Origin of the sequence: Agrobacterium vacciniicorymbosi (assembly GCF_040427045.1) — a bacterium.
In the GTDB taxonomy this organism is placed as follows: Bacteria; Pseudomonadota; Alphaproteobacteria; order Rhizobiales; family Rhizobiaceae; genus Agrobacterium.
In genome coordinates, this window is sequence record NZ_JBETMF010000009.1 from 1 (window position 1) to 57515 (window position 57515).

The window sequence follows — 57515 nt, forward strand, 5'->3', positions numbered from 1 at the left end:
CCGGGACTGCGCGCTGTGAAGGGCGCGCAGTCCCGCACCGACAATAGCTTGATAGCAGCAAACAATCCTCGGGCTTGACCCAAGGATCTGCTGCCGTTCCTGCACACTCGACGGGGAGAGTGGGTGGGTGCGTGATTAGATCCTTGGGACAAGCCCAAGGATGACGGTAGTGAGTGTGGGGCTGTCGCCACGCCGTAACCGCCACGCACGCCTCCAAACAAAAAAGGCGTGACCGTTTCCCGGTCACGCCTCTGGGCTTTCATATCGTCGCCAGATCAAGCAGCGCGGCTGTAACGCTGTGCCTGCTCATTGGCCAGCTGGAACTGGGCCAGCAGGGCATTGAGCGCTGCCGCTTCCGAAGCGAGGCCGTGGCTTGCGGCGGTCTGTTCCTCGACCATGGCGGCATTCTGCTGCGTGCCCTGGTCGATGGTGTTGATCGCCGTATTGATCTCCTGCAAGCCGGTGGACTGTTCGCGAGAGGCCAGAACAATCGCGTTGATGTGCTTGTTGATTTCCTGCACTTCAGCCACGATGGTTTCCAGCGCCTTGCCAGCGTTGCCAACCAGCGAAACGCCTGCTTCGACCTGCGTGGTGGACGCGCTGATGAGGGTCTTGATTTCCTTGGCAGCGTTGGCGGAGCGTTGCGCCAGTTCACGCACTTCCTGCGCCACGACGGCAAAGCCTTTACCTGCTTCGCCCGCCCGGGCAGCTTCCACACCGGCGTTCAGCGCCAGAAGATTGGTCTGGAACGCAATTTCATCGATAACGCCGATGATCTTGGAGATGCCGGAGGAGGACTGCTCGATGCCTTCCATGGCCTTCACCGCATCGCCAACGACCACGCCGGATTGCTCAGCATTGCTGCGGGCGCGCTCCACAAGACGGCCAACCTCTTCGGCACGCTTTGCCGAATCCTTGACCGTGGTGGTGATTTCTTCCAGCGCTGCCGCTGTCTCTTCAACCGATGCCGCCTGCTGCTCAGTACGTTTGGCGAGATCGTCAGCGGAGTGGCGGATTTCGCTCGCACCGGCATCGATGGCACGCGCATTCTGGCCGACATTGACGAGGGCGCCATTGAGCTTGCTGATGGAAGCGTTGAAGTCTTCGCGCAGACGGTCGATGCGTGCCACGAAGGGCGTGTTGATGCGGTAGTTCAGATTGCCATCCGACAGATTGGCAAGGCCTTGCGCCAGCGAATCGACGGCGAACTGAATGTCAGCGGCATCCTTTGCCGATAGCTGCTCGCGCTCGCTGCGTTCCCGCTCCGAAAGGGTACGGGTCTGCTCTGCATCGCCTTCCAGACGAAGCCGCTCCAGCGCATTGCTACGGAATACGGCGACGGCTGCAGCCATCGAGCCGATCTGGTCGTTGCGCTCCTGTCCGGGAATGGCGACATCCAGATTGCCTGCGGCAAGCTGATCCATGGCAGACGTCATCTGCGTGACCGGCTTGGCAATCAGGCTGTTCACTAGGAAAGCGAGGAAGGCGATCATGCCGGCAACGGCCAGAATGGTGGCGACGACGGCAGCGATACGGAATTGCGAGATGGAAGCAAATGCCGTCTTGCTGTCGATGACGAGGCCGACGGACCATTGTACAGAGGGCAGGCCGGGGACGGGAATGAAGCTGGTGATCTTGTCTGCGCCGTTGATCTGGGTCTGCGAGACAGTCTGGGAGATTGTCGGCGTCGCGACCGGGAAGAGGTCGGTCAGCGTCTTGTTGATCATCGATTCATCGGGATGGATAAGGATTTTGCCATCCTTGTTGACCAGAAATGCATAACCTTCATTGCCGGCATCGACGGAGCCGATCATGGAGACCAGCGTCGTCACCAGAAAGTCGCTGGCAGCAACACCAATCAGTTTGCCATCACGCTTCACGGGCAGTGCAGCACTGATCACAAGCTTTCCGGTGCTGGCATCCGTGTAGGGTTCAGTTAGCACGGTGCCGTTGGCCTTGACGGCTGTTTGATACCAGGGGCGCTTGCGCGGATCGTAATCGTCGCGCATTTTTTCGTACGGGAAATTGGTAAAGACGCCCGCTTCATCGCCGAAATAGGTGGACTTGAACTCCCGTGCCAGCACATCATTGTGCAAAGCCAGTTCCAGCTTTTCCTGGGTTGTCGCCGTTACCATGGAAGCGCCGACCATTTCGGTCATCATGATACGGCCGTTCAGCCAGTTGGCGATGCTCTGCGCCGACTGTTTGCCAGCGGCATTGATCTTGTCTTCAACGAAATGGTTGGCCGCGTCGCGCTGCAAGCCATCAATATAAATGGAAAAGCCCGCAAAGGCCGCGACGACGACACAGGACGCCGCGACGACGATCCGCGTCATCAAATTGGATTTCTTGGACAATTTCTGGACCTCGAAAAGAGACCGGTAATACCGGATTTTGATAGAAACATGCCATTGGCGCGTGTGGCGTGCTTCATGCACCCAGAAATCTCATAGCTTTTGCCTGCCACCCCTATCAGCCTCGCGTGAATAAAGATTAATGCTCTCACCAGCTGCCTGCAGGTTTTGACATAAGCCATTGTTTAATTTTATAAATATTTTTGCTTGCCGAGATTTTGCGCGTTTGCCGCATTCTTGCGCATTTCTTTTAAATATCCTATTCAGGTGCCGCGCCGCTCTCCTCATTCGCAGGGAAGCGGCTTTTGCTTTTTTGAGGTGATGTCATGTCTTCGTCGGTTGCGGTTGAAAACGCTCATGTGGGTGCCAACTCGTGGGGCGCGCATTTGCGCGCGACGCTTGCTTTGGGAATTCCGCTGATCGGCGCGCAGCTGGCACAGCTCGGCATTCACACCACGGATATGGTCATTGTCGGACAGCTGGGCGCTGAAAAGCTGGCCGCCATGGTGCTGGCCGGACAGTTCTATTTCGTCGTCTTCATTTTCGGCTCGGGCTTTTCCGTCGCCGTCGTTCCCATGGTCGCCAATGCCTATGGGCAGGGGGATGCGACATCTGCTCGCCGTGCCCTGCGTATGGGCATGTGGGTGGCAACCGTTTACTGGCTGCTGACGGTGCCGTTGTTCCTCAGCGCCGAGAAAATCCTTCTCTCGCTCGGGCAAAATCCGGCAGTGTCCGCGCAGACCGGCCGATATCTTGCCGTCGCACAATTCGGCCTGCTGCCAGCGCTTCTGTTTTACGTCATGCGCGGCCTCGTTAGCGCCATCGGGCGGGCGGGCATCATTCTTTATGCCACTATTTCGATGCTGCTGCTCAATGGCTTCCTGGCCTACGCGCTGGTTCTCGGCCATTTCGGCTTTCCCGCTTTCGGCATGATCGGCGCTGCCTATGCGGCTGTTATCGTCAACACCTTCAGTCTGGCGTTCATCGTCATCTATATTCAGACGCGAGATGAGACGCGGCGCTATGAACTCTTCGTGCGCTTCTGGCGGCCGGATTTTCATGCGCTGTGGGAGGTCATCCGCCTTGGCCTACCGATCAGCGTCACCATTCTGGCCGAAGTCACCCTGTTTTCGGCGGCTTCCATTCTCATGGGGCAGATCGGCACGCTTGAGCTGGCGGCACACGGCATTGCGCTGCAATTGGCCTCGATTGCCTTTATGATCCCGCTTGGGCTGGCGCAGGCCGCAACCGTGCGGATCGGCGTGGCGCATGGGCAGAAGGATTATCCCAATCTCGTGCGCGCAGCGATCACGGTGTACGGCGTTGCCTGTGCTATCGCGGCCTGCGGTGGTTTGCTGTTCGCTCTTGCGCCCAAATATCTCGCAAGCTGGTTCCTCGACCCCAGCCTGCCGGGCGCGACGGAAGTTCTGGCCTACGCCGGGACGCTCGTCATCATCGCTGGCGTGTTTCAGCTGGTGGATGGCATGCAGGCGGTGGCCGCCGGTCTTCTACGCGGACTCAAGGATGCGCGGGTGCCGATGATCCTTGCGCTGATTTCCTACTGGCCCATCGGTCTGGCGCTTGCCTGGGTCGCAGCTTTTCCGCTTGGCTTCGGGGGACCCGGTGTCTGGTTCGGCTTCGTGGTCGGTCTGTCGACCGCTGCCATTCTGCTGACCACACGCTTCTATCTGATGGTAAAACGTGAAATGAAAACGGCCCGCTGAGAGCGGGCCGCCATATCGTTATTCGCAACTTCAAGAGTCTTATCAGCGCTCTGCGAGAGCCGGTTCGCCCTTCTTCTCACGCAGCAGGTTGACGAAGCGGCGGAAGAGATAGTGGCTGTCCTGCGGACCGGGGGATGCTTCCGGGTGGTGCTGGACCGAGAAGACCGGCTTGCCGGTGATGCGCAGGCCGCAATTTGTCCCGTCGAACAGAGAAATATGAGTCTCTTCAACGCCTTCTGGCAGAGACTTCGTATCCACTGCAAAGCCGTGGTTCATAGAGACGATTTCCACCTTGCCGGTGGTGAAGTCCTTGACCGGGTGGTTGGCGCCATGGTGGCCCTGATGCATCTTTTCGGTCTTGGCGCCGACGGCGAGACCCAGCATCTGGTGGCCAAGGCAGATACCGAAGACAGGCAGGTCTGTCTTGATCAGGTCCTGAATGACCGGAACGGCGTACTTGCCTGTTGCAGCCGGGTCGCCCGGGCCGTTGGAGAGAAACACGCCATCGGGCTTCAGCGCCATGATGTCTTCGGCGGATGTCTGCGCGGGCACGACAGTGACCTTGCAATCCAGACCGGCAAAAAGGCGCAGAATGTTGCGCTTCACGCCGAAATCGACGCAGACGACGTGGTACTTGGCATCTGCTTCACCCAGCGTGCCGTAGCCCTTGTTCCATTCCCAAGGGGTTTCGGTCCAGACCGATGACTGGCCGGATGTCGCTTCGATGGCGAGATCGAGACCTTCCAGACCACTCCAGGCCTTGGCTTCGGCCTTCAGCGCTTCGATGTCGAAAACGCCGTTCGGGTCGTGGGCGATGACGGCGTTCGGCGCGCCGTTCTCACGGATCCAGGCCGTCAGAGCGCGCGTATCGACGCCGCAAAGGCCGATGATGCCGCGGGCTTTCAGCCACGCATCGAGATGCTTGACCGCGCGGAAGTTGGATGGCTCGGTAATGTCGGCCTTGAAGATGACGCCGACCGCGCCGCGCCGTGCAGCGGGCGTCAGGTCTTCGATGTCTTCGTCATTGGTGCCGATATTGCCGATATGCGGGAAGGTGAAGGTGACGATCTGGCCGAGATAGGACGGGTCGGTCAGGATTTCTTCATAACCGGTCAATGCAGTGTTGAAGCAGACTTCCGCCTGAACCTTGCCGGTTGCGCCGATGCCGGTTCCCTCGATCACGGTGCCATCTGCCAGAACGAGCATGGCGGTGGGTTTGCGGGTGGTCCAGGGTGCTGTCTCGGTCATCTCGTTTCCGTTTCTGCCACTTGGGCCCGCCTCTTGAAAGGCAGGTGCAAAGCGGTCATCTTTTTTCGCGGATAAGGGCGCGCGAAAGCCTTCGCGTCGTAACCTTCGTTAAAATCCTGTGCAGGTGCCGGAAAATAACGAAAGGGGCGCGAACGGTCAACCGCAGCCCTGTGGATTAGCTGGAATTAAAATCCAGTCGATTCAGAGGCTTATGTAAATGATTTGCCGATACCCGCTTGCTCGTTTATGTCACCGGCAAAATTATGGAGGAAAAGCCTGACCGGAATTTGCCGGATGTCACGGCTTTTTCAAGGAGAGAAACATGATCCGCGATACATTCGCCAACACCCTTAAAGAGGCCATGAAAGCCCGCGATACGCGCCAGATTTCGACGGTCCGCCTCATCCAGGCCGCCGTCAAGGATCGCGATATCGCCAATCGCGGCGTTGGCAAGGATGCGGTTTCCGACGAGGAAATTTTGCAGATCCTCGCCAAGATGATCAAGCAGCGCGAAGAATCTGCTGGTATCTACGACAAGGCAGGACGTGCGGAACTTGCCGAGCACGAGCGCGAAGAAATCGTCATCATCAAGAGCTTCATGCCGGAAGAGATTCCCGAAGAGGAGGTCCGCTCCATCATCGAAGGCGTGATTGCGGAAACCGAGGCCTCCGGCCTGCGCGATATGGGCAAGGTTATGGGCGTTCTGAAAGAGCGTTATCCCGGCCAGCTCGACTTCGGCAAGGCTTCCGGTCTCATAAAGGAACTGTTGAAGTAACGCTGAAAAAGGAAAAGGCAGGGCGCATGTGGTTGCCCTGCCTTTTTTATGCTTGAGGTGCGCTCGCGGTTTAAGCGCATAGTCAGGCTCTCTTGGGGGATATCGCCTGACACCAAGCATTACGCACACGCTCGGCATCATGCCGATGTTACGAAATTAGGCCTGTTTCGGCCCGCCTTCAAATTACAAAAACATAATGTTTTGCAGCGATTTTTTGCCCTAAATTTGCCAGAAGTTGGCGCTTAGGCAATGGCCTGATCGAGTCCGGCTATCAGCTCTTATTGCTTCTCTGCTCGCGCACATAGTGGCGCAAAATTGCGTTCATCCGGGTCTGGTATCCTTTGCCTGTGGATTTGAAGAAGTCGATGACATCCTCATCCAGCCGGATCGAGATCGATTTCTTGGTAACGGGTACGACGACTTCAGCCTTCGACCAATCGACATCGATCCATTCCGCCCAATCGGGATCGTCGCGCATCGCACGCTCGATGTCCTCATCGGTCAATGCATCGACGCGCGCCCAGTCGGTCGCGCTTTTCTCGCCGCGCCCGCGCTTGGCCCGAAGCTCATCCAATGTCATTCGTGTGGTAGAGTTTGTGCTCATTTTTCCTAGCCGCGCGCGCTGAAATGATCCGACATATATCGCCGCGCATCGTATAAACGACAGTTATGAGGCGGCGACCCAGAGGGCAAATAGCGCAGATGCGGACTTCTCCGTTTCTGTTGGATAAAAGCTCGATATGTGGTTCGCTAAGCGCTTCCAAGGCATCTTCGAAATCGATATCGTGCTTAACCAAATTCGCTTTGCGTTTGTTCTCGTCCCATTCGAACGAGGCAAATTCTTTAGACACAAGCATAGGGCGTTCCTAAAAACACTGTTCGTCAGCACGTCCTGCGCTTCCATGTATATTCATTTGTATATACACTTCTGTCAAGTGGTCTGTGAATAACGGGCATCATCCGTTTCTGCCCTTGGTAATCCCGGCCCGCTGCGCTTATATAAAAGACTGGCCGAAAACAGGCAGTGATCTCAGGAAAAAATGCGCTTTTCAGATTCATTTCTCGAGGAAATACGTGACCGAGTGAACATCTCTGATGTCATCGGTAAACGTGTGACGTGGGATCGAAAGAAGAGTAACCCTTCCAAAGGCGATTACTGGGCCTGCTGCCCGTTCCATGGTGAGAAAAGCCCGAGCTTCCATTGCGAGGATCGCAAGGGGTGGTATCACTGCTTTGGTTGCGGTGCCTCTGGCAACCATTTCCGTTTTCTAACCGACCTTGATGGCTTGGCCTTTCCCGAGGCCGTGCAGCAGATTGCCGATATGGCGGGCGTGTCCATGCCGCAGCCGGATGTGCAGGCGGAGCGGCGTGAGCGTGAGCGGGCGTCGCTTCAGGACGTCATGGAAATGGCGACGCTGTTCTTTCAGGATCAATTGCAGACGGCAGCGGGTGCCAGAGCGCGCGCCTATCTGCGTGATCGCGGGCTGACGGGCCGCACCATCGAAACGTTCCGATTGGGTTTTGCGCCCGATAGCCGTAATGCACTGAAGGAACATCTGGCCTCAAAGGGCATCGCCAAAGAGCAGATGGAGGCCTGCGGTCTGGTGGTGCATGAGAATGTGCCTGTCTCTTACGATCGTTTTCGTGACCGCATCATGTTTCCCATTCTCTCGTCGCGGGAAAAGGTTATCGCCTTCGGTGGTCGTGCCATGGCGGCGGATGCGCTGGCCAAATATCTCAATTCCAATGAGACGGAGCTCTTCCACAAGGGCAACGTCCTTTACAATTTCGCCCGTGCGCGGCGCGCCACGCAATCCTCCGGCACGGTCATCGCCGTTGAAGGTTATATGGATGTCATCGCGCTCTATCAGGCGGGCGTGGAAAATGCCGTGGCACCACTTGGAACCGCGCTGACGGAAAGCCAGCTCGATCTGTTGTGGAAGATGTCGACCCAGCCCGTGCTGTGTTTCGATGGCGATGGAGCTGGCATTCGCGCCGCCAGCCGCGCCGCTGATCTGGCGCTGCCGCATATCAAGCCGGGCCGCTCCGTCAGCTTCGCGCTGCTGCCCGATGGCAAAGACCCGGACGATTTGGTGCGCCACGAGGGCAGGGCCCCGTTTGACCGGGTTCTGTCGGAAGCCAAGCCACTAGCGGCCATGATCTGGAGCCGCGAAACGGCGGCTGTCACCTTCGATACGCCGGAAAAGCGCGCAGAGTTGGAAAACCGCCTGCGGCATATCGTGTCCGTTATCGGCGATGAAAGCGTGCGCCGCTTTTACCAGCAGGACATGCGCGATCGGTTGAATGCGTTCTTCCAGCCGCAGTTTCAGCGCGGCAACGGGCAAAGTGGAAACTTCAGGCGCAGCGATGGTAACAACAACCGCAATGGCCAGAGAACGCCTCCGCGTGGAACGACCACCGGCTCTGGCAGTATTTCAGACAGGCTTAGCCAGTCGGGCCTCGTTAAAGGCTATCTCGGTGCGCCCGCCTTGCGCGAAAGCGTGCTGGCGCTGACCATCGTCAACCATCCGCAGCTGTTGCTGGAAGAATATGACGAGATTGCCGCCATCGATTATGAGAACCGCGATTTGCAGAAACTGTGGTCGCAGGTGCTGACCTATGCGGCCGAAAGTGCAGCCGAGCTTTCCCGTGAAGGGCTGGTGGCCCGGCTGGAGGCGCAGGGCTTTGACGTGTTGTTAAAGGCGATGAACCAGCAGGTGCGCAATGCGCGTCTGTGGACCGCCACGGAGCAGGCGGCGCCGGAAGATGCGCGTGAGGGCTACACGCAGTCGCTTTCGCTGCACAAACGGACGAAAGCGTTGCGGTGGCAGAAGATCGATCTGGAACGTGAGATTGCCGAGGCGACCGAAGCGGGCGATGGCGACCATATGGTACAGCTGATGCGCGCGCTTTCCGAGGTGCAGCTGGAGATCGGTCGGATGGAAAATCAGGAAGCGATCATCGATGGATTCGGCGTCATGTCGGGGCGGGTCAAGGGAGCCGCCTATAGTCACGGATAGGCCTTTTAACGTGTTGTAGGCTTGTCTTTTTCGCAGATCGACCTAAATAGGGGATAAGTTGGTGAAGGCCCGCGAAATGTCGCCGCAATGACGGCTTTTTTGGTTTTTAACCCTCGCTCTGGCCATAAAGGCTTGACGCGACGGGAAATAGCGGGAATCACCATTCCAGGAAAAGTAAGGTGGAATGGGCCTTGGCGGATCGAAACTGCATGCAAAAGCATTTCCGGATGCACTGTCTTGATGTTCCGCCGTTGGCAGCCGTGGTTAATCGGCAATTAAAGATCATTCCGTTAGGTGTTTGACAGTGATTCGCGGCCATAGCCGGGTGCCCTTGGGGGTAAACGGCCTTGCGGCGAAGCGGATGTTAGCGTCAGGGAAAGCGACGAGATAGATGGCAACCAAAGTCAAAGAAAACGAAGAAGCTGAAAACGAACGCGATGGCGCGACGGATGGGCCGCTTCTCGATCTTTCGGATGACGCGGTCAAGAAAATGATCAAGGCCGCCAAGAAGCGCGGCTACGTCACCATGGATGAGCTGAACGAGGTTCTGCCGTCGGATCAGGTTGATCCTGACCGCATCGAAGACATCATGGCGATGCTCAGTGAAATGGGTATCAACGTCATCGAGGACGAGGACGCCGAAGAGGCTGCGCCTGAAGCCGACGATAACGATGCCGAGGCTGAAGAGTCCGAGGGTGGCGAACTTGCGCCTTCCAGCGGCACGGCCCTTGCAACCGCCAAGAAGAAAGAGCCGACAGACCGCACCGATGACCCGGTGCGTATGTATCTGCGCGAAATGGGCTCGGTCGAGCTTCTGTCGCGTGAAGGCGAAATCGCGATTGCCAAGCGCATCGAGGCTGGCCGCGAGACGATGATCTCCGGCCTGTGCGAAAGCCCGTTGACGTTCCAGGCGCTGATCATCTGGCGCGACGAACTCAACGAAGGCACGACGCTGCTGCGCGAGATCATCGATCTCGAAACGACCTATTCCGGTCCGGAAGCCAAGGCTGCTCCGCAGTTCCAGAGCCCGGAGAAGATTGAAGCAGACCGTAAGGCTGCTGAAGAGAAAGAAAAAGTCCGCCGGCTGCGCAATCCCGGTGGCGATGACGATGTGACGAATGTTGGCGGCGAAGGCCTTCCGCATGAAGAGGAAGAAGAGGACGACGACGAGTCCAATCTTTCACTTGCTGCGATGGAAGCCGAACTGCGCCCGCAGGTCATGGAAACGCTCGACACGATTGCCGACACCTACAAGAAGCTGCGCAAGCTTCAGGACCAGCAGGTCGAAGCGCGTCTGGCTTGCACCGGTACGTTGTCCACGGGTCAGGAGCGTCGCTACAAGGAACTCAAGGATCAGCTGATCACGGCGGTGAAGTCGCTGTCGCTGAACCAGAACCGCGTCGACAGCCTTGTCGAGCAGCTCTACGACATTTCCAAGCGCCTGATGCAGAACGAAGGCCGTCTGCTGCGCCTTGCCGAATCTTACGGCGTCAAGCGTGACGGCTTCCTTGAGCAGTATCACGGTGCGGAACTCGATCCGAACTGGATGAAGTCGATTGCCAATCTGGCCGCCAAGGGCTGGAAGGAATTCGCACGCGAAGAAAACAACACGATCCGCGATATCCGTCAGGAAATCCAGAATCTTGCCCAGGAAACCGGCATTTCCATTGCCGAATTCCGCCGCATAGTATCCATGGTCCAGAAGGGCGAGCGCGAAGCGCGCATCGCCAAGAAGGAAATGGTCGAAGCCAACCTGCGTCTGGTTATCTCGATTGCGAAGAAGTACACGAACCGCGGTTTGCAGTTCCTCGATCTCATTCAGGAAGGCAATATCGGCCTGATGAAGGCGGTCGATAAGTTCGAATATCGTCGCGGTTACAAGTTCTCGACCTATGCGACATGGTGGATCCGTCAGGCAATCACCCGTTCGATTGCCGACCAGGCCCGCACGATCCGTATTCCGGTGCATATGATCGAAACGATCAACAAGATCGTTCGTACATCGCGCCAGATGCTGCATGAAATCGGTCGCGAACCGACTCCGGAAGAACTGGCTGAGAAGCTGGCCATGCCGCTGGAAAAGGTCCGCAAGGTTCTGAAAATCGCCAAGGAGCCGATCTCGCTCGAAACCCCTGTGGGTGACGAAGAGGATTCGCATCTGGGTGACTTCATCGAGGACAAGAACGCGCTTCTGCCTATCGATGCCGCCATTCAGGCCAACCTGCGCGAAACAACGACCCGCGTTCTGGCCTCGCTGACGCCGCGCGAAGAACGCGTTCTGCGCATGCGCTTCGGTATCGGCATGAACACGGACCACACGCTGGAAGAAGTCGGGCAGCAGTTTTCGGTTACACGCGAACGTATTCGTCAGATTGAAGCCAAGGCGCTTCGCAAGCTCAAGCATCCGAGCCGTTCGCGCAAGCTGCGCTCGTTCCTCGACAGCTAAGCTTTCGCAGTGGAAGACTTTGAACCCGGTCAGTTTCTGGCCGGGTTTTTCTTTTTTGGGGATGGTGCTTGCGTTCAAAACGATTATCTCTGACGCAGCAAAGGACATGACGTTCTGATGGAAAAGACCGACAAGAAAACATGGTGGCAGGGGAGCTGGACGATTCCGCTCTCGATCATGCTGCATGTTCTTGTCGGCGGAACCTATCTTCTATGGTCAGGCTACACGCCAGCACCAGCCGAGCCCGAGCCGGAGACCGTCAACGTCGAAATGGTAGAGCCTCCCAAAGAGGAGTCGCCGAAGCAGGACGAGAAAAAGGCGGAGGAGCCACCACCACCTGCGGAAGAAAAGCCGCAACCACCTCCGCCGCCGCCAGCACCCATGCAAATGCCACCGGTAGCCATTCGGCCCGGACCAACGCAGCTGGACGAGCGCGACGAACCCGGCGAGCAGGAAGCGGCAGGCGAAAAGCAGCCCGAGCCGAAGCCGCAGACGGATACGCCGCAGCCTGCCACGCCCCCCTCTGAGGAACCGGCTGAAACCGAGACAACGCCTGAGGCATCTGCTGCGCAATCAACTGCGGATCAGGGTGAACTGCCTGCTGCGCAAACCTCCGCGCCTGACGAGATGGCAGCGGTCGCGGTGCCAATACCGAAGCCAGAGCCGAAGCCGTCTCCGATGCAGCCTGCCAAGGCGTTGCCGGACGGTGAAGGAGATCCGAAGCTAAAACCTGCCAAGAAAATTCTGTCTGCTGCGAAGCGGCCCGGCCCGATGCTGCGCCAGATCATGGGCAATCTGCCCCCTCGTGAACGGGTGGGGCAATTATGCGTTGCCGAAGCGATGGCGCAGATCAAGGATAGCAGAGGCCCCTATGAAGGGCTGAAGCCGCATACGGGCAAGAACTTTCCAATCAACGGCAATATCATGGACGCTCGTGGTGCGTTCAACGTCGGAGCGCAATGGTTTCCGATCAACTATCGTTGCGAAGTCGATATCGACAACTACATCGTCACCGATTTCCGTTACGAAATCGGGCCGAAACTAACGTCGGATGATGTCAAGCGTCTGAATCTTCCCAAGGTCTATTGAGCTTACGCCACGACCTGCTTGCCAACCAGCTTCCCAATCGACCCCAGCAACGAATCCTCGTCATACGGCTTGCGAATAACGGGAACGTGCGAGAATTCCGGTGGGATCATGATGCCGTCGGCATAGCCGGTGGCGAACATGAAGGGGATGTCGCGGCGCAGCAACTCATAGGCCACGGGAATGGACGTATCGGAGCCGAGATTGATGTCCAGAATGGCGACATCTGGTGTCAGCGTCTTCAATTTGTCCAGCGCCATGGCCGATGACGTTGCGGTCTCGATATTGGTTATGCCACGGCTTTCCAGCATATACTCGACATCCATGGCGATCAGCATCTGATCTTCGACAAGAAATACGCGCAATGATTCCTCCGCGGCATAAGGTGTGTAGTCGGTCTGGCCACCCACCGTCACGTCCTGGCTGACGGGGGAGGGACCGGCGCTGGCATGGCGGGCTGGCAGAATGATTTCGGCTTCCACGCCATGCGGTTGATAGGTGATGCGGCTCTTGCCGCCGAGATCGTATGGCACGCTGCGGCTGATCAGCGCCGAGCCGAAGCCTGTTCGGGTTGGCGGGGTGACGGTGCCGGGTACCGTTTCGCGCCATGAGATGACGCAGTCACCGACATCGTTCAGCTCCCACAGGATGGAAAGCCTGCCGCCCGCCTGCGCCAGTGCGCCGTATTTTGCGGCATTGGTGGCCAGCTCGTGCAGCACCAGCGCCATCACTGAGAATGCGCGCGAATCCAGCAGTACGTTCGGGCCATGCGCTTCGATTTCGCTATCGGGCGAGCGGTGAGGGGAGAGTTCGGCATCCAGCAAGTCGCGTAGCAGCCCGCCGCCTTCACCGCGCACCACTTGATCATGAGCAAAAGAGAGCGCCTGAATACGGCCCTTCAAAGCCGTGACATATTCCTGAAGCGTGCGGCCTTCCTGCGTCGGGTTGCCGACCAGCGATTTGATGATGGCCAGAACGTTCTTGACGCGGTGGTTCAACTCTTCATTGAGCATGCGCTGGCGCACTTCCGCCTGCGCCCGTTCCCCGGCCATCAATTCGCTGTGGCGGAAGGCGACTTCCACCAAAGCCACGCGCGCAGCTTCGGCAATCTGCCGGTCTTCCTCGGTCCAAGGCTGCGCCTGTTTGTGAACGGTTTCCTTCCACAGTGCAAAGCTCTTGCGCGGTGTCAGGCGGTCGCCCAGCGGGCCGGTGTCATAGGATTTGTCCGGGTTACCCGCCCAGTTCAGTGTCTGGACCAGTTCGCGGCGGAAGAACATCAGATAGTCGTTCTTCACCTGAGACAGCGGCACGGCCAGCATGCCCGCAGCCTCTCCGAACAGGTCTTCCGCTTCCGGCAGATGGTTGAATAGTGCATGGGTTGCCCAGACGCGGCCTTCGGATACTGAACTGACAAGGCGGCCCAGCTGCGGCGCCATAACGTCCGGTGGCACGGAGCCGACGCTGTACCAGCGCTCGTTCATCCAGACGCCGACGCCATCGCAAGGCAACAGCCTGCTGAAGTCAGGGAGGTTTTCAACCAGAAGCTCTTCGATATTGTTGTGGTGGGCGGCAAGGCGCAGAAACTTGTCCAGCGACGCGTGAGCATCCTGCGCTGTTGCCAGCTTCTTCTTCTGCTTCAGCGCCTGAAGGTGAAGCGAGAAAAATTCCCCGAACATTTCCGCGGCAATGCGCATCGGCATCGGCAGAATACGTGGAGAATAATGGTGGCAGGCAATCAGCCCCCACAGCTCGCCATCATTGATGATGGAAATCGACATGGAGGCCGAAACGCCCATATTGCGCAGATATTCGCAATGAATGGGGGAAACGCTGCGCAGATGCGCAAAGGAGAGGTCAAGCGGTTCGCCCGAAGCGTCCAGCACAGGCTCAATCGGAATACGTGCGCCGTTGGAATCCGAAATGATGCGCAGCGTGTTTTTCAGGTAGAGCGCACGCGCTTGCTGGGGAATGTCGCTTGCCGGAAAATATTGGCCGAGAAAGCTCTCCAGGTCCGGCTGCTTGGCTTCGGAAATGACCTTGCCGGCACCATCCTGCTCGAAGCGATAGATCATCACCCGGTCGTAACCCAGAATGGCCTTGACCAGACGGGCCGTGCGGGAAATCAGACTGTCGACATTGTCGGCTTCGCGAATGCGGTCTATCATCAACTGTGCGGTGTGCAGCGGCTGCGAATCGTCGCTTGCGGGCTCAAGCTCGATGATCGACACGGATTTGAACCGGTGGATTGCGATGTCGAAAGACTTGCCGCTGGCGAGCTTCACCTTTGGCAGCATGGCCGGGCGGCTGCTATTGGCTGTCACCGTCAGCGCATTGCGCAGATCATGGACGATGTCGTTGCCGAGAAGCTCTTCGATAGGCTTTCCGAGAATGTCGCCGGAGGCGCCCAAAATCTCGTTGCAGTTCAACGAATAGCGCAGCACGGTGCGCATGGCGCTGTCACACGCGATCAGACAGCCGTGGGGCTGGATATTACCCGGAATGTGAATGGGTTCTCTGTCGCAGTTGGTGAGATCGACCTGCTGAACTGGCGACGTCATACATTCGTCTTTCGATGGAAAACTGGGCTAAGGCTTACAGTCTCTAATAAACGATTTTCAGTTAAAAATTTTGTATCGCAAAACTGAGTCGGAACTGGGTCAGGGGCATTGTAGTTTTGTACTTCGGTATATTCGTACATTCTTTGTGTGGTTCCCTTTTGTGCCCCGTCACGTTTGAGATTATCAACGTTGGAAAAGCGCACAGAACATCGCGTGATTTCATCAAACGTATGAAGTCCAAATTTGGTTCCAGATAGAAAAGCGAAAATTTCATTGCCACAGAAACTCATGAGAATCACCACAAGAGGGCAGGGGCTTTACGAATTCACAGAGCAAGCGAAGGCTTTCGTCAAAGAATCTTCTGTTGATGATGCGCTGCTGACTGTCTTCGTGCGCCACACATCCTGCTCGTTGCTGATTCAGGAAAATGCCGACCCGGATGTGCAGCGTGATCTGAAAACGTTCTTCGCGCGGCTTGTCCCGCCATCCAGCGATCCCTCCATGGCATGGGTCGTTCACACCATGGAGGGGCCGGATGATATGCCCGCCCATATCAAATCGGCCCTGACGCAGGTATCCATCGGCATCCCCGTTTCGGGCGGCAAGCTGGTGCTGGGAACCTGGCAGGGCATTTATCTCTTTGAACACAGAAACGAGCCGCATGAGCGTCAAATCGTCCTGCATTTGTCTGCGTAAGGCCGGAACTTCCTGTTTTTTGCGCCGTTTTTGGCATGAACGCTGGCTGAACGGCCGGTTCTGAAAACATTCACACGGTGGCACTTATCGTCACGCCAATCGACCGGGCATTCCGGCGAACGTCAGGAAACGGAGTATGACAATGATCAGCACATTTGCAAAAGCAGGCGTTGCGGCCCTCATCGCCCTCGGCGGCATTTCTGCGACAGCTTCCACGGCGTCGGCAGGGCCAGATGTTCAATATGGTATTTACGTGCAGGACGGTTACCGCCATGGCGGCCACGGCGGTCCTGGCTGGGGTCGTCCGGGTCGTGACCGCGACCGTTGCTCGCCTTGGATGGCTGAGGAAAAGGCAAGCCGCATGGGCCTTCGTCGCGCCCGCGTGGTGGATGTGTCTCCGCGCCGCGTCGTCGTTGCAGGCTTTGACCGCCACGGCCGCGACCGCGTCGTCTTCGCCAATGTCCGCGGTTGCCCGGTTATCCGTCGCTAACCCGACACAGCACAAACGCTGATACAAAAATCCCCTCGCCATGGTCTCACGGCGAGGGGATTTCTTCTTGCGCGTAAAGAAAAAGGAGGCGCAATTCAGCGCCTCCGTCTGTCTTACTGCTCCAGTGCGAATGTCACGTTGACATTGACCTTGTAGCTGTTCTCGCCAGCCGCAATCGGCACGCTGTCGGATTTTTCCATCGCCGCCGCCCGCATCATGGTCTGTGGTACGGGCATGGGTCGCTGCATGTTCTCGCTGATTTCGAGAACGCGACCCAGCTTCACGCCGGCGGCTTCCGTCAGCGTCTTGGCCTTGGCAATCGCGTCTGCAATCGCTGCTTTGCGCGCTTCCGTCACCGTCGCTTCGGGCTTGTCATTGGTAAAGGCAATATCGCCGCCCTGGTTGATGCCAAGCTTGACGGAGCTGTCGAGAATCTCGCCCAGTTTGGCAAGCTCGCGCACGCGCACCGTCAGGCCGTTGGTCACCTGATAACCGGTGATTTCAGGCGGGACGTAAACGCCGTCCTTGGGCTCGAACTGCTTGTAAACTGGCTGCACGGAAAAATTGCTGGTCTGCAGATCCCGGTCGGCAATCCCGGCGGCTTTCAGCGCGGTTTGAACTTCGGTCATCGCCTTGCTGGTTTCACTCAGCGCCGCCGCTGCGGTTTCAGCCTGCTTCACCACGCTGAAAGACAGGATGGCCATATCAGGCGCCACCGCCGCATCGCCTTCACCGGAAACGCTGATGACCGGCTCACGCTTTGCGTTTTCCTGAGCAGATACGGCCATGGGCAAAACCGCAACCGCGGTAAAAGCGCAAAGCGCAAAGGAGCGTGCTAGTGTCGATGTCATTAAGATTCCTCTTTTTTAGCGTCCCTGTTGCGTGTGTCGCAGGAGATTATGTGGCTAATACGGCATAGTCCCCATGTCCAACGCTTCGATGACTTGTCGCCTTCACAAAATTGCGTTAAAGCCAAATCCGCGCCGGGTTGAACCATTGCAACCGCGCATTCCAACAGGCTTTCAAGCCTTCGGAAGGGCCTGTAGCTCAATGGTTAGAGCCGGCGGCTCATAACCGCTTGGTTGGGAGTTCGAGTCTCTCCGGGCCCACCATTTTCCATCTCTCCGCTGTCCCGTACAGTTAATAGCGGCTCAAAACACACTGGTTGCGGTTCAATTCTCAACGTTATCGGTTTCATTTGCGGGCAGCTTCCACTCCAGTTTTCCTGAGCATCATTGGAAAGGTTCAGGAATTTCCGCTGGATACGGCTAAAATGATCGGCATTTGTGACGCTGCGATAGGCATGCTCCTATTATTTTTTTTCGGAGCTATTTCGATCGGTCGAGATTAAGCGATTCATTTGGCCTGTCCCACAGTGCAAATCTGACTCGTTGAAGAACATCTCGTGACGGAGATCGAAAGCGATTAGTTCGATTTCGGATTGCGTTTCTTAACTGCCGATGCCGACGACTTTTGTCGGCGGCCTTATCGAGCGTGGCCGTTCCGCTCTAGCTTGTCGCTCATCTCCCGCAGATCGTCGTGAACGCGTTCTTGTTTTCGATCACCACGACGTCGGAAGTTTCGCTCAACAGATACGCTTCAACGAGCAGCTTTCTCGCTACGCGGACGATCACATTCACGCAAGCGAATAACCGTGTCCCTCTTCGGTCAGGCTTGTTGCCAGCGGCGTCACGGACGGACCGCTCACATCGTCGTCAAAGCTCCAGGCCACCGCATCTTAATCGTGAACTGTCGGCTGCGTTATCAGCCACCATTGTTGACAAATTGCGGTACAATCTGACAAAATGATCACTATGTGAGCTTAATGCTCATGATTCTTTAAAGGATTAGCCAATGGAACTACTTCGTTTTGGGGAGCCTCAGGGTAACTCTTCGCCGCGTGCGATCAGCGCACGCATCAACTCATCTGCAAGTCTCACTGCAGACCTAAGCAGAATTCTACTGGATCGTGCCCTTCCCCTACTTAATCCAGATCATGGTCCTCTGGTGGAGGATTGGAACATTGAGTCCCGTATGGTGCCGATGCTAACCGGCTACTTCCGGTATCAGGAGAAAATAGATCTTTGCGGAGAGGAGTGGCTAAGTTTCACGGCTCCTTTGGAGCTGTTGTCTGTCGAGGGCGGCGTCGTCAGGTCCATGGAACGTTGGTACAGGCTTGGGAAACCTTCGCCTTTCGCCAAGGACATGATCCGGATCTGGGCCGAGTCCGATGGCAAGTAGCTCGATTGCCGCTGCTAACGTCCGTAGCTGGAACGTGACCCCGCATGTTTTTGCGAAGATCCGTCGGTCAGCAGCTCTATTCCTGGGATATGCCGCGCTACGTGCTACTTTGCGAAGGCAACACCTTCTGATGCACGGATTTCCTTCGATCGTTGTTGTCGTCACCGGTGGCGTAAAAGTCAGCGAAGCGCATCGAAAGGCGGCAGAGCTGCTGTTATCGGGGGCCCTTGAATCTCGGCCCCGTCGGGCTCGGGAGCAAAGGGCGCTTGTCCATGTATTGGAGGTGCCGCGGGGAAACAAGCCCAAGGAGTCTAATCCAATTTTAGAGGAGCACGGCAAATGTGACTTCATCATAGTGCTTGCCCGTAGCCGCTCTGAAATCCCCTCTGACCTCGCAATAGCCGCGGACGGGATCGTTAATCTGGCCCGTCCGACGGTGAAGCACATACACGCCGTGCGTCGACTACTTGGCCGGAGGCCTTTCGGCGAGGAGGTGTCGAAGATCGTAGCAACGTTAGATTTTTCTCTGTTAGTTTCAATTGCTAGTAAACACAGTCTCTCAGAGGCCGAAGCGCGGCGTCTCGTAACCACCGTCGAGTATGCCACCGCGGATAGTCCATTTCTTGAAGATCTTCCTGGTTACGGCCGGGCAAAGGTTTGGGCTTGCGGATTCATCGCTGATCTCGCCCGCGTCAAAAGCGGAGCGTTGGATTGGACCGAGATGGACCGAGGCGTTCTCTTGCATGGTCCCCCAGGCACTGGAAAGACTCTCTTTGCTCGCGCGTTTGCGCGATCGGCCGGTTTGCCTTTGATCGCTGCGTCCGTATCGCGGTGGCAATCGTTCGGACACCTCGGAGATCTCCTCGGTGCCATGAGAGAATCATTCGAGGAGGCGCGGGCGAAGCAGCCATCAATCCTATTTCTGGACGAATTGGATTCGGTCGGCGATCGGGCGAAGTTCAGCGGAAATCACGTGGACTACTCGCGCCAAGTCGTCAATTTTCTGCTCGAGTGCATCGACGGCGCGCAAGGTCGAGACCAAATAGTGGTCATCGCGGCAACGAACTATCCAGATGTCATCGACCCCGCCCTTTTGCGTAGCGGTCGCATCGAACGCCACATTAAAATCGAGCTACCAGAGGCAGACGAGCGCTTCGAGATCCTTCGCTACCATCTGGGAATCAAAGATCCGGAAGATGTACTCAGGATGGTTGCCGTTGACCTTGAAGGATGGAATGGCGCGGACCTAGACATGCTGGCACGGGAGGCGAAACAGCGCGGACGCTCTTTTCAGCGCACTGTTCAGATCGACGACGTCGTCAAATCGTTACCGCCTTTGCAGGAGCTGTCAGGTGCCCAGGCCCGGCGCGTTGCATTACATGAGGCCGGTCACGTGTTGGCCGCCTGTGTCCTCTCGCCGGGATGCCGGGTCAGCGTCTCTATGCGAAAGAAATTCCGTTGGTTCGATTCAAAGCAAGTAGCATCCGGTGTGACCCGATATGAGGTCTCCGACGAAGACCATTTGCTCCGTACGCGTGAAGATTTCGAAGATTTCATTTGCAGGGCCCTGGCAGGCGCCGCCGCGGAGGAGCACGTGCTAGGATCGAGATCGACCGGTTTCAGCGGATCAATCGGAAGCGACCTGGAAACTGCGACTGTCATCGCCACGCGCATGCTTTGCTCATACGGGCTAGGCGGGAGCCTGCCGTTCTTGATCGAGACACACAACGTGAATTCAACTTACGCTTCAAGGTTACCGAACGATCTGCGCGGAGAGGTCGGTCGAATTCTTGAGCAACAGTATTCACGAGCGAAATTGCTTGTCGCCGAGCACTCGATCGCTCTCGAGGAAATTGCTGCAGAACTCCTTGAAAGAGGCACCCTTTTACCAGATGAGGTCGCCTCGACAATTGCCAGGAACTTCGGTTTGGTCGTGGATTCTGAAAGGCTGTCTACTCGCCTGTAGGTTCCATTATGGAGCCACGAAGACGTACCAGCGCGACAGCCGGTCCTCGGGTCGCGTTGCCTTCGACGAACACGACGCCGCCAGCCTCGAGCGCGGTACGTACCTTCTCAATTGCTTCAGCGAGCACGTTGCCCTCGCACTTTTCGATCCGGACAATAATCTGTCGGCTGACCCCTGCGGCAACCGCGAGTTCTTCCTGGCTGAGGTCCAGCAGCGCCCGCGCGGCGCGCAACGCATTCATTATGTCCGATGTCGAATCCATGAATTCGAGCGTGGCTTCATTTGAAATGCGTTGTCAACAATGAGCGAAAGGATTCACGGAGAGTACGTCGGCCAAATAACGCTCAAAATTAGGAGCAAATCCTTCACGCGTAGGTGCTGAAGGGCTCGCGTTTCTTTAGGGCTTCGCGCCGTCGGCCGTGGGTGACGACGATCCGGGTGCGAACTGTGCCATCGCGCGGGATTGATCTGGTTCTCCCAGATATGATCCGAACGCCGTCGACGCGGTCGGGCAATGACCAGTAGCAAGCGCTGGTCTGGATTATCTCGCTCTGCTTTGCCAGCGACGCGTGTCCATCTACGATGAGGGCGTCGCCCTGCTCGGATGCGAGTAGGCGAATTTCCTCCTTTAGGACTTCCTGGTTTGCAATGAGGTCTTCTTTCGAAACAGAGTGAATCTGCCGATCATGGCTCTGAAGAATAGCGAACTGGAGGCGATAAGGAAGCGGTGAGATTGGGCTCGACGCTCGATCAAAACTCGGGACGGCTATCAGTCACCTAAGCCAAGACTTTTCATAGCTGTCTCGATGTTTAGGTGATTGACGAAACCCGTATTAGCCAATTAGAACGTGAATAATAAAAACTCCACAATAATTCGTTGTTTTAACAGCGCATCGGTAGAGACGTTCGCGGGGATGATTGGAATAGACTTGTTTGCCGGAGGAGGAGGTCTGACGCATGGCGCCCGCCTTTCCGGTATCGACGTGAGGGTAGCTGTTGAGAGCCATCCCTCAGCATGTCTGACTTACCAGGCCAACCATCCCCACATTACTGTGATAGCGACCGACATCATTAACGTCGAAACCATCGACATCGGTGATCGTGATAAACCCGTTGTCTTGTTCGGGGGGCCTCCATGCCAAGGATTTTCCACGTCTAACCAGCGTACTCGTCACGCACAGAACCCAAAAAACTGGCTTTTTCGGGAATTTTTAAGAATGGTTGGGTCCGTCAAGCCGGAATGGGTAGTCTTCGAGAATGTCGCGGGAATCCTTCAGACAGATAGCGGACGTTTTGCCGAATCCTTCCGGGATGAGCTTACGAGAATGGGATACAGAACCGCTTTCGGCGTGCTCAACGCGGTAGATTTCGGCTGCCCACAGAAGCGATCGCGCTATTTCCTTATCGGGTCTTTGAACACCGAGCCTGAACTCCCAATCCCTTCAACCTCACTGTTGGCCCCGACCCTGTGGGAGGCAATCGGCGATCTTCCCGAACTCTTAAATGGTGCTGAGGAAGACATCCTTACGTATGGGCACGTAACACCGTCAACTTACGCTCGATCTTTGAAAGCCGGCTTGGAACGCTGCACAGGGCATCTGGTTAGTCGAAATGCAGACCCGATCGTCGCACGGTATCGCCACGTGCCTCAGGGCGGCAATTGGCAGGATATCCCCGGAATGATGCGAGACCCGGTAACGGATCGGCGTCGCTATCATTCTGGGATATATAAACGTTTAGTCCAAGATGCACCGTCCGTTGTGATAGGGAACTTTCGAAAGAGCATGCTTATCCATCCGACACAGGACCGCGGGCTGTCAGTCCGTGAGGCAGCCCGAATCCAGAGCTTCCCCGACCGATACCTTTTTCGCGGATCTATCGGGTTCCAGCAGCAGCAGGTTGGGAACGCGGTGCCCCCTATTCTTGCTAAAGCAGTGTTCGATAGCGTCGTAACTATCTCCAACCAAGTAGGAGGGCGCTAGAATGCCTGTACAAATTTCACTAGCCTCCGAACTGGAGAAGCGGCTGCAGAAGTGCGCTCAGTCAACATCCAAGTTTCCGCTTCGAAGCGGGAAATACTACGAAAATTACGTAGCAATCAAACAGCGTCTAGCGGAGAAGTACTATTCTGTCTCGGCGTCTGCACTTGCACAGAAGGGTGATCGCTATACGAAGCACGATATCGGACATGTTGACGATGTGATTGATACCGCCGGACGCATGCTAGGATTTGATACCGATGCGTCGGCGGCGGCCAAGTTGCTTGAGCCATACGAAGTGTTCGTGCTGCTTGTTGCGATTCTCCTTCACGACGCAGGGAACGCAATGGGTAGGGTTGGACACGAGCAGCAGGCAGGCCTGATCCTGCGCGAAGTGGCGGTTGCAGCGAATTTGAGTCAACTCGAACATCGCATTATCGCCTCGATTGCTCAAGCCCACGGCGGTGCCATGGACGACGGGAACCAGGACACAATCACCGAACTGATCGGCGATCCTAATCCTAATATAGGCAAAGTTGTCGTACGCGCCCGCTTTCTTGCAGCGCTGCTGCGCTTAGCGGACGAGTTGAGCGAAAATTTTAATCGTGCTGACGAAGTCGCCATCGAGGCTGTGGGTACGCCGCCCATGTCTGTGCTTGCCAACCTTTACTGCAAGGCGATCAACACTAAGATCGACTACACGGGAAAATCCATCACCCTCACTTATGATGTCGAGACCGAACTTCTGCCAAGAATCTTTGAGGTGCCAAATAAACACGGTGGTACCGACGAAGTCATGTTTATCGATTACATAGCTACGCGCCTTGAAAAATGCGAAAGCGAAAGACGGTACTGCAACCGGTTTCTATCGGGTGTGGCGGGCTATGACAGGATAAGAGCAAATCTCGTGATCCTTGATCAACATACGCCGATCGATAACGTAGCAGTAAATCTTGAGGAAGCTGGCTATCCCGGACTGTCGAAAACAGTAAAGCAACTGGAGCCGCGGTTTGACGGTTGCAAGCTTCGCGATAAACACTGCCTAGTAGACCAAAAGGAGTAGGCATTGTGAGCACAAATCCGTTCGGTGTTCAGAATCCAGAGCACGTGGATCCTGAATACATTGCGCGAAACTTTGTAGAAGTTTGGACGGATTTTCCGCGTCTGAAGGAGCACAGCAACACGTTTGTGCACGGCGCTCGGGGCACGGGAAAAAGCATGCTTTTGCGCAGCCTTGAGCCCAGAGTGATGATACTTAAGCAAGAGGCATCCAAACTTAAAGAGCTTCCTTTCGTAGCTGTTCACGTTCCCCTCCGAACCGCAGACTTCGGCGCGCCCGAATTCGACCGATACAAGGGTTACACCGTCAACGCTATTGGCGAGCATCTTCTGGTTATGCATATCGTGCTGAGGGTGGCGCAGTTACTGAGCAACTTCAATTCCGAAATATCAGCGACTTCCGCGGTCTCGTTTCAAGACCGCTTCGAGGAATTGTTCAAAATTGCGGGCGGGACGATCAGGCAAGAGATCGCAACGTCCTCCGACCAAAATACTCTACCGTTCGACCACGTCGCCGCAATCTGCGAACGGGATATTTTCGAAGTGCGCCAGTATCTGGTCCGTCAGCCGTTTAGAACCACGGAGCCGGACTATCAGGGAGCGCTCGCAGGCTTTCTCGATCTTCTAGTGCCTCTGGCCCGAGAAGTGAAAAAGATGGAGGGGCTACCAGACGTCCCTTTGTTTGTAATGCTGGATGATGCTGACAACCTGCCTATCCCTCTGCAACGGGTATTAAACTCCTGGGTCTCAACGCGGAGTACGAGCGTTATTTGCCTGAAGGTTACAACTCAGCTTGCCTACGCAACGATGCGTACTTTGGATAACCGTATTATAGAAAGCCCGCACGACTTTACCGAAGTTAACCTGACAGCGGTCTACACGTCAGCCTTGGACACATATAGCGGGCGCCTCAGAGAGATAATTGCGAAGCGCCTCAAAAATTCGGGTATAGAAACCACAGTTGAAGACTTTTTTCCTGTCGACAAGGCGCAGGAGAAACGCCTTGCGGAGATTTCTGCGGAGATCACTGAAGAACATACTAAAGCCAATGAAGAATCGGAAGGGCAGGTTGGGGCACAGCGCGTACGAGATGAAACGCGGCGGTATGCTGTGCCGCGACTTATGCGAGAGATTGCCGGTTCGGCAAAGTCGTCTCACACTTTCAGCTACTCCGGATTTCGCTCGTTAGTTGATCTTTCATCAGGCGTTGTACGCTGGTTCCTAGAACCCGCGAGCAGGATGTACGATCAAGTCCTAAGCGGAAACGCTGAAAATGAGAATGTGAACGTTATCCCGGTCAAAGTGCAGGACGATGTCATCAGAGAATGGGCGGCAGAATTCCTTGAGCCGCTGACAAGGCAATCTTCCGAGCTATCGGACACGCAGATGGATATTAGCGAAGCAGTTCAAAGCCTCCATGCCGACGGCCACGAGACTGTTCTTTATGAGAAGCTTCGCAACTTGATCGACGGGCTTGGGAGATTATTCCGAGGGAAGGTGCTCGATCCGAATGCCCGAGAGCAGCGGGTGTTCTCGGTCGTTTTAAGAGACCGTCCTAAGCCGGAGTTGGAACGGGTTTTAAACCTCGGTGTTCGTCTAGGCTACCTTCAGAGATCGGATTATGCGGCAAAGGAAGCTCTCGGAGGGCGCCGCCCCAGGTTCATTCTCGCACGCCGACTGGGTCCCCACTACAAACTCGATATCTCAGGGTATGCGGCGCACCTTTCCGTCATGTCGAATGATCTTGAGCTTGCCATGAGAAACCCGTCGGAGTTCGTCAAGACACGCTTGAAACAAGAGAGCTCTGCCAACGGGCAGTTCACCTTTGATTTAGACGGAGGCAGCATTGATAATTGATACCTTTGAGATCGCTGCATCTATCTGGACGAGGCCACTTCCGCTGATCGCACGACTAAGCTTTGAGGAGCGCTCCACCGTCGTGTCCGAGGCTGCGGCACCGGGAATGTGTCGGCGTGGCGTACTTTTCATTTCTGGCGGGCGTAGCGAGCTCGCACAGCGTCGTATAGAGGCGGTGGCCGCACGCCATCCCTCCCTCAGGCTTGTCGAACTGCGCATCGACGATCCGCTAGGTACCGCAATGAGTATCCATGATGCTCTGACCTCAATCAGCTTGAACAATGCAATTATCGACGTCACCGCTTTTCGGCGGGAGGAATTGCTGATGTTGCTCCAGGTTCTACGTGGCATCGATAGCTCCAAGCGTCGAAATTGCCGGCTGGTGTACGTCACTGCTGGCAAGATGGCTGATCCCCTTTCCAGCAAAGTTACGCAATGCCGGTCAGTAGTTGGATATGCTGGCGAGATTTGGCCGACGCGTCCAACGACGCTTGTTGTTTTAATGGGTTTTGAAATTCCCCGAGCTCGTGCGATCATCGAAGCTTACGAACCGCGATATCTTGTGCTCGGACGAGGACGAAAAAATCAATCAATTAGCGAAGAACTGTCAAATATGAACGATGCCTTCTTCAAGGAGTTGGCATCAAACTATTCGAACATTGAAAACACGTTCGAGTTTTCCGCGCGTGATCCATTGCTAGTGGCAGACGAACTACAACGGGCTGTACCTCCTGAAGTAAAGTCGAATATCGTTGTGGCACCACTTCACACTAAACTGTCAACTATCGGAGTCGGGCTTTTCGCTCAGCGAAACAAGGAGGTTCAAGTCTGCTACGCTGAGGTTGGCGTCTACAATGAGGAAGCTTATTCGACAGTCGGCGCAAAAACTCACATCCTGTCCCTGACCGAGTTGTTCAACCATCCCTGATGACGTCATAAGTCAAGGGCTGCACTTAACTCCTGCCATTCACGCGGACTCATACCGCTATCGACCTGGGTAACCGTCTCACCAGCGATCAACCGACGAACCACCTTTACGGCACTACCCGACAACTGAACGGCTTCCATGCGATGTTCCAAAAAGGCCGAATGTGCAATGGGGACCCAAGCGGCCATGATATCAAGCATAACGTCGGCGTAAACTCGTATCTCGTACTGAGCGTGTTTATCCGCCCTTAGGCGAAGAAAATTCATGAGGTTGTGTAGATTTATTTTCCAATACCACTGCGTGTAAAAATTTAGCGATAGGTTCATCCTAGCCAATTCACGAGCCAGTCCGGCGCGCCCATCTTGATAGTCTGGTGCGTCCTGCTCGTTCAACATGGTCGTGTAACCGGAGTAAGCATTTTCAGCGTCCCTCCGCAGAAGCGAGAGAACTTCGGCAGCTTCATCCCCTTCCAACACCGTGCCCCGGCCTTGTCTGTTCGAATTCGATTGAGCAGCGAGATTCTGAGGCTCGGGAATGTAGAATTCATTGTCCAGCACTGAGTACCTAGCTGAATATTCGTTCACGCTGGCCGTTCGATGTCGAATCCACTGGCGCGCGACGAAAATCGGAAGCTTTATGTGGAATTTTATTTCAGCCATTTCGAACGGTGTCGTGTGAAAGTGCCGCATCAAGTAATTGATCAGACCACGATCTTCTTGAACGTGTTTCGTACCTCTGCCGTAAGAAACACGCGCGGCTTGGACGATTGCACTATCGTCGCCCATGTAGTCTACCACTCTAATGAGGCCATGATCCAATACTGGAAACGCCTGATGGAGAACCTCTTCGAGTCCGGGGGAAATTGGGCGGAGGGTTGCGGCAGGGGTCGACCGCGAGGCCTGTATTTCAGCATCTTGCTCTGTAGTAAGTCTCGTCAAACTTCGCCTCCACTAAACAACATAACACGCCAGTTCGTTATAGATGGCGAAGGATTGAACATCCAGAAAAAGTAATGGGCGAACTGCGGCAATTTTCATACAATCCGGCATGGTGCGTCCGTCAATCATCATCATCGCTCCGCCCCTGACCGCGGGATCGTCGCTTCCTTCATAGAAGCCCACAAGGACGCGAAGAAGATCGAGCGGATCCCTCGCCGGACCGATCTCATCTGCATTGATGGCGGATGTCACAAGCAGAGTACTGCTTTCCGTCAGCCTTCCGACGGAATAGACACAAACATAGGAGGAATTGTTGACGATGGCACCAAGTGCGGATGCTAGGCCTTTTTTGGTGGCGACATGATCGACAGCCAATGCAAAGCGTCGACGGCTGCGAGTCGAGAAAGAAGTTTAGGTGCTGTGAGCGCAAGTTGATCAACCTCGCGGTGGTAGACCGCCTCAATCAGCGCTTCCCGTCCGGGATAGCTCCGATAGAACGTTGCGATACCGACTTCCGTGCGCCTCGCCACTTCGTCGAGATTCGCTCAAGGGCTCAGCTATCCGCAGAATCATCCAGGCACGGGAACCGGGTCTCGCATCGATCGCTGTCTGCGCTGCAAAGACGCTCGCATCCCATCGCAAGGCGTCGTCTCAGTCGCGAGAAGCTGACTTCGGCGCCAAACCTTTCGACCAACGCCTTGCGCTCAAGCAAGTCTCGGCGACCACACGGTGCGCACACGATCTGGATCAAGGGCAGGCGGACATCCTTCAGGCTCGGTCCGCCCTCGTTGTCAGGCTCAGGTTGTCGTCTTGCCATGTCTTGCCTCGGCCCTGCCTCACGTGGTCGGCCATCACATCGATGCCCGTGGCGAACGGGTGATAAAAATATTTACTTCTAAGCGCCGCACCGGGAATCTCCGCTACGATTTTGATTCCACTCTACGAATCTGCAGAAATGCTAAACCTAGGAGTAGATTCCTGATTTTGGGGCGTCTTGACGCCGCCGACGATAGGGAACAGAAAAAGAACAATCAAGTTCTGGCGACATGATGTTGCACCTTTTTACTGCGATTTCGGAAGGATTCGTAATCGATGTCGGCTGTCCGCGATCAAGTGCTGGCTGATCTGCGCGAACGCCTCTCGTCCATTCAGGGGGAGGGCGCGAAGAAGAAAGGCTGTCTTCCTTTTGGCGTCGAGGAGATTGACGCCATTCTTCCGGGAGGCGGCCTAGCTCATGGAGCACTCCATGAATTTGCAGGTGGTGGTTCCGGAACCGTTGATGGCGCAGCCGCAGCACTTTTTGCAGCCGGGATCGCAGCACGCACGAAGGGGCCGATCGTCTGGTGTCTGACGCGGCCCGATCTGTTCTTTCCGGCTCTTGCTCAGACGGGACTGCATCCACGGAGGGTCATCTTCGTCGAGAGCGACAAGGAAGAGGATGTCGCGGCGAACATGGAAGAAGCGCTTTCTTACGGCGGCTGTGGCGCGGTTGTCGGCGAGATGGTGCGTTTGCCAATGGTCGTGAGCCGTCGGCTCCAGCTCGTCGCGGAGCGAACTGGGACAATTGCCTTGGCAGTGCGCCGTTGGCGAAGGCAGACCGAGGCCAACGACTTCGGTCAGCCGACCGCATCGACGACAAGGTGGCGGGTGAGTGTGACGTCGTCAGAGGAACTTCCGGTACCCGGAGTAGGACGACCTCGATGGTTTCTTGAGTTGATGAGATCCCGTTCGGGCGAGTGTGCTGAGTTTTACGTCGGAGCGTGTGATGGCAAGGGTCGTATCCATATTTCTACCGAGTTTGCCGACGGACAGGATCAGACGAGACGATCCCACCATTCCGGCTGACCAGCCGATCGCTGTGATTGCGCATAGCGGATCTAAGCGGTGGGTCGCGTCTGCCGACGGAGCTGCGCAGAAGATCGGTGTCCGCGTCGGCATGGCCGCGGCGAAGGCTCAGGCGATCTTCCGCGGGCTGATGCTCGTCGATGCAGATCCTGCCGCCGATGCCGCCGCTCTGGATCGCATCGCGCTGTGGGCGCTTGGCCATTATTCCCCGATCGTCGCAGTTGACGGCCTCGATGGTCTCGTTCTCGACACAGAGGGTGCTGATCATCTGCAGGGTGGCGAGCTTCTGATGATCAGCGGTATCGTCAATACCTTCCATTCCAGAAAGCTGACGGCAAAGGTGGCCATAGCGGATACATGGGGCGCAGCGCACGCATGCGTTCGAGCCATCAACCGCGACACCGTGATCGTTCCCCGCGGCGAGATCGTACGAGCAGTTGAGAAGCTACCAATCTCGTTGTTGAGGCTCCCGGAGAAAGTCGTCCAGGATCTTCGTGTTCTTGGCTTTCATTCCATCGGCGAGCTGTCGAATACCCCAAGAGCACCGCTGGCCCTCCGTTTCGGTCCTGAAGTCGGCCGCCGCCTCGACCAGATGTTTGGTCGCGCGGGAGAACCAATCGATCCGATCCGGACGGACGACCTTGTCGAAGTCTCCAGATCGTTTCAGGAACCAATAGGCGCGGCCGATACGATCAACAAATACGTCGGTCGGCTCGTCGTCCAGCTCGTCGCCGAACTTGAGAAACGCGGCCTCGGCGCGCGCCGGACGGACCTCATCGTGCATCGTGTCGACAACACCCTACAGGCGGTCCGTGCAGGAACCGCCAAGCCAGCACGCGATGTCGCCTGGCTTACGAAGCTCTTCAGGGATCGCACAGAGCAGATCGATCCCGGTTTCGGCATCGAGAAACTCGTTCTCGTTGCCGTGTCGGCGGAACCGCTGCACGAAGAGCAGAAGGCCTCGTGTCTTGTTGAAGAAGAGATAACTGACCTCACTCCATTGATCGACATCTTCAGCAACCGAGGCGGACAGCGTGTCTACCGCGTGGCACCTATTGCATCAGATGTGCCCGAGCGGAGCGTGCAGCAGATATCCGCGGTCGCCCAGGAGATAGCTGAAAGCTGGGTGGGGCATTGGCGCAGACCCGTGCGGCTGTTCGAACGACCGGAGCAAATCCAGGCAATCGCAATGATGCCAGACTATCCGCCAGCAACTATTACCTGGCGTGGAAAGCGCCACCGGGTGAAGCGAGCCGACGGCCCGGAACGCATATTCGGAGAATGGTGGAAACGCCCGACTGAACTCGAGGCGGTGCGAGATTATTTTGTCATCGAAAACGACGACGGCGAACGATTCTGGATCTTTCGCTCCGGCGACGGCATTGATCCGGAAACGGGTTCCCATCGCTGGTTCATGCACGGGATCTTTGCCTGATGAAATACGCGGAACTCCAGGTCACCACGCATTTCAGCTTCCTGCGCGGAGCGTCATCTGCGCAGGAGCTGTTCGCGACCGCCAAGGAGCTTGGCATCGAAGCCATCGGCGTCGTTGACCGCAACAGTCTGGCGGGGATCGTGCGAGCGTTGGAGGCTTCTCGCGAAACCGGGCTTCGTCTGGTCGTCGGCTGTCGGCTCGATCTGCAAGACGGCATGTCGGTGCTCGTCTATCCGACGGACAAGGCGGCGTATTCACGGCTGACCCGGCTTATCACCGTCGGCAAGGGCAGGGGCGGCAAGAACAACTGCATTTTACGTGTCGATGATCTCGCCCTCTATGCCGAAGGCCTTATTGGCATTCTTGTGCCCGATCTCGCAGACGATGTCTGTGCTGTGCAGCTCCGCAAGATGAACGAAATCTTCGGCAGGCGTGCCTATCTCTCGCTCAGCCTCCGCCGGCGCCCGAATGACCAGATGCGGCTCCACGAGCTTTCGAACCTTGCGACGAAGTTCGGGGTGAAAACGGTTATCACGAACGACGTTCTCTACCATGAGCCATCTCGCCGTCAACTGCAGGACATCGTAACTTGTATCCGCACGACTACGACCATCGATGACGTGGGCTTCGACAGGGAACGGCATGCCGACCGCTATCTCAAGCCCCCAGAGGAGATGGAGCGCTTGTTTCCGCGTTACACGCAAGCGCTCGAACGGACGATGGAGATCGTCGAGCAATGCAGGTTCTCGCTTGAGGAGCTGACCTACGAATATCCCGAGGAAGCGCTGATCGACGGAATGGATGCCCAGCAGTCGCTGGAGCAGTGCGTCCGCGAGTGCATTCCCGACCGATATCCCGAAGGTCTGCCGCAGAGCGTGCTGCGAGCCGTCAGACACGAACTCGATCTGATCAAAGAAATGGAATACGCGCCATACTTCCTGACTGTCTACAGCATCGTTCGTTTTGCGCGTGGTGAGGGCATCCTATGCCAAGGCAGGGGGTCGGCGGCGAATTCCGCAATCTGCTACATTCTCGGCATCACGTCGATCGATCCGGAAACCAACGATCTGCTGTTCGAGCGGTTCGTGTCCAAGGAGCGCAACGAACCGCCTGACATCGACGTGGATTTCGAGCACCAGCGCCGTGAAGAAGTCATCCAGTGGATCTACAAGACATACGGCCGTGACCGGGCAGCTCTCGTCTGCACCGTCACGCGCTACCGTGCCAAGGGCGCGATCAAGGATGTCGGCAAGGCGATGGGTTTGCCTGAGGACGTGACCAAGGCGCTCTCGTCCGGTCTGTGGTCGTGGTCGGAGGAAATCACCGAACGCAATGTCCGTGAACTGAACCTCAATCCAGACGACTACCGACTTGTCATGACCCTGCGGCTCGCTCGAGAGCTCATGGGCGCGCCACGCCACCTCGGTCAGCATGTTGGCGGCTTCATCCTGACGCGATCACGCCTGGACGATCTCGTTCCTATCGAGCCGGCGGCGATGGAAGATCGTCAGGTGATCGAATGGGACAAGGACGATGTCGAAGCACTCAAGATGATGAAGGTCGACGTGCTGGCGCTCGGCATGCTGACGTGTATGCAGAAGGCCTTCAATCTTATCCGGGATCATAAGCACGAGGATCTCGATCTTGCCAGAATCCGGCAAGAGGACGGCCCAACTTATGCGATGATCCGCAAGGCTGACACTCTCGGCACGTTTCAGGTGGAGAGCCGGGCGCAGATGGCCATGCTTCCTCGGCTCAAGCCGCGCACGTTTTACGATCTCGTCGTCCAGGTGGCGATCGTCCGACCGGGACCGATACAGGGCGACATGGTGCATCCATATCTTCGTCGACGGGAGGGCAAGGAGCCTGTCGAATACCCTACACCCGAGTTGGAGGCGGTGCTCGGTAAGACGTTGGGCGTGCCGCTGTTTCAGGAATCTGCCATGCGGGTGGCTATGGTCTGCGCCGGGTTCACGGGCGGGGAGGCGGACCAGCTTCGCAAGTCGATGGCGACCTTCAAGTTCACAGGAGGGGTGTCACGCTTCAAAGACAAGCTTGTCTCCGGTATGGTGAAGAACGGTTACACGCCGGAATTTGCGGAGAAGACCTTCTCGCAGCTTGAGGGCTTCGGCTCCTATGGTTTTCCTGAAAGCCACGCCGCGTCCTTCGCGCTCATCGCATACGCATCCTGCTTCGTTAAATGCCACTACCCAGACGCCTTCGCTGCGGCGCTCATGAACTCGCTGCCGATGGGTTTCTACGCTCCCGCGCAGATCATCGGCGACGCGCAGAAACATGGTGTCGAAGTCCGGCCGATCTCGGTTCAACATTCTCGCTGGGACTGCACACTCGAAGAGATCCCCGGCAGCAACAGACACGCCATCCGGCTGGGTATGCGACAAGTTGCTGGGCTAGCCGTGCGGGATGCCTCGAGAATTGTCGCCGCAAGGATCGAGCGTCCATTCGAGAGTGTCGATGACGTATGGCGTAGATCAGAGGTCCCATCGGAAGCACTTGTCCAGCTCGCCGAGTCCGACGCCTTCAGACCGGCATTCGATATCGAGCGTCGGGACGCATTATGGGCCATCAAAGCATTACGAGACGAACCGCTGCCTCTGTTCGTAGCGGCCGCCGAGCGAGAGATGAAGACGGTCGCCGAGCAGCAGGAACCGGAGGTCGAACTCAGGCAGATGACCGAGGGCCACAACGTCGTGGAGGACTACGCGCACGTCGGACTGACTCTTCGAGCGCACCCGCTGTCATTCCTGCGGCAGGATCTCACCGCTCGCCGGATCGTCACCTGCGCCGACGCCATGAATGCCCGCGACAAGAGTTGGCTCTGCGTTGCCGGGCTGGTGCTTGTCCGGCAGAAACCAGGCTCTGCGAAGGGTGTGATGTTTATCACGATCGAGGACGAAACCGGGCCCGCGAACATTGTCGTCTGGCCGTCGCTTTTCGAAAAGCGACGCCGTGTCGTGCTCGGAGCATCGATGATGGCGATACAGGGCAAGATCCAGAGGGAAGGGGACGTCGTTCACCTCATCGCACGGCAGCTCTATGACCTATCTGGCGATCTCTCATCTTTGTCGGACCGCGACGCCGAATTCCGGAACCCCAGCGGCAGAGGAGACGAGTTCGCACATGGGTCTCCGGGAGGAGGAGATGCGAGGGATCGTCCGAAGCCCAACAAGGTGCGCGACATCTTCATTCCGGACCTGCACATCGACTCGTTGAAGGTCAAAAGCAGGAACTTCCAGTAGATTGTTGCGCCAGGTAACTAGGACGGGTTACCCGCTGCTTCAAAGGCTCGGGCTTCTTCCCGTCTGGTAGCAAATCCTGAAGATGATCGTATAGGACATCGCGCTGAATGGCTTCTTCACGAATCTGGCCTCTCGTGCGTCATCGCATGGGCCGAGCCGAGCAGGATACTCATGGGTAGGAACGTCAAAAACGCAGTCCAGCCGCCGCCACATGCGAATGCCTTGATGTGGTCGGCGAACGCGAAATAGATGTCTCTCTGGAAGTCCACGATCCACGGCAGCATGTCATCCCAGTCCCAGTGTCACCATCGTAAGTACAGCATATCGACCGATCTTGGCGATGGACACCAGAAGAATGAACATCGGTAGTGGTTCCTTCAAGACGCCTGCCGCAACGGTTATCGGATCACCGATGATGGGAACCCAGCTCGCCAGCAGTGACCACTTTCCATACCGTCGATACCACCCTTGCGCCTTCTCCAGCGTCGCTTCAGACACAGGAAACCAGCGACGTCCACGAAACTGTTCCAGTCCCCGGCCCAATGTCCAGTTGATGATCGAACCGAGAATGTTTCCGGCACTCGCGACGGCAATCAGTGCGATCACGGAATACTCACCCGTGACCAGTAGGACCACCAGCAAGGCTTCGGACTGGGCGGGCAGGATCGTTGCGGCAATCAGGGCCGTGAAGAAAAGACCGAGATATCCCGTCAATGTCTGTGATGCCTGTCTTTGACGAATGCATGGCTGTGACGGTATCCGCCCGTTGCAGCGACCGCAGCCCCGGCAATGTGTGGATGGGATGCGTCGAGATCGGTGTGAACATGACTGTCATCGATCTCGACAGAAGGCCAAAGCCGGGAGGCGACGATGGCACCGATTCCGGTGATCGCGGCCAAGGCGACATAGGTTGCTGGTATGCCAGCCGTCGCGCCCATCCAACCCGCTAGGGGATAGGTGATCAACCAGCACCCATGCGAGAGCGCAAACTGCGCCGCAAACAGGGCGGGACGATCTTCGGGAGATGCGGACCGACGCAGGATTCGACCCGATGGTGTCAGAACTAGCGAATAGCCAATGCCGATCACGGCCCATAAGACCACAAGCGCCCAGTATGAGGTCGCCACTAACCCAACCAGCAGTGCCACCACCAAAATGGCCGTGCCGGACAGCATGACGGGGCGGTCGGGCGTCGTCTTTAACAGGCGCGGCAGGAACAGAGCGGCCAGCATCGATCCAAGACCGAATGCTGCAAGCGCCATTGCCGTATACCGTTCTCCAAGACCGTAAGTGCCCTGAACGAGGACGACGGTGTTCACGAACACCATCGATCCACCTGCGGCGACCGCGAGGTTTAACGCCAGCAATCCTCTGAGGCGAGGCACGGTCAGATACAGTCGAACGCCACGGGTGGTGCGTTCATAAATGCTGCGCGGTTCCGATGGTTTTGGGTCGGGCAGGAGAACGGAAACGACAAGGGAGGCGGAGGCCAGAAAACCAACGACGGTTCCGAGGTAGAGATTGTGGTAGCTCATCAATGCCAGGAGTGCAGCCGCAAGCAGCGGGCTTCCCACCTTTTCCAGATCATAGGCAAGCCGCGAAAGCGACAGGGCGTTGGTGTAGTCATCCTCGTCCGGCAACACATCCGGGATGGTCGCCTGGAACGTCGGCGTGAACGCGGCCGACGCTGCCTGGAGGATGAAAATCAGGACATAGGCCTGCCAGACGCCCGTGATGAAAGGAAGAAAGACAGCGACGGCTGCGCGGATGAGGTCGAGGCTCACCAGCATGGCCCTGCGCGGCAGGCGTTCCGTGAACGCAGTGGCGACAGGTGCGACGACCACATAGGCGATCATCTTGATGGCAAGAGCGGTTCCGAGCACCGCACCCGCACTGTCTGAGGAAAGCTCGTAAGCCTGCAGACCGAGCGCTACCGTTGCCAGCCCCGTTCCAAGCAATGCGATAACCTGCGCCAGAAAGAGATGGCGATAGGTTCTGTTCTTGAGAACTGCCAGCATTTTTCTATCCCTCCACGGGTTGCGTGACGGACGGAGCGGGTGCGTCGTTATGAGCAGCAAGTCCATTCCACCCAAGGATGCCGACATAGATGCCGACGGCGATGATCAGCAGGCTGGAGACGTAAGGAGCACGTCGTGCGACGGTGCTGAACCAGCCAAAGCGTTTCGTGGCGTGACGGACACTGAGCGCCGCCAGTGCACCAACGGTCACCAGCGTGATGGCGAGACCAATCGAGAAGCATAGAACCAGAACGAAGCCGAGGCTGAACTCCTTCAACTGAAGGCATAGCAGCAAAACCGTGATCGCAGCCGGGCACGGGATCAATCCGCCTGTCAGGCCGAAGAGCACGATCTGCCACGTCGTGACATTGCGGTCCGCGAACTTGCGACGGATGTCGTTGGCATGTGCCAGTTCATGAGCGTCCTGATACCCGTCTGACCCGACGTCGAGTCCTTTCAGTTCTTCGTGCAGATGGTCATGGCCATCACCTTCGACGAAGGAGAGATCGTAGTCGTGTGTGTGGTTGCCGTGGCCGAGGCTCAGCCGCGCCATGAACTCGTGTGGCTCGGGAATGTCCGTCGTTGATTCCAGATAGTCGCCCTTGTCCACAAATGCGAAGGTCTGGCGTGAACCGTCAGGGCGTTCCGTCGAAACGGTAACGTCAGAGGACGTCCACGCGTGACCACGCTCCATGCGCAGACGCCAGACAGGCGGAACGCCGTCTTCGAAGACTTCAAGGGTTACGACACCATGTCCGGTGTCCACACGGCGAAGATCATTGTGGGCGTGCGCCGCCTTTGCTCCATGGTCATGTCCATGCGCGTGATCGCCATGATGGGCGTGCGATCCATGATAATGACCGGATGCAGCCCTTGCCATCTTTTGGTCCTGCCAGGTTCGCCAGAACATCCAGAGAGCGACGCCGATGATGATGGCGGCAGACGCGAGCTGGAAATACGGTTCGATAGCTTCGGCATCGACGCCCTGCCAGAGATACATCCCAGCGAAGGCGATGCCCCAGACGACGGCGGTGTGGGAAATGGTTGCGGCGAGACCGAGCAATACCGCCTGGCCGACTGTGCCGCGCACGGCAACGATGAAGGCAGCCATCATCGTCTTCGAATGCCCCGGCTCCAACCCGTGCAACGCACCCAGCAAAATGGCGCTAGGTATGAACAGCCACGCGTGAGCGGAGCCTTGGCTGATCAGGTCGGCAAAATCGGGCATTGCAGTGGCCTCAGAGGTACTTGGTTATGGTCTTGAATTCGTCGATGGACTTGCGCTGATCCTTCGCAAGCGCACCGACCGTGTCTTCAAGACAATGGTCGAGGTGGTCCTGGATCAGCGTGCGCTTGGCGTTGGTGATTGCCTTTTCGACGGCATGAAGCTGCTGGGCGATGTCGAGGCAGGGTCTGCCGCTTTCGATCATGGCGATCACACTCTTCAGATGTCCTTCGGCCCGCTTGAGCCGCTTGACGATATCGGGGTGGCTGTCGTGTCGGTGTTCGTGAGTTTCTTCGGTCATGAAAAATACCTATCCCCCTGGAGGGGATATTTCAATCGAGAATCTTGTTCGAATCCCCAAAAGCATCTATGTGTGCGGAATGATGCGTCGCCCGAAACACGGATATCTCAATGCAGTGGCTGCTTTTGCGGCCATCATTGGCGTACTCCTGTTTTCGTTTGCCCCGCCCGGAACGCATTCGCCGTCTCTCCATGCGAGCATCGTTGAACCGCCGTCCCATAGCCACGGCCATGATCACGGCGATCATTCTCATGATGAGTTCGATGTCGCAGAAGCAGACGTCGACCCGTCCGATCATCACCACGCCGACCACAGTCACGAGAAGGCTGGTCTTGTTGTCATCGCGGATGTCGAAGGCACGTCGCCTTCACTGCCGTCGTACTCGTCGTTTTCCGACGAACGTCCTGATGGACCGCCTTACACCATCGAGCGCCCACCACGTTCCGTTGCGTTGACCTGATCAGTGCCGCACCGCGCGGCTTGTCCAACGTAAATACGGAAAATTTCCATGAACCATCCACCTCTCGGTGGCGGTTGGCGTGCGCTCGCAGCACGTCCAATCGTCCGCCAGCTATTCGTGGCTGTCCTGTCGGTGCTTGCACTCGCGGGAACGGCTGCCGCCCATGCCGTCGCTGAAGGCGACAAGGGCTATATCCAAGAGATATCGGGCATCCATCTGATCCCATTTATCTATCTCGGTGCCAAGCACATGGTGACCGGATACGATCACCTGCTGTTCCTCTTCGGTGTGATCTTCTTCCTCTACAGGCTGAAGCACATCGGCATCTATGTCAGCCTGTTTGCCATCGGGCATTCCACCACCATGCTGCTCGGGGTCTACTACGGCTGGAACGTCAGCGCATATCTGATCGACGCCATCATCGGCCTGTCGGTGGTGTACAAGGCGCTCGACAATCTCGGCGCGTTCCAACGCTGGTTCGGGCATCAGCCCAACACCAAGATCGCCACCTTGGTCTTCGGATTCTTCCACGGTCTGGGTCTGGCCACCAAAATCCTCGAATACGAGATCGCACAGGACGGACTTGTTCCGAACCTGCTCGCCTTCAATGTCGGGGTCGAGATCGGCCAGCTCATCGCGCTCGCCATCATCCTCATCGGCATGAGCTACTGGCGCAAGACCGGAAGCTTCCTGCGCCACGCCTACACCGCCAACGTTCTCATGATGACCGCCGGGTTCGTGCTGATCGGATATCAGCTCACCGGCTATTTCGTCGCTTAATCGAAAAGGAATTCAACATGTTCAATTCTCAAGTGCCAGCACCCGGCGATCTCCCATCGTCTGCGCAGCTCGTGAAATCTACCGTCGTTGCTGCGGCCGCTGCTGCGGTCATACTCGTGACCGTCGTGCTGCCATCGGAATACGCCATTGACCCGACGGGCATCGGTTCCGCCATGGGTTTGACGGCCATGGGCGAAATCAAGACCCAGCTTGCAGAAGAAGCCGAAATGGATCGCGCTAATTCCACGCAGCCCGCAACGGCTCCGGCCACCACGGCTCCAGCGCAACAGGGTTCAAGCCTGATGGACCGTATCATCCGTGAGTTCGGCGTTTCCTCCGCCCATGCCCAGGAAGCTAGACGTCAGGACGAAATGTCAATCACGCTTAAGCCGGGAGAAGGTGCCGAAGTCAAGCTCGTCATGGTCAAGGGCGCAAAGGCCAACTATTCGTGGAGTGCGAACGGCGGCAATGTCAACTTCGACACCCATGGTGACGGCGGTGGTGAAAACATCAGCTATGAAAAAGGTCGTGGCGTCGCTGAGAAAACTAGCGTTCTCGAAGCTGCCTTCGACGGAAACCACGGATGGTTCTGGCGCAACCGCACCAGTGCTCCTGTGACCGTCATCCTCAAGACCGATGGCGCATACAGCGACATCAAGCGGATGATGTAAGCCGCTAAACGGGGCCTTTCGCAAGTTCGATTGCGGGAGGCCCGTCCGTAAATCCATGGAGAACACAAAGATGTGGAAGCACGGTCTCATAGGCGTGTGGTGCATGAGCATAAGCCTGGCGGCGGTTTATGCGTCGTTCCTGTATCGCAGTTCGTCTGCCCCGAAAGGCCTCGAAGACACTTTTCCTGTTCTGACGGAGCATCATCCGATATCGTCCGGTCTGGTTACGGTTCCGCTGATCCGAACGCGCTAGGTCGACGGTTTTCTCATGGCGGAAGTGTCTTTGACCGCGAACGACGAGGCGTTCCTTCGTAGAGGCTATCCCGCAAGTGTCGATCTCACGGACCAGTTGATGACAGTGCTTCTAAGCGGTGCGCCGACAGTGGCCGATGCCGACTTCGCGATGCAGCGCCTGCGGGATGACTTGGTTGGGCAAATGAACCAACGGCTTGGTGTGCAAGCGTTCTACAGGACACTCGTGCAAAGGCTCGACTATATCACCTCCGCCGACATCGAGTGTATGCGTGAACCGTCCCGTAACCAGATCACGGTCATCCCAGTTATCAACAGGGCTTTGCTCGACGTTGTGCCAGTTTTTGCGAAACCGAGGTGAAAGTCGGATTCCTTCTCGTCTACGCGTTGGAAGTTGCCGTCGCCGGACAGCGAGCTCCCAGCTTCTCAAGCGGGTAAGGTCAAACGGGCGCCTCCCTATCAAGCAGAAGGTGCTTAATGTCGGTGACCCAAAATGAACATGCGCCATGAATACAGGCGTGACGATGACATTGATGGGTACTCGTTCAGCATAAAAACGACTCGCATCCAAAAACTTTTTCCTTGCACCTCTAGTAGCTAGAGGTCGTAGAACTCTTCACATTGATAGTGAGGATTTCCAGATGAGCGATTCGCTGCAGACGAGATTCCGTGTTGGGGGCATGGACTGTGCCTCCTGCGCGGCCAAGATCGATACGGCCGTCAGACGAATGCCCGGCGTCACCGAAGTGTCTGTCTCAGTTACTGCCGGAACGATGACCGTCAAGCACGACGAGACGAGCGATCTTGACGCGATTGCAAAAAAAGTGTCCGGGCTCGGATACGACGCGACAGCCATTCAGGCGAAGGCTAAGGCAGGTGCTGCCGAAACCGTCCATATCCACGGCTTGGACTGCTCGCACGACCACGATAATTCAGGTCACGACCATTCCGGCCACTCCCATGATCGCGCTGGACATGAACACGGTCAGCAATCGGATCCGGTCTCGCAGCCAGAGGTCGGCACGCCCGGACCTCTGCAGGCGCGATTCCGCGTTGGCGGTATGGACTGTGCCTCGTGCGCCGCGAAGATCGACACCGCAGTTAGGAGGATAGATGATGTTGAGGACGTGTCGGTCTCCGTCACCTCCGGGACGATGACAGTCAAGCATGGTCAGTTCGCAGACTTGAAGGCTATCGAGAAACAGGTCTCCGGTCTCGGCTATTCGATTGTTCCCATCGTCAAGAAGGCAACGTCGTCGAGCCAGAGCAGCTTGCATGAGGGCCACGACCATGGCTCAAAGACCGGGGAGACAGAGGTAGAAGGGCTTCACGGCCATGACCATGGTCCGTCTGAGGGCCCATGGTGGCGGAGCAAGAAGGGGCGGCTCACCATAATGGCGGGTGCCGCGCTCGTGCTTGCATACGGTGTCGGCCATCTGTTTCCTTCCATAGAACGATACGCCTTCATCGTGGCTATGATGGTCGGTCTCGTTCCAATTGCCCGCCGCGCCTTCATGGCGGCACGGGCGGGAACACCATTCTCCATCGAGATGCTGATGACGATCGCCGCCGTAGGCGCGCTGATCATCAACGCCACCGAGGAGGCTGCAGCCGTCGTCTTCCTGTTCCTGATCGGTGAACTCCTTGAGGGCGTCGCCGCAGGCAAGGCACGCGACAGCATCAAGTCGCTGACGGCGCTGGTCCCCAAGACCGCTCTGCTGGAGGAGGGGGGAAAGACCCGCGAGGTTCCTGCCGAGACGCTTGCGGTGGGCTCGATTATCCTCGTCCGACCCGGCGACCGTATCTCGGCCGACGGTGTGATCGTTGCAGGCGAGAGCTCGATCGACGAAGCTCCTGTTACGGGTGAAAGCGTTCCGGTTCGCAAGGTCATCGAAGACAACGTCTTTGCAGGTACCGTCAATGGTGATGCAGCACTACGCGTCAGAGTGACAGCAGCGGCTGCCGACAACACCATTGCGCGTGTTGTCCGCCTCGTCGAGGAGGCTCAGGAGTCCAAGGCTCCGACAGAACGCTTCATCGATCGGTTCTCCCGCTACTACACGCCGGGTGTGGTTGTCGTTGCTGCTCTTGTCGCGGTCATTCCTCCGCTGCTTGGCGGCGGTGACTGGAGCGAATGGATCTACAAGGGTCTTGCCGTGCTTCTCATCGGCTGCCCATGCGCGCTCGTCATCTCGACACCAGCCGCCATTGCCGCGTCGCTGTCGTCAGGTGCACGCCGCGGTCTGCTTCTCAAGGGCGGTGCTGTTCTGGAGGGGCTTGGCAAACTCACAGCGATAGCTTTCGACAAGACGGGTACGCTCACCGAAGGCAAGCCAAAGGTGACGGATATTGTGCCGTTTGGCCGCAAGGTCGATGAAATCCTGCGGTATGCTGCCGCGCTCGAAATGGGATCGAGCCATCCGCTTGCCTTGGCAATTCTGGACAAGGCAAACGAGGACGGTATCGATGCTCCTCCTTCGACCGATGCAAAGGCGCTCGGCGGCAAGGGTGTGACCGCCTTAATCGACGGGGTGGAGGTGTTCCTGGGCTCGCCCAAGGCCGCTGCGGAACGGGCGACGATCCCGATGGCGCACTCGAAGATGATCACCTCTCTCAACGACGAGGGGAAGACCGTCTCCGTACTCGTGATCGGTACAGTTCTCGCTGGTGCCATCGCCATGCGCGACGAGCCGAGGGCCGATGCCGTGGCAGGCCTCAAGGCCCTGACCGACGCCGGCATCAAGACCGTGATGCTGACTGGCGACAACAAGCGGACGGCTACGGCCATCGGCGCGCAGCTCGGAATTGAGGTTCGTGCTGAGTTGATGCCCGAGGACAAGCAGCGGATCGTTGGCGAGTTGAAGACGGAAGGGTTCGTGGTTGGAAAAGTTGGCGACGGCATCAATGATGCCCCCGCGCTGGCTGCGGCCGATGTCGGGATTGCCATGGGCGGCGGTACCGATGTTGCCCTGGAGACCGCTGATGCTGCCGTCCTGCATGGCAGGGTCGGAGATGTCGCCCTCATGGTCGATCTCTCGAAGCGCACAATGCGCAACATTTTCCAGAACATCACCCTCGCGCTCGGTCTCAAGGCAGTCTTTCTGGTCACGACCATCATTGGTGTCACCGGGCTGTGGCCAGCAATTCTTGCTGACACTGGAGCGACTGTGCTTGTCACCATGAACGCGCTGCGCCTGCTTCGCCCAATTCGTTGAGGAAGCGGGTTCTCCGATGGTATGTTGCCGGGATATCTCCAGCATAGCCGAACCCCATCGGCCATGCTCGGCGTGAGGGGCAATCCGCTCGAACTGGTTCAAGAACGCGGACAGTCCGCGAGAATGAGAGGACTTATGAAGCTCAGGATCATTACTTCTGCGGCGATCGCGGCCATCTTCGCCGCGACAGGCGTTCCCGTCTCCTCCGACGCACATGACTTCCAGGCGGGCGGCCTCGAACTGAAGCACCCCTGGTCGGCCAAGGCTCCTCCGGTGGCTCCCGTACTTGGGGCGTATCTCGTGATCGTTAATACCGGAACGGAAGCCGACCGGCTTGTTGGCGGCAGCACGCCCGCCGCCGAACGTCTGGAGCTGCACGAGTCGACATTGGTCGATGGGGTCGCGCGCATGCGGCCCGCGAAGCAGGGCATCGAGATCCAGGCCGGGGAGACCGTGAAACTGGAACCGGGCGGAGCACACATCATGCTTGTGAACCCCAGGCAGCGCCCAGGCGAAGGAGAGAAATTCAAGGCTACTCTGCAGTTCGAGAAGGCCGGTCCCGTCGAGGTCGAGTTCGTGGTTCAGTCAAAGGCGCAGGCCCCGTCGGCTTCCCAAGACCATGGTGCCCACATCAAGCCGTGAATTCGCGCGAAAGCGGAGGTCGACCGGGTCTGAATGTCTGAAGGTGTCTGCTCGGAACAAGACGGGCGCCTTCTTCAATTTCAAGATGGCGTTCATCGCGTGACCAATCCGCGGACAGGTGGCAGCGGCACGCCCAAGGCCAGAGCCATAGCCATAGCCATAGCCTGATTTTTCACTTCACGGCGTATCTGAGCAAACTGGCGTTTGTCCGATGGCGGTGAGGGAATAGCTTCCCGCTCGTCGCCGAACCATTCATGGACAATGATCCCATGACCAATCAGTAGTTGACCAGTATCTGAGGGCTGGTTTCACCTCCGAACCGGGGCTTCACATCAAGCAAGGCGGCTGTTCTCTCGATGATCTCCTTGGTCATAGGAGCTGCGGTGGAAGCCGCAGTCCTTCCTCCGTTCACACCTGTTTTCGGCGCATCGATGATTGTCAGCACGACGTATCGCGGCTTGTCCATCGGAAAGCCCGCGACAAATGCGTTGAAGTTGATGTCGCTGGCATACCTGCCATTTATGACCTTGTCGGCAGTCCCGGTCTTGCCGCCCACATGGAAACCTTCGACCTGCGCACCTCGACCGGACCCTTTCAAGCCGTTCCAATTGTAGAGGAACCGCATGTCTGCGCTGGTCTTCTTCTTGATAACGGCGCGAGAGATCATCGCTGCTTCGTCCTTCGAGCGCGGCAGGAAGGTGGGATTCATGAGGTTGCCGCCGTTGATCAGAGCTGCGGCAGCAACAGCGGTCTGCAATGGTGTTGTGGCTACGCCGTGGCCGAACGAGATCGTGACGGAATTGATCTTCTTCCACGTCCGGGGCTGGGTAGGGGTCGCTACGCCGGGCATCTCCGTGTCCATCTTGGAAAGCAGCCCCAGTCTCGTCAGAAACTCCTGATGCCCCTCTATCCCGACCCTGTCAGCAACAGCCGCCGTTCCAATGTTGGATGAATACTGAAACACCTCAGGTATCGATAGCGGTCGGTTCTTTCCCTTGAAGTCCTTGATCGTAAATCCGCCCATACGGATAGGGCGGGACGCATCAACGACGGAGTGCAACGTGATCTTCTCCGCATCCAGACCCATGGCAAGCGTAAAGCTTTTAAATGTTGAGCCCATCTCAAAGGTGGCGTTGCTGATCCGATTGAACCAGCCTTTTTCGTATTCCTTGTCGATGGAGCCATCTGGGAGCGTGCGCGAAGGCTGGTTCGGATCGTAGTCAGGAACGGAAGCCATAGCGATGACCTCTCCAGTTTCCACGTCGAGAATGACGGCACCAGCAGCTTCTGCCTGATAGTTCGTCATCGCGCGCGCCGCGATTTCGCGAACGATATGCTGGACGCGGACGTCGATCGAAAGCCTCACAGGCTCGAGCCGCGTATCGTTCGTCAGGCCCGTTGCTCGAAGGTCGGCATACCCCTGCTGATCGATGTACCTCTCCATACCCGCGAGACCGAGGTTGTCGACATTGACATGGCCGACAATATGGGAGGCGGTGGCGGCACCCGGATAGAAGCGTCGTTTCTCCGGACGGAAACCTATGCCGGGAATCCCAAGCGCTAGAATATCAGACTGCTGCCGGGGCGTGAGCTGGCGGCGCAACCACTGAAAGCCGGAATCGGATCGGAGCTTCCTGTGCGTGTCGCTCCAATCGAGATTTGGCAGCACGGTTGCAAGTTTCTCGACAACCTCGTCAGCGTCGACAATACGTCGCGGTTCCGCATAGAGCGACACGGTGTTGATATCGGTCGCTAGAAGCTCGCCGTTACGATCGAGAATGTCCGGGCGCGTTGCGACGGCATTGGCGCTGGGATGAATGGATCCCGTCACCACTGGGTCGGTCAGGCCATACTGGACGAGACGTGCGCCAACGACAATGTACATCACCGCAAAGCCTGCAATCAGGAAGGTCAGCCTTTGTCGACTATCACGCTTGCGGCGTTCGGATGTGCCGACAAAGGCTTTAGTAACAGGCTTGACCCTAGATTCCACACTGAAATGGGCGCGGCGGTTAAGCCGTACGATAAAGCCTATCATATCTAACCGTCATCTCCGAAAGCATTGACCATGAGCAGCCCAGACCGTCCGCCAATGTGTAGTTTGCACCTGGCGGGTCTGAAACCAATCGAGGATTTGGCACGACACCAACCGCAATGAAGTTTGCATTAATATACACTTAAAATTGCATAAAACTGATTAACGTTTCGTTATCCTCGCCCGTCGTGGATGTTGATACGCAGCCCGTCGCGGAGCGGCAGAGACTGACAAACGCAACACGATGTTTTCTGAAGGACTTCCAAATCCGGTCTTCGATCTGACTGGGGAAAGTGGATCATCATCAGCGAATTCAGGAAAATACCAGCGCTGAAGGCACCAAAGGATATCGTCTTGCCAACGCCATCGATTAATGCGAATGATTTGCAGTTGCAATATAGCAAGGGCTATGAAGGCGAGGCGGGGCTATGGACAAACCGATCAAAGGCTGGCGGCGGACCGTGGGTGAGGCATCTCTATCGGATGTTCACCGTTCCATCGGAGTTGCTGCTGGTTCAGGCACATTCCGCAGGGCGATGGCGTTTTTCGGCCCCGGCTATCTTGTCGCAGTCGGATATATGGATCCGGGCAACTGGGCGACCTCGCTGGCTGGTGGATCGAGGTTCGGATATGCGCTGCTCACTGTGGCACTTGTTTCGAACATCATGGCGATCGTCCTGCAGTCGCTCTGTGCGCGGCTTGCCATTGGTTCCGGGCGGGATCTGGCGCAGGCGTGCCGGGACGCTTTCCCCAAGCCAGTGGCTATGGTTTTGTGGCTGCTGGCCGAGATCGCCATCATCGCGACAGACATCGCCGAGGTGATCGGCACCGCGATCGGCCTCAACCTCATCTTCGGGATACCGCTGGAACTAGGGGTGATCATCACCGCACTGGACGTTTTCCTGATCCTGTACCTTCAGAAGCTGGGCTTCCGTTGGGTCGAAGCGCTCGTCATAACGCTGCTCGGCGTGATCGCTGTCTGCTTCACCATCCAGATCGCGCTTGCCGATCCGGACTGGGGCCAGGTCATTCTCGGATTCGCGCCCACCACTGAGATCATCACCAACCCCGACATGCTCTATCTTGCGCTGGGCATCCTCGGCGCGACCGTCATGCCGCACAACCTCTATCTCCATTCTGGAATTGTGCAGACCCGCGACTACGGCCACACGCTACCTGAAAAGCGCGAAGCCCTGAAGTTCGCGACGATCGACTCCACCGTCGCACTGATGTTCGCTTTGCTCGTCAACGCCTCCATCCTTATCCTTGCCGCGGCGACTTTCCACAAGACCGGACAGACGTCCGTTGCGGAACTGGGTGAAGCCCATAATCTGCTGGCGCCACTGCTGGGCCTTGCCATCGCTCCGACGCTGTTCGGGATCGCGCTTTTGTGCTGCGGCATCAATTCGACCGTGACCGCGACCCTTGCTGGCCAGATCGTCATGGAGGGGTTCCTCAAGATTCAGCTAGCACCTTGGCTTCGCCGCCTGATCACGCGGGGGATAGCCATCATTCCCGCCGCGGGTGTCACCATCGCATTCGGAGACAGCGGCACTGGACAGCTACTGATCCTCACCCAAGTCGTCCTCAGTCTCCAGCTTTCCTTCGCAGTATTTCCGCTCGTGCTGTTCACTTCTGATCGCGCGAAGATGGGGGAACTCAAGGCACCGCTTTGGCTCACGTCGTTTGCCTGGGTCATCGCCGTGGTGATCGCCTTGCTGAACATCAAGCTGCTGTACGACTTCGTCGCGTAGCAGGCATGACTGGCGACCGGGGTATGATCTCACGGCGAGCAAATGAACGCTGTCGATACCCTTGATCTAGTCTTCCGGAGGCCACTCGTGAGGAAGTCCGATGATATCGGCGAGGTTCGATCCTTCTACCCGTCCGTAGCCTTCCTCACCGACCACTGGACCGAAACCCGACAACGGGAACACATGGTGAGCAATCGGGCAACTGGCGAAGGGATTATAGGCGATGATCGGCTGCCAGCGAGGATCGCGAAGCTTCCAGAGGTTCGGTTCGGGCAGAATCGCCACCGCGCTCACATTGGTGTTTCGAGCGGCACCGTGGGATCCCCAGAACCCGTCGCCGCCTCTCACGTCGAAGGTCTGAAAGCCACCATCGGGAAGTTTGCGAAACCGAACCGCGGGTGTTCCGAATAGTCCGTCCAGCAAAGTATCCTCTACATGATCGCCCAACGGTATCGAACCCTTGCAGTCCGCGACGACTATCAGGTAGGGGATGGCCTCTATCCCGTATTTCCGAGCCTTGTTGTCAAGCGCGACGCGGAGATCCCGATGTGGAGCCACCGAACGCAGCCCACCCATGGCCGCGCCGATCTTTCGATCATAGACCTTTCCCTTGTCAAATCCCCCAAGCAAGGTCAGCTCGATTCGCCAGTCCTGCGCCTCGAATGTTCTCATTGGAACATGGTTTGCGTCTTCTCCACATTCCTCACGCGCCCATTGCTCGACTTGGGCCTTGAGCTTTTTGACACTGGGAGCAGTCGCTCCATGAGCCCTGACGCCGTATCCAAGCAGCCAGCCAGGTGGCAGATCCACCGTTTCCAATCCGTTGTAGATGGCCGCCTCACGATTGTCGCGGGCGACGCTCTTCACATCCGGTCCGAACGAGGTGACCTCCACATATGCAAGTGAGTCTCCGGCACTATCCCTCACAAGGAAGTCAGGCCTGTTCGTCGGGTGTGGACACTGCGGATGTACCTCGACTTCGAGGCCTGAACGTCGGAGCGCGACGTATGTAACGATTTCGGCCAAAGCCTGCTCGTACTGGACGTCCGTGCCGTCCCTCATCCGACTGACAAGATCCGATTGCTCTTCAGCAGGAAATTCGGCAAGCCAGCCTTCAACCGTCTCGCGATAAATGACGAAGGGGTTTCGCCCGGACGTATCATAGAAGTCATAGTTCCGTTCGCCCTGCCGTTTAGGCGAGGTCCTGGTTCTCTCTTTCGTTTCGAACAGAGGCATCGTTCCGGTTCTCAATCGTGATCCGTGGTGCACATGTCATGATTGGCCAGGGCACGGATCACGTAGCAGTCGCGCACCTGATTGGAGTGGCAGTGTGTGGAAATTCGCTCGAGTTCTGCCTCTAGCTTTCTGAGCCGTTCGATCTTCTGTCGGACGGCGACGAGCTGTTTTGCCGCGATCCTGTCAGCCTCCTCACATGGTTTCTCCGGATGCTGGCTGAGATCGATCAGCTCACGGATCGCTTCTATGGTCAGACCAAGATCGCGCGCGTGCCGAATGAACGAGAGGCGTTCCTGCTCGGTTCTGGAATAGCGGCGCTGGTTGCCTTCCGAGCGCTCCGGCGGTGACAGAAGCCCCATCTGTTCATAATATCTGATGGTTGGCACTTTCACACCGGTCGTCTTCGACAGGTCTCCAATAGTGAGCATCGATCCTCCATGCGGCACGCCTGCGGATGCTGGCCGCGATAAACCTCATCACGCAAACGATCCCTGTTTGCAACCCAACAGGTAGGTGATGCCGCGAAAGTGAGGCTTCTCCCACGCTAAATCAAGTGAGCTACTGGTATCCGGTGCGGCACGATCCACCATTTCGCTGCAGGAGCCTACCATCACGACGTCGAATGAGAATCGAGCCTCTTCGCGCGCCAATCCCTAAACCACATGAAGGATTCGATGCCGATGGCCGCACCAAGCGCAATCGACGCGACCGAACCAACGATCGCTTCCAAGAGGTCGTGGCCCGTAACCCAGCAAACAACCGCAAGCGTGAGCTTCACAACCGCGTAGCCCGCCACCGAAAAGACCGCGATCCAGGATGCAGCGCAGGCGAATTTCTTGGTCCGGTTTGTCATCGGGAAAAAATAGAACCCGGCGCACTGGATGGAAAATCAAGTTGTCGTGCAGGTCGCCGCCGTCGAAACGATGCATTTTCAAGAGGCAGCCCTCTTGCACCTCAAGCAGCTAGAGGTCCTATACTCACGCCGAATCGTTGGGTGGATGGGTGCTCGAGCATTTTCACTCGATCACGCAGGCCGATCTAACGGAGAAGTATCGTCCTTGAACAGATTTGTCGATGCAGTTCCCATGAACCAGGGCATCAGAAACACCGCATGACCTCGATATCCAAGATGATCCGGGCACCTATAACGTGTTTCATCCACTCCGTTCTCCGCCGAGTGGCTGTGATAGCCGTCGTCGGCGCGGCACTGTCAGGCTGCGTCGTCTCTGACATGGCTCTCGACGACCTCTCTCAGGCGGCGCCTCAGATTTCCGGGAAGCTCCTGACGGAGATGTCGAAGAAGGGAATGAAGCCCGAAAGCCCTGTGCTCGTCAGGATATTCAAGCAGGAAAGCGAACTTGAGGTCTGGAAGATCAACGGGACCGGTCGCTATGCGCTGCTCAAGACCTACCCGATGTGCAGATGGTCTGGAAAGCTGGGACCTAAGACGGCCAACGGCGACCGTCAGGCACCGGAAGGCTTCTACCACGTGTCCAGAGGTATGCTGAACCCCAAGTCCCAGTACTATGTGTCCTTCAATCTAGGCTATCCTAATCGGCTCGAGTCCGCACTCGGCTATACCGGGGAGGCACTCATGGTCCATGGAGCATGCTCCTCGTCCGGTTGCTACGCCTTGACCGATCAGGGCGTCGGCGAAATCTACGCAGTGGTCTCCAAGGCCCTCTCGTCCGGACAGGATCGCTTCCAGGTCCAGGCCTATCCTTATCGCATGACTGCTGAAAACATGGCGCTGCACAAGGATGACGAGAACCTGCCGTTCTGGCGGACGCTCAAGGAAGGCTACGATGCCTTCGAACTGACGAAGCAGCAGCCCAAGGTTTCAGTGTGCGGTCGCCGCTACATGTTCAACACTGAGTTTGTCGGGGGCGAACCGCGTGATCCTCTGGCTGCTTGCCCGGTTGTCTCGGCCCCACAGGATCCGCAGCTCGTAGCGCGAATGGCTGTGGAGAAGAAGAAGGTCGATGCCGCAATGGCGGAGCGAGGCTCTGCGGTATCCGCGTATGTCGACGGCGGAATGCATCCGAGCTTCCGCGCGCTTCTCAAGAAGGACGGTGCCGAAAAGCTTGCGGCCCGCATATCGGGAATAAACTATCCGGTCAGCAGGCCGGACGCAGCGCTGGCCGATCCCTTCAAGGAAATGCGGAAGCGTTCCGAGGCAGCGACGGCGACAGAGACGGGTGGAGATTGAACGTGGCCAAGCCTGATGAACGGATGCGCAGGGTGAAACGCAACAACTGGATCATGCTCGCGATCCTGGCGACGTTCGTCGTGGCGGTTTTCTCCTACAGCTTCCTCCACATAGGTCGGGAGGCAAGGCCGGAGGGCGCAGGCACCGCAACCTCCGCCCGACCATGACCGGGCGTCGCGATGTCCATGGATAGCAGCAAGGGGCTGCGAGCTGACATTCTGATCATCGGCGCGGGGCAGGCCGGGCTTGCCGCCGCCAATGCTCTGAGGATGGCAGGGCTGAGCTTCCTGATGGTCGATGCTGGACAAGCGATCGGCGATAGCTGGAGGAACCGATACGACACCCTCACGCTCTTTACGCCGCGCCGCATCAGCAGTCTCCCTGGCATCCCGCTGATCGGTGATCCCGATGGCTATGCCACCAAGGATGAATTTTCAGACTATCTTGAGCGGTACGCCGCGAGCAACGGCTACCCGATTATCAGGTCGACGAATGTCGTCAGGCTCGAAAAGGTGGACGGGTTATTCCTCGCTTATCTGGAGGGCGGCGGCCGCTTGATCAGTCAGGCGGTGATCGTCGCCACGGGTGCGTTTTCCACGCCCCGAACACCCGAAATCTCCTATTCGATGCCATCCGACATTCAACAGATGCACGTCACGAACTTCCGCAATGCGGGCTCGATCACGAGTGGCCCTGTTCTGGTCGTCGGAGATGGCGCAAGCGGAAGGGACGTGGCGATGGAACTGGCGGCTTCGCATCGGACGCTTCTGGCACGCGGAAGACAGCGGAATCTGCTACCGGAGAATGTTCTCGGGCGCAGTATATGGTGGTGGCTTGAGCGGCTCGGTTTACTGCGGGTATCAGCGTACGGGACGATCGGAAGACGGATGCGAAAAGCAGATCCATTTCCCACGCGCGGCAACGATGATGCTTCTCTCATCCGGAGTGGCGTTAGCCTCAAGTCCAGGCTGGTCGCCCTCGACGGTAGGCGGGCTAAATTCGAGGATGGGACGAGCGAGGACATCGGTTCGATCGTATGGGCGACAGGATATGCCCAAGACTTTCGCTGGATCGACATCGAAGGGGCGGTCGGAAGCCGACATGAAGCGGTCCATCGCGAAGGCATTTCCCCCGTCGCGGGCCTGTACTACGTGGGACGACCATGGCAGCGAAACCGTGCTTCCGGTCTTATCGCTGGCGTTGCAGACGATGCGGCATTCGTCGTCGACCATCTTCTCCGACTGCGTGCCCACAGGACGTAAAAAGGGTTAGGTTTCGTCGACCACGTGGCCGATGACCTTCACCGCCGCTTCGCGACTATCCTCGACGGTCTCAATCTCCAGGGTGCAGTGACCGATCCCGTGCTTGTCCAACAGCATCTTGCGCACGGCGCGCTTGACGCCAGCGATTTCTGCGAGAGACAGATCCTTGATTACGAGATGGGCTTCGAGAGCATTGTGTCCTTCGTCGAGAGGCCAGATGTGGACGTGGTGCACGTCATTCACCCCGTCGACGGAGCGCATGTCCGCGACGACCTTCTTCACATCGACCCCCTCAGGCGTGCCCATCATCAGGACACGGATCGATCCACCGATTTCGGTGAAGGCCTGCCATAGAATGTAGCCTGCGATCATGAGGGTGATCGCCGGGTCGATCCAGGTCCAGCCATAGATGATAACGAGTGTGCCAGCGATGATGACACCCACCGATCCAAGCGCGTCCGAGACATTGTGCAGGAACGCTGCGCGGATGTTCATGCTGGTTTTCGAAAGGGCATAGGTAAGCATGGCTGTGACCACGTCGATCACGAGCGCGATGCTCGCGATGATGACGACAGTCCATCCCTCGATCGGTTCCGGCGTGATAAACCGCAAGATGGCCTCGTAGACGAGATAGATGCCGATGACGATCAGCGTCGTGTAGTTTATCAGCGCCGCGACGATCTCTGCCCGGACGTAGCCGAACGTCATCGTATCGTCGGACGGACGGCGCGCAATCCTTCGCGCGCCGTAGGCGATCACGAGCGAAGCGGCGTCGCTGAAATTGTGGATTGCATCCGCTATCAAAGACAGACTGCCGGAGACGATGCCTCCGGCTATCTGGGCAAACGTGAGAAGCACGTTGACGAGGATCGCCCACCAGATGCGCTTGTCGCCAGCGTCGGCTCCGTGATCGTGATGATGTCCGCTCATGCGCTCAGGCTCCGATATCTCAAGTCAGGATTCAGGAACCTGTCTTGCTCGCATCGATTTCGGCCTTGACGAGATTCAAGAGACCTTGGGGGCTGAATTCGGTGAGAGGCTTCCCGTTGACGAAGAATGTCGGTGTCTGCTTGACGTCGTTGGCTTTAACATCAGCCATGTCCTGGGCGAGAACTTTATCGACCGACGGCGATGCCGCGTCCTTGCGTCCCTGTTCGATATCCAGCCCCGCCGATGCAGCGATCTGCCATGCCTTCTCCAGATCCGGCTTTCCGTGATCAGCCCAGACAGGCTGCTGTTCCAGTATGGCCTCGAGAACAGGCTGGAAGCGGTTCTGCTTGCGGGCAGCTTCGAGTATCCGCACGGCATCGTCGGATCCCTGATGGAACGCGGTGTAGCGCAGGACGAGGCGGACATCGGATCCCGTCTGCGCCATCATCTGCTTGACGATCGGATAGAAGGCCCGGCAGGCCTCGCAGGACGGATCGAAGAACTCGACGATGGTCACGGGAGCGGACACCGGCCCCATGACAGGAGAATGCATCCTGACCAGTGTGTCGTTCCCCGACATGGGGATTGGTGCAGGTACAGGTGTCGGCTCGGTGGTGTTGCCGCTATAGAGGGCGGCGCCTCCGGCGAATACGACGATAGCGGCCGAGGCCGATGCGAGGACGAGGGTGCGTCTGTTCATGCTGATGTTCTCCGGCGCACGATAAGAAGTAGGATGATGATTGCGGTGAATGCTGCAAGCGAGAGAAGGGGTATGGGAAGCGCCCCGAACAGGATCATCCCGTCGCCCGAGCAGGAGGGGCCCTGACCGCATGGTTTGATGGCGGTCGGGATGACCTTGAAATAGAGAAGATTGTGGAACGCAGCGATCAGCCATCCGATGGCGGCCAGCGGCGCTGCATAGAACCACGCCCGGCCATCCGATCGGAACGCAGCCACAGCCAGCAGGACAGCCAACGGAAACATGAAGGCGCGCTGGTGCCAGCAGAGGTCGCAAGGAGCCTGACCCATGACTTCGCCGATGAACAGCGCGCCCAAAGTCGAAGCCAGAGCGACCATCCAAGCCGCGAAGGTCGGTAGCCACGCCCTGTCTTCCGATTGCACTGTCGCCTCACGCATTCTCTGCCCTCAATGGATTCGCTCCGATTGTGAGACCTCTAGTAGCTTGAGGGTCAAGACCAGTTGCGGAAGAAACAGGTGTCCTGGCAAAAATCGAAACCTGCCTTGGTGCGTCACTTCAGCGCAGAACCGACAAAGGGTGTCAGAATGCTATTGAACCTCAGGCCACTAGAGGGATTACGGCTTTCCCACGAATGATTCCCGATGACATGGGACAGTGGTGGGAGGTTTGATGAAAGGTGTGAGGATTTTCCGGATCGTGATCTGGTGCCTAGTCGCGGTGGTCGCAACAGGGCTATTGATCCTGGGCCGTGATCTGAATGTGCGTCCGGGTAATGTGGCGGATGCGTCGAACTCATTTTCCCCTGCCATCGGCAAGCCATTTCGCCTCGTTTCGCACAAAGGCCAGACAGTCGATAACGGTGTTCTGGATGGCAAACCGTATCTGGCATTCTTCGGTTTCACGCACTGCCCGGACATCTGCCCCACGACGCTCTTCGAGCTGACCGACCTCATGGCAGAGCTCGGCTCTACTGCGGACAAGTTCAATGTCATCTTCATTAGCGTGGATCCCGAGCGGGACACCGAGATGATGCTGAACGGCTACATGACTTCCTTCGATCCGCGGATCATGGCGCTCAGGGGTACTCCCGAACAGACGGCCACCGCAGTGAAGGCATTCGCAGCCTACTCCCGCAAGGTGCCGACCGATGGCGGGAACTACACCATGGACCACACCGCGGGCGTCTATCTCATGGACGCAAACGGCAGCTTCAAAGGGACACTCGACATGCATGAGCCCCGCGAAGTCCGGCTGCAGAAGATCCGCAAACTCGTGGCGGGATCAGCGTGATCAGCCCGGATATTCACCGGGCTTAATTTCAATACTTATGAGGATATCAAGTGCATCCAGAAATTTTAACTCGACGCGGATTCATGATGGGCGGGGCAGGGGTCGCAGCGGTCGCTCTGACAGGCTGTTCCGTGACGACAGTCGAAAAGGAGCGACCCGCAATAATTCCAGTCGAAAGTCCCGCTCTCTCGACGATGTACGGGCCGATGCCAGAAGAACAATTCCCGCTTCCTGCCATCCCCTACCAGAAGATCAGCGAGCGCTTCCACCGTCAGATGGTGAGCGATCCCACGGGTGAGCGGCCCGGCACACTGGTCGTCGATACGGCGAATTATTTCCTGTACCTCACATACGAGGGCGGACAGGCGATGCGTTATGGTGTCGGTCTAGGTCGGCAAGGATTCGAATGGTCAGGAAAGGGTGTCATCCAGTATAAGCGCCAGTGGCCGCGCTGGACGCCGCCTGACGAGATGGTCGCCCGGCAGCCTGAACTGGTGCCTTACAGCATTGCAAACGGCGGCATGGCCCCCGGCCTGAAAAATCCGCTCGGTGCACGGGCGCTCTATATTTTCCAGAACGGTGAGGACACGCTGTACCGGATTCATGGCTCACCGGAATGGAATAGCATCGGAAAATCCGTGTCGTCGGGTTGTGTGCGGATGATCAATCAGGATGTGGTCGACCTCTATGGCCGGGTACCGGACAAGACTCCGGTCGTCGTCACCGGTTTGCCTCTGTTATCGGCAGTATAGTTAACCAAACCAAAAGCCGTGGGTTTGGAATTCGTCAGCAAGGAGCCGATCTGCCAGATCGTCAACGGGAAGCCAGAACCGTTGTGGAACGACGATTGGATCGGATCGAAGGATGTGCTGAAGGCACTCGACGTTACCAAGATCGTTGTCGCGGACGCCGCCGATACGAAGGAGACGATCGAGCCCGAAGAGATAGAGCTGTTTATCAAGAATGCGTGGTCCTATTGAACTCAGGTCAAAGCGGGCCAGCACGCATGCCGCTCTTCGGATCTGACCTGGCAGTCCAGTTTTTGGTTCGACCAGTTCATTTTTGGGATCGAATATTCCGCAAATTATAGCGGTCCTCCAATCGCAAACAGGGGCGCGCTCCCGTAGCGATGAAAACCTGATGGGGCCGAAAGGCGTTATGATCGCCATGAGTCGAGCTACTCAGGACGATATCGATCGCACGGCTCAAAACGATGTCAGGTCGGGTGCCGACGTTAGCTTTCAATACGACCGGGTGATTGTGGAGCAGTTCCGAGAACATTTTCCCCGTGCCCGGTGGAGAGACACTCGTTAACGTGATTGGTACCAGGCCGGCCAGCTTCGCGTCAGTTCCCTTGGTGGCTGGCAGAGCTTGAAGCGGAAGCCGATGCCTTCGCCGACTCGGAGGGCAGGGATGCTTACGACATCGATCCGGACCAGAATTGGCACCTCGAGCTTGGAAGAGCGGGCTTCCGCATCAATACTCCCTGTTCGACCACGGTCATGTATAGGCATCGCGAGTTTCCTCACTCGCGATAGGATGGCCACATAAGGAGTGAAACGTTTCCTTTCGATCATTTCAGGAGCTCAAGGATCGGCGGCCTCAGATCGAGGAAGCAGCATGCCGGAACGAAACTGAGGAACGGCGACGCCGCGCAGCCGAGCGAAAGGGAACCGAACAGGAAGGGAAGTTCAAAGCAGAACTTGCCGACAGGTCGACAAGTCGCGGCTAGAGTGTGTCGCTTTCAGGGACTGTTCCCGCAAACCAGTAGCCAGTCGGCAGGTGCTGGAATTCCTTTGCTTCCCACATGATTTTGGTGATGCGTTTAATAGGGTCCTTGAAGTTAAGCTCGACACCTTTAGAGGCCAGTCCCTCCAGGATTTCGGAGCGAGATAAGGGCCGATTTTTTTCACGCAGTAACTCGATCACATGTGTTCGAAGCTTGTGCGCCTGACTACCCATATGCACGCGGCGGACCGTCGTAGTCTGTGGCGGCTGGTTCCCGTCAACCTCCGGGACACCTCGCAGGTTGGAAATAGCTTTTTCCCACCGCCTTATCTTGTCGAGGCTAGCCTCAACTGCGCGCCTTTCAGCCGCCACGGCGGACTGCAGCTCATCCAGCATCCTACCGGAGACAGGGTCGACAACGGTCTCAGTTTCATTCATCAGTGTATCCCGAAAATTCAGCATCTATTTCCGTTTGCATCCATTTTATCGATGTCAATCAAATACGAATCGGGTATTGCTTGACTACGCCGTCAACACATCCGGGATGATGGCATCAGAGCAATCAGTGTCCCGGATTCAGGAGCAAATCATACCATTTATCTGGTCGCGATGCTAGCGAACAGGATTTCTAAGTGCGCCCACCGGGATCTTTTTGAGGATAACCGGTTGCAACCGAGTTTTTCATACTCTGCCTGCGGAGGATTGAACTCAATGAATCACAGATCGGAGAAGCATGATGTTCGAACCATTTGGGCCTGGCGGATGTGCGTCGCGCGCCTTTTTACCCGGACACGGTCGAAGGCGAAGCTCTTGCTGAAGCGTGGCAATTTGCGTGCTAACTTCTTTAAATCATTAAACTAGCCGTAAAGTAGAGCTTACCGTTCGTGCGCCATCGGGTGTTT

51 protein-coding genes, 1 tRNA gene and 1 pseudogene are annotated in these 57515 nt (G+C 57.1%); 30 read left to right on the forward strand and 23 right to left on the reverse strand.

Features of this window, described 5'->3' with window-relative positions; all coding sequences use genetic code 11:
- Nucleotides 1-275: 275 nt before the first annotated feature.
- Nucleotides 276-2357, reverse strand: a complete 2082-nt coding sequence (gene mcpU / locus ABUK73_RS14895; RefSeq protein ID WP_353577968.1) for a methyl-accepting chemotaxis protein McpU — start codon at nucleotides 2355-2357, stop codon at nucleotides 276-278.
- Nucleotides 2358-2680: 323 nt separating this feature from the next.
- On the opposite strand from mcpU, the gene ABUK73_RS14900 reads away from it, so the two are divergent.
- On the forward strand, nucleotides 2681-4078 hold the full coding sequence (locus tag ABUK73_RS14900) for an MATE family efflux transporter (RefSeq protein WP_353577969.1): 1398 nt from the start codon (nucleotides 2681-2683) through the stop codon (nucleotides 4076-4078).
- Nucleotides 4079-4120: 42 nt separating this feature from the next.
- On the opposite strand, the gene carA is transcribed toward ABUK73_RS14900, so the two are convergent.
- The gene (gene carA / locus ABUK73_RS14905) at nucleotides 4121-5326 is read right to left on the reverse strand and encodes a glutamine-hydrolyzing carbamoyl-phosphate synthase small subunit (protein ID WP_113088584.1); all 1206 of its coding nucleotides are present in this window, start codon (nucleotides 5324-5326) and stop codon (nucleotides 4121-4123) included.
- 322 nt (nucleotides 5327-5648) lie between these two features.
- On the opposite strand from carA, the gene ABUK73_RS14910 reads away from it, so the two are divergent.
- Complete coding sequence (locus tag ABUK73_RS14910) at nucleotides 5649-6101, forward strand: GatB/YqeY domain-containing protein (protein ID WP_353577970.1); 453 nt, start codon at nucleotides 5649-5651, stop codon at nucleotides 6099-6101.
- Between the two features lie 271 nt (nucleotides 6102-6372).
- Here the strand turns inward: ABUK73_RS14910 and ABUK73_RS14915 are convergent, their stop codons facing one another.
- Both ABUK73_RS14915 and ABUK73_RS14920 read right to left on the reverse strand, forming a co-directional pair.
- On the reverse strand, nucleotides 6373-6705 hold the full coding sequence (locus ABUK73_RS14915) for a BrnA antitoxin family protein (protein ID WP_353577971.1): 333 nt from the start codon (nucleotides 6703-6705) through the stop codon (nucleotides 6373-6375).
- On the reverse strand, nucleotides 6668-6958 hold the full coding sequence (locus ABUK73_RS14920) for a BrnT family toxin (RefSeq protein ID WP_353577972.1): 291 nt from the start codon (nucleotides 6956-6958) through the stop codon (nucleotides 6668-6670). Before ABUK73_RS14920 ends, ABUK73_RS14915 begins: the two co-directional genes overlap by 38 nt.
- A 183-nt stretch (nucleotides 6959-7141) precedes the next feature.
- On the opposite strand from ABUK73_RS14920, the gene dnaG reads away from it, so the two are divergent.
- From dnaG to ABUK73_RS14935, 3 genes are all read left to right on the forward strand, one after another.
- The gene (gene dnaG / locus ABUK73_RS14925; protein WP_353577973.1) at nucleotides 7142-9121 is read left to right on the forward strand and encodes a DNA primase; all 1980 of its coding nucleotides are present in this window, start codon (nucleotides 7142-7144) and stop codon (nucleotides 9119-9121) included.
- Nucleotides 9122-9512: 391 nt separating this feature from the next.
- Nucleotides 9513-11567, forward strand: coding sequence for an RNA polymerase sigma factor RpoD (gene rpoD / locus ABUK73_RS14930; protein ID WP_353577974.1), 2055 nt, complete (start codon nucleotides 9513-9515; stop codon nucleotides 11565-11567).
- 117 nt (nucleotides 11568-11684) lie between these two features.
- Nucleotides 11685-12656, forward strand: a complete 972-nt coding sequence (locus tag ABUK73_RS14935) for a DUF930 domain-containing protein (protein WP_353577975.1) — start codon at nucleotides 11685-11687, stop codon at nucleotides 12654-12656.
- Between the two features lie 2 nt (nucleotides 12657-12658).
- On the opposite strand, the gene ABUK73_RS14940 is transcribed toward ABUK73_RS14935, so the two are convergent.
- Together ABUK73_RS14940 and ABUK73_RS14945 are read right to left on the reverse strand one after the other, a co-directional pair.
- The gene (locus ABUK73_RS14940) at nucleotides 12659-15211 is read right to left on the reverse strand and encodes an HWE histidine kinase domain-containing protein (protein ID WP_353577976.1); all 2553 of its coding nucleotides are present in this window, start codon (nucleotides 15209-15211) and stop codon (nucleotides 12659-12661) included.
- A complete protein-coding gene (locus ABUK73_RS14945) occupies nucleotides 15208-15501 on the reverse strand; it encodes a hypothetical protein (protein WP_353578150.1) in 294 nt (97 codons plus the stop codon). Before ABUK73_RS14945 ends, ABUK73_RS14940 begins: the two co-directional genes overlap by 4 nt.
- Between ABUK73_RS14945 and ABUK73_RS14950 the strand changes: the two genes are divergently transcribed.
- Complete coding sequence (locus tag ABUK73_RS14950; protein ID WP_454892379.1) at nucleotides 15500-15907, forward strand: secondary thiamine-phosphate synthase enzyme YjbQ; 408 nt, start codon at nucleotides 15500-15502, stop codon at nucleotides 15905-15907. The genes ABUK73_RS14945 and ABUK73_RS14950 overlap by 2 nt on opposite strands.
- Nucleotides 15908-16049: 142 nt before the next feature.
- A complete protein-coding gene (locus ABUK73_RS14955) occupies nucleotides 16050-16397 on the forward strand; it encodes a hypothetical protein (RefSeq protein WP_353577978.1) in 348 nt (115 codons plus the stop codon).
- 113 nt (nucleotides 16398-16510) lie between these two features.
- On the opposite strand, the gene ABUK73_RS14960 is transcribed toward ABUK73_RS14955, so the two are convergent.
- Complete coding sequence (locus ABUK73_RS14960; RefSeq protein WP_353577979.1) at nucleotides 16511-17248, reverse strand: SIMPL domain-containing protein; 738 nt, start codon at nucleotides 17246-17248, stop codon at nucleotides 16511-16513.
- Between the two features lie 185 nt (nucleotides 17249-17433).
- Between ABUK73_RS14960 and ABUK73_RS14965 the strand changes: the two genes are divergently transcribed.
- The 3 genes from ABUK73_RS14965 (at nucleotide 17434) to ABUK73_RS14975 (ending at nucleotide 20604) form a co-directional block, all read left to right on the forward strand.
- Nucleotides 17434-17509, forward strand: a tRNA-Ile gene (locus ABUK73_RS14965).
- A gap of 742 nt (nucleotides 17510-18251) precedes the next feature.
- Nucleotides 18252-18638, forward strand: a complete 387-nt coding sequence (locus tag ABUK73_RS14970; protein WP_353577980.1) for a hypothetical protein — start codon at nucleotides 18252-18254, stop codon at nucleotides 18636-18638.
- A 130-nt stretch (nucleotides 18639-18768) separates the two neighbouring features.
- Entirely contained in the window at nucleotides 18769-20604 is a 1836-nt protein-coding gene (locus ABUK73_RS14975) for an AAA family ATPase (RefSeq protein ID WP_353577981.1), read from the forward strand.
- Here ABUK73_RS14975 and ABUK73_RS14980 read toward each other — a convergent pair.
- Nucleotides 20591-20866, reverse strand: a complete 276-nt coding sequence (locus ABUK73_RS14980) for a helix-turn-helix transcriptional regulator (protein WP_353577982.1) — start codon at nucleotides 20864-20866, stop codon at nucleotides 20591-20593. The genes ABUK73_RS14975 and ABUK73_RS14980 overlap by 14 nt on opposite strands.
- Nucleotides 20867-21452: 586 nt before the next feature.
- On the opposite strand from ABUK73_RS14980, the gene ABUK73_RS14985 reads away from it, so the two are divergent.
- From ABUK73_RS14985 to ABUK73_RS15000, 4 genes are read left to right on the forward strand one after another with little or no spacing between them, the layout of a single operon-like run.
- Entirely contained in the window at nucleotides 21453-22586 is a 1134-nt protein-coding gene (locus tag ABUK73_RS14985; RefSeq protein ID WP_353577983.1) for a DNA cytosine methyltransferase, read from the forward strand.
- A gap of 1 nt (nucleotide 22587) precedes the next feature.
- Nucleotides 22588-23646, forward strand: a complete 1059-nt coding sequence (locus tag ABUK73_RS14990; RefSeq protein WP_353577984.1) for an HD domain-containing protein — start codon at nucleotides 22588-22590, stop codon at nucleotides 23644-23646.
- Nucleotides 23647-23651: 5 nt separating this feature from the next.
- Entirely contained in the window at nucleotides 23652-25499 is a 1848-nt protein-coding gene (locus ABUK73_RS14995) for an ORC-CDC6 family AAA ATPase (protein ID WP_353577985.1), read from the forward strand.
- Nucleotides 25489-26427, forward strand: coding sequence for a hypothetical protein (locus ABUK73_RS15000; RefSeq protein ID WP_353577986.1), 939 nt, complete (start codon nucleotides 25489-25491; stop codon nucleotides 26425-26427). The genes ABUK73_RS14995 and ABUK73_RS15000 overlap by 11 nt, the downstream gene beginning before the upstream one ends.
- Before the next feature lie 5 nt (nucleotides 26428-26432).
- Here the strand turns inward: ABUK73_RS15000 and thyX are convergent, their stop codons facing one another.
- Together thyX and ABUK73_RS15010 are read right to left on the reverse strand one after the other, a co-directional pair.
- Nucleotides 26433-27365: an FAD-dependent thymidylate synthase gene (thyX, locus tag ABUK73_RS15005; RefSeq protein WP_353577987.1), complete on the reverse strand. Its 933-nt coding sequence runs from the start codon at nucleotides 27363-27365 to the stop codon at nucleotides 26433-26435.
- A 12-nt stretch (nucleotides 27366-27377) separates the two neighbouring features.
- A complete protein-coding gene (locus ABUK73_RS15010; RefSeq protein ID WP_353577988.1) occupies nucleotides 27378-27740 on the reverse strand; it encodes a hypothetical protein in 363 nt (120 codons plus the stop codon).
- 717 nt (nucleotides 27741-28457) lie between these two features.
- Here ABUK73_RS15010 and ABUK73_RS15015 point away from each other — a divergent pair.
- From ABUK73_RS15015 to ABUK73_RS15025, 3 genes are read left to right on the forward strand one after another with little or no spacing between them, the layout of a single operon-like run.
- Nucleotides 28458-29210, forward strand: a complete 753-nt coding sequence (locus ABUK73_RS15015; protein ID WP_353577989.1) for an ImuA family protein — start codon at nucleotides 28458-28460, stop codon at nucleotides 29208-29210.
- Entirely contained in the window at nucleotides 29131-30645 is a 1515-nt protein-coding gene (locus ABUK73_RS15020; RefSeq protein WP_353577990.1) for a Y-family DNA polymerase, read from the forward strand. The genes ABUK73_RS15015 and ABUK73_RS15020 overlap by 80 nt, the downstream gene beginning before the upstream one ends.
- On the forward strand, nucleotides 30645-33905 hold the full coding sequence (locus tag ABUK73_RS15025) for an error-prone DNA polymerase (RefSeq protein WP_353577991.1): 3261 nt from the start codon (nucleotides 30645-30647) through the stop codon (nucleotides 33903-33905). The genes ABUK73_RS15020 and ABUK73_RS15025 overlap by 1 nt, the downstream gene beginning before the upstream one ends.
- A gap of 137 nt (nucleotides 33906-34042) precedes the next feature.
- Here ABUK73_RS15025 and ABUK73_RS15030 read toward each other — a convergent pair.
- The 5 genes and pseudogenes from ABUK73_RS15030 to ABUK73_RS15050 all read right to left on the reverse strand — a co-directional run.
- Nucleotides 34043-34189 (reverse strand): annotated as a pseudogene (locus ABUK73_RS15030) (ABC transporter permease); the annotation flags it as partial.
- A 1-nt stretch (nucleotide 34190) separates the two neighbouring features.
- A complete protein-coding gene (locus ABUK73_RS15035) occupies nucleotides 34191-34619 on the reverse strand; it encodes a YqaA family protein (protein ID WP_353577992.1) in 429 nt (142 codons plus the stop codon).
- On the reverse strand, nucleotides 34616-35923 hold the full coding sequence (locus tag ABUK73_RS15040; protein WP_353577993.1) for an MFS transporter: 1308 nt from the start codon (nucleotides 35921-35923) through the stop codon (nucleotides 34616-34618). The genes ABUK73_RS15035 and ABUK73_RS15040 overlap by 4 nt, the downstream gene beginning before the upstream one ends.
- Before the next feature lie 4 nt (nucleotides 35924-35927).
- Nucleotides 35928-37151, reverse strand: a complete 1224-nt coding sequence (locus ABUK73_RS15045) for a nickel/cobalt efflux transporter (protein ID WP_353577994.1) — start codon at nucleotides 37149-37151, stop codon at nucleotides 35928-35930.
- A gap of 10 nt (nucleotides 37152-37161) precedes the next feature.
- Nucleotides 37162-37449: a metal-sensing transcriptional repressor gene (locus ABUK73_RS15050; RefSeq protein ID WP_174152975.1), complete on the reverse strand. Its 288-nt coding sequence runs from the start codon at nucleotides 37447-37449 to the stop codon at nucleotides 37162-37164.
- Here ABUK73_RS15050 and ABUK73_RS15055 point away from each other — a divergent pair.
- The 6 genes from ABUK73_RS15055 (at nucleotide 37448) to ABUK73_RS15080 (ending at nucleotide 43469) form a co-directional block, all read left to right on the forward strand.
- Nucleotides 37448-37909 carry a hypothetical protein gene (locus ABUK73_RS15055; RefSeq protein ID WP_353577995.1) on the forward strand — a complete coding sequence of 154 codons (462 nt, stop codon included), beginning with the start codon at nucleotides 37448-37450 and terminating at the stop codon, nucleotides 37907-37909. The genes ABUK73_RS15050 and ABUK73_RS15055 overlap by 2 nt on opposite strands.
- Before the next feature lie 48 nt (nucleotides 37910-37957).
- Entirely contained in the window at nucleotides 37958-38689 is a 732-nt protein-coding gene (locus ABUK73_RS15060) for a HupE/UreJ family protein (RefSeq protein WP_353577996.1), read from the forward strand.
- 17 nt (nucleotides 38690-38706) lie between these two features.
- Nucleotides 38707-39360, forward strand: a complete 654-nt coding sequence (locus tag ABUK73_RS15065; protein ID WP_353577997.1) for a transmembrane anchor protein — start codon at nucleotides 38707-38709, stop codon at nucleotides 39358-39360.
- Between the two features lie 283 nt (nucleotides 39361-39643).
- Complete coding sequence (locus ABUK73_RS15070; RefSeq protein ID WP_353577998.1) at nucleotides 39644-39973, forward strand: hypothetical protein; 330 nt, start codon at nucleotides 39644-39646, stop codon at nucleotides 39971-39973.
- Nucleotides 39974-40253: 280 nt separating this feature from the next.
- Nucleotides 40254-42827 (forward strand): heavy metal translocating P-type ATPase, encoded by a 2574-nt coding sequence (locus ABUK73_RS15075; RefSeq protein WP_353577999.1) that lies wholly within the window; start codon nucleotides 40254-40256, stop codon nucleotides 42825-42827.
- 135 nt (nucleotides 42828-42962) lie between these two features.
- Nucleotides 42963-43469 carry a copper chaperone PCu(A)C gene (locus ABUK73_RS15080; protein ID WP_353578000.1) on the forward strand — a complete coding sequence of 169 codons (507 nt, stop codon included), beginning with the start codon at nucleotides 42963-42965 and terminating at the stop codon, nucleotides 43467-43469.
- 277 nt (nucleotides 43470-43746) lie between these two features.
- Here ABUK73_RS15080 and ABUK73_RS15085 read toward each other — a convergent pair whose 3' ends face one another.
- The gene (locus tag ABUK73_RS15085) at nucleotides 43747-45507 is read right to left on the reverse strand and encodes a peptidoglycan D,D-transpeptidase FtsI family protein (RefSeq protein WP_353578001.1); all 1761 of its coding nucleotides are present in this window, start codon (nucleotides 45505-45507) and stop codon (nucleotides 43747-43749) included.
- Nucleotides 45508-45932: 425 nt separating this feature from the next.
- On the opposite strand from ABUK73_RS15085, the gene ABUK73_RS15090 reads away from it, so the two are divergent.
- A complete protein-coding gene (locus ABUK73_RS15090) occupies nucleotides 45933-47258 on the forward strand; it encodes an Nramp family divalent metal transporter (RefSeq protein ID WP_353578002.1) in 1326 nt (441 codons plus the stop codon).
- A 66-nt stretch (nucleotides 47259-47324) separates the two neighbouring features.
- Here ABUK73_RS15090 and ABUK73_RS15095 read toward each other — a convergent pair whose 3' ends face one another.
- The 3 genes from ABUK73_RS15095 to ABUK73_RS15105 all read right to left on the reverse strand — a co-directional run bounded on the left by ABUK73_RS15095 (nucleotide 47325) and on the right by ABUK73_RS15105 (nucleotide 49347).
- Nucleotides 47325-48494, reverse strand: a complete 1170-nt coding sequence (locus tag ABUK73_RS15095) for a hypothetical protein (RefSeq protein WP_353578003.1) — start codon at nucleotides 48492-48494, stop codon at nucleotides 47325-47327.
- A gap of 11 nt (nucleotides 48495-48505) precedes the next feature.
- Nucleotides 48506-48922 (reverse strand): MerR family transcriptional regulator, encoded by a 417-nt coding sequence (locus tag ABUK73_RS15100; protein WP_225246014.1) that lies wholly within the window; start codon nucleotides 48920-48922, stop codon nucleotides 48506-48508.
- 182 nt (nucleotides 48923-49104) lie between these two features.
- On the reverse strand, nucleotides 49105-49347 hold the full coding sequence (locus ABUK73_RS15105; RefSeq protein WP_225246013.1) for a hypothetical protein: 243 nt from the start codon (nucleotides 49345-49347) through the stop codon (nucleotides 49105-49107).
- A gap of 276 nt (nucleotides 49348-49623) precedes the next feature.
- Between ABUK73_RS15105 and ABUK73_RS15110 the strand changes: the two genes are divergently transcribed.
- Genes ABUK73_RS15110 through ABUK73_RS15120 form a run of 3 tightly spaced genes read left to right on the forward strand, consistent with a single transcriptional unit; the run spans nucleotide 49624 to nucleotide 51965 of the window.
- On the forward strand, nucleotides 49624-50703 hold the full coding sequence (locus ABUK73_RS15110) for a L,D-transpeptidase family protein (protein WP_353578144.1): 1080 nt from the start codon (nucleotides 49624-49626) through the stop codon (nucleotides 50701-50703).
- Between the two features lie 2 nt (nucleotides 50704-50705).
- A complete protein-coding gene (locus tag ABUK73_RS15115) occupies nucleotides 50706-50870 on the forward strand; it encodes a hypothetical protein (protein ID WP_353578004.1) in 165 nt (54 codons plus the stop codon).
- A gap of 18 nt (nucleotides 50871-50888) precedes the next feature.
- Nucleotides 50889-51965, forward strand: coding sequence for a flavin-containing monooxygenase (locus tag ABUK73_RS15120; RefSeq protein WP_353578005.1), 1077 nt, complete (start codon nucleotides 50889-50891; stop codon nucleotides 51963-51965).
- 6 nt (nucleotides 51966-51971) lie between these two features.
- Here ABUK73_RS15120 and ABUK73_RS15125 read toward each other — a convergent pair whose 3' ends face one another.
- From ABUK73_RS15125 to ABUK73_RS15135, 3 genes are read right to left on the reverse strand one after another with little or no spacing between them, the layout of a single operon-like run.
- Nucleotides 51972-52895, reverse strand: a complete 924-nt coding sequence (locus tag ABUK73_RS15125; RefSeq protein WP_353578006.1) for a cation diffusion facilitator family transporter — start codon at nucleotides 52893-52895, stop codon at nucleotides 51972-51974.
- 31 nt (nucleotides 52896-52926) lie between these two features.
- Nucleotides 52927-53595, reverse strand: a complete 669-nt coding sequence (locus ABUK73_RS15130) for a DsbA family protein (protein ID WP_353578007.1) — start codon at nucleotides 53593-53595, stop codon at nucleotides 52927-52929.
- Nucleotides 53592-54032, reverse strand: a complete 441-nt coding sequence (locus ABUK73_RS15135; protein WP_353578008.1) for a disulfide bond formation protein B — start codon at nucleotides 54030-54032, stop codon at nucleotides 53592-53594. Before ABUK73_RS15135 ends, ABUK73_RS15130 begins: the two co-directional genes overlap by 4 nt.
- A 232-nt stretch (nucleotides 54033-54264) precedes the next feature.
- Here ABUK73_RS15135 and ABUK73_RS15140 point away from each other — a divergent pair, with 232 nt between their 5' ends.
- From ABUK73_RS15140 to ABUK73_RS15150, 3 genes are all read left to right on the forward strand, one after another.
- Nucleotides 54265-54885, forward strand: coding sequence for an SCO family protein (locus ABUK73_RS15140; RefSeq protein ID WP_353578009.1), 621 nt, complete (start codon nucleotides 54265-54267; stop codon nucleotides 54883-54885).
- Between the two features lie 83 nt (nucleotides 54886-54968).
- On the forward strand, nucleotides 54969-55637 hold the full coding sequence (locus ABUK73_RS15145; protein WP_353578010.1) for a L,D-transpeptidase: 669 nt from the start codon (nucleotides 54969-54971) through the stop codon (nucleotides 55635-55637).
- A 24-nt stretch (nucleotides 55638-55661) separates the two neighbouring features.
- Nucleotides 55662-55865 carry a hypothetical protein gene (locus ABUK73_RS15150; RefSeq protein ID WP_353578011.1) on the forward strand — a complete coding sequence of 68 codons (204 nt, stop codon included), beginning with the start codon at nucleotides 55662-55664 and terminating at the stop codon, nucleotides 55863-55865.
- Between the two features lie 748 nt (nucleotides 55866-56613).
- On the opposite strand, the gene ABUK73_RS15155 is transcribed toward ABUK73_RS15150, so the two are convergent.
- Nucleotides 56614-57051 (reverse strand): transcription initiation factor IIE subunit beta family protein, encoded by a 438-nt coding sequence (locus ABUK73_RS15155; protein ID WP_353578012.1) that lies wholly within the window; start codon nucleotides 57049-57051, stop codon nucleotides 56614-56616.
- Between the last annotated feature and the right edge of the window lie 464 nt (nucleotides 57052-57515).

Coding starts and splice junctions, on each gene's coding strand:
- ABUK73_RS15075 (WP_353577999.1), top strand. CDS start 40,254: ATGAGCGATTCGCTGCAGACGAGATTCCGTGTTGGGGGCATGGACTGT.
- ABUK73_RS15125 (WP_353578006.1), bottom strand. CDS start 52,895: ATGAGCGGACATCATCACGATCACGGAGCCGACGCTGGCGACAAGCGC.
- ABUK73_RS15020 (WP_353577990.1), top strand. CDS start 29,131: ATGGCAAGGGTCGTATCCATATTTCTACCGAGTTTGCCGACGGACAGG.
- ABUK73_RS15140 (WP_353578009.1), top strand. CDS start 54,265: ATGAAAGGTGTGAGGATTTTCCGGATCGTGATCTGGTGCCTAGTCGCG.
- ABUK73_RS14915 (WP_353577971.1), bottom strand. CDS start 6,705: ATGAGCACAAACTCTACCACACGAATGACATTGGATGAGCTTCGGGCC.
- ABUK73_RS15105 (WP_225246013.1), bottom strand. CDS start 49,347: ATGACAAACCGGACCAAGAAATTCGCCTGCGCTGCATCCTGGATCGCG.
- ABUK73_RS15015 (WP_353577989.1), top strand. CDS start 28,458: ATGTCGGCTGTCCGCGATCAAGTGCTGGCTGATCTGCGCGAACGCCTC.
- ABUK73_RS14975 (WP_353577981.1), top strand. CDS start 18,769: ATGCACGGATTTCCTTCGATCGTTGTTGTCGTCACCGGTGGCGTAAAA.
- ABUK73_RS14970 (WP_353577980.1), top strand. CDS start 18,252: ATGGAACTACTTCGTTTTGGGGAGCCTCAGGGTAACTCTTCGCCGCGT.
- ABUK73_RS14960 (WP_353577979.1), bottom strand. CDS start 17,248: ATGACATCGACACTAGCACGCTCCTTTGCGCTTTGCGCTTTTACCGCG.
- rpoD (WP_353577974.1), top strand. CDS start 9,513: ATGGCAACCAAAGTCAAAGAAAACGAAGAAGCTGAAAACGAACGCGAT.
- ABUK73_RS15100 (WP_225246014.1), bottom strand. CDS start 48,922: ATGCTCACTATTGGAGACCTGTCGAAGACGACCGGTGTGAAAGTGCCA.
- ABUK73_RS14945 (WP_353578150.1), bottom strand. CDS start 15,501: ATGAGTTTCTGTGGCAATGAAATTTTCGCTTTTCTATCTGGAACCAAA.
- ABUK73_RS15055 (WP_353577995.1), top strand. CDS start 37,448: ATGAAAAATACCTATCCCCCTGGAGGGGATATTTCAATCGAGAATCTT.
- ABUK73_RS15095 (WP_353578003.1), bottom strand. CDS start 48,494: ATGCCTCTGTTCGAAACGAAAGAGAGAACCAGGACCTCGCCTAAACGG.
- ABUK73_RS14900 (WP_353577969.1), top strand. CDS start 2,681: ATGTCTTCGTCGGTTGCGGTTGAAAACGCTCATGTGGGTGCCAACTCG.
- ABUK73_RS15085 (WP_353578001.1), bottom strand. CDS start 45,507: ATGATAGGCTTTATCGTACGGCTTAACCGCCGCGCCCATTTCAGTGTG.
- ABUK73_RS15080 (WP_353578000.1), top strand. CDS start 42,963: ATGAAGCTCAGGATCATTACTTCTGCGGCGATCGCGGCCATCTTCGCC.
- ABUK73_RS14935 (WP_353577975.1), top strand. CDS start 11,685: ATGGAAAAGACCGACAAGAAAACATGGTGGCAGGGGAGCTGGACGATT.
- ABUK73_RS15130 (WP_353578007.1), bottom strand. CDS start 53,595: ATGAACAGACGCACCCTCGTCCTCGCATCGGCCTCGGCCGCTATCGTC.
- ABUK73_RS14955 (WP_353577978.1), top strand. CDS start 16,050: ATGATCAGCACATTTGCAAAAGCAGGCGTTGCGGCCCTCATCGCCCTC.
- ABUK73_RS14920 (WP_353577972.1), bottom strand. CDS start 6,958: ATGCTTGTGTCTAAAGAATTTGCCTCGTTCGAATGGGACGAGAACAAA.
- ABUK73_RS14940 (WP_353577976.1), bottom strand. CDS start 15,211: ATGACGTCGCCAGTTCAGCAGGTCGATCTCACCAACTGCGACAGAGAA.
- ABUK73_RS15050 (WP_174152975.1), bottom strand. CDS start 37,449: ATGACCGAAGAAACTCACGAACACCGACACGACAGCCACCCCGATATC.
- carA (WP_113088584.1), bottom strand. CDS start 5,326: ATGACCGAGACAGCACCCTGGACCACCCGCAAACCCACCGCCATGCTC.
- ABUK73_RS14990 (WP_353577984.1), top strand. CDS start 22,588: ATGCCTGTACAAATTTCACTAGCCTCCGAACTGGAGAAGCGGCTGCAG.
- ABUK73_RS15025 (WP_353577991.1), top strand. CDS start 30,645: ATGAAATACGCGGAACTCCAGGTCACCACGCATTTCAGCTTCCTGCGC.
- ABUK73_RS15045 (WP_353577994.1), bottom strand. CDS start 37,151: ATGCCCGATTTTGCCGACCTGATCAGCCAAGGCTCCGCTCACGCGTGG.
- ABUK73_RS15065 (WP_353577997.1), top strand. CDS start 38,707: ATGTTCAATTCTCAAGTGCCAGCACCCGGCGATCTCCCATCGTCTGCG.
- ABUK73_RS15120 (WP_353578005.1), top strand. CDS start 50,889: ATGGATAGCAGCAAGGGGCTGCGAGCTGACATTCTGATCATCGGCGCG.
- ABUK73_RS14980 (WP_353577982.1), bottom strand. CDS start 20,866: ATGGATTCGACATCGGACATAATGAATGCGTTGCGCGCCGCGCGGGCG.
- ABUK73_RS15145 (WP_353578010.1), top strand. CDS start 54,969: ATGATGGGCGGGGCAGGGGTCGCAGCGGTCGCTCTGACAGGCTGTTCC.
- ABUK73_RS14950 (WP_454892379.1), top strand. CDS start 15,500: ATGAGAATCACCACAAGAGGGCAGGGGCTTTACGAATTCACAGAGCAA.
- dnaG (WP_353577973.1), top strand. CDS start 7,142: ATGCGCTTTTCAGATTCATTTCTCGAGGAAATACGTGACCGAGTGAAC.
- ABUK73_RS15110 (WP_353578144.1), top strand. CDS start 49,624: ATGATCCGGGCACCTATAACGTGTTTCATCCACTCCGTTCTCCGCCGA.
- ABUK73_RS15040 (WP_353577993.1), bottom strand. CDS start 35,923: ATGCTGGCAGTTCTCAAGAACAGAACCTATCGCCATCTCTTTCTGGCG.
- ABUK73_RS15060 (WP_353577996.1), top strand. CDS start 37,958: ATGAACCATCCACCTCTCGGTGGCGGTTGGCGTGCGCTCGCAGCACGT.
- ABUK73_RS15155 (WP_353578012.1), bottom strand. CDS start 57,051: ATGAATGAAACTGAGACCGTTGTCGACCCTGTCTCCGGTAGGATGCTG.
- ABUK73_RS15135 (WP_353578008.1), bottom strand. CDS start 54,032: ATGCGTGAGGCGACAGTGCAATCGGAAGACAGGGCGTGGCTACCGACC.
- ABUK73_RS15090 (WP_353578002.1), top strand. CDS start 45,933: ATGGACAAACCGATCAAAGGCTGGCGGCGGACCGTGGGTGAGGCATCT.
- ABUK73_RS14910 (WP_353577970.1), top strand. CDS start 5,649: ATGATCCGCGATACATTCGCCAACACCCTTAAAGAGGCCATGAAAGCC.